The 57,671-nt window shown below is 44.0% G+C and carries 49 protein-coding genes, 1 tRNA gene and 1 riboswitch (2 of these 51 running past the window's edge); of the genes, 15 read left to right on the forward strand and 35 right to left on the reverse strand.

Going from position 1 to position 57,671, the window contains the following annotated elements; genetic code table 11:
- Nucleotides 1-2,518 carry the 5' portion of an oligosaccharide repeat unit polymerase gene (locus CCS90_RS01760; RefSeq protein WP_099017787.1) on the reverse strand. Its footprint begins 1,520 nt before the window's first position, so only the first 2,518 of its 4,038 coding nucleotides appear in the window; it begins with the start codon at nt 2,516-2,518; the stop codon falls past the left edge of the window.
- Nucleotides 2,519-3,400: 882 nt separating this feature from the next.
- Here CCS90_RS01760 and CCS90_RS01765 point away from each other — a divergent pair.
- A tRNA-Arg gene (locus CCS90_RS01765) sits at nt 3,401-3,477 on the forward strand.
- 281 nt (nt 3,478-3,758) lie between these two features.
- On the opposite strand, the gene CCS90_RS01770 is transcribed toward CCS90_RS01765, so the two are convergent.
- Nucleotides 3,759-4,082 (reverse strand): hypothetical protein, encoded by a 324-nt coding sequence (locus CCS90_RS01770; protein WP_099017788.1) that lies wholly within the window; start codon nt 4,080-4,082, stop codon nt 3,759-3,761.
- A gap of 60 nt (nt 4,083-4,142) precedes the next feature.
- Nucleotides 4,143-5,699 (reverse strand): hypothetical protein, encoded by a 1,557-nt coding sequence (locus CCS90_RS01775; protein WP_133566427.1) that lies wholly within the window; start codon nt 5,697-5,699, stop codon nt 4,143-4,145.
- 170 nt (nt 5,700-5,869) lie between these two features.
- Between CCS90_RS01775 and CCS90_RS01780 the strand changes: the two genes are divergently transcribed.
- The gene (locus CCS90_RS01780) at nt 5,870-6,691 is read left to right on the forward strand and encodes a DUF6502 family protein (protein ID WP_099017790.1); all 822 of its coding nucleotides are present in this window, start codon (nt 5,870-5,872) and stop codon (nt 6,689-6,691) included.
- Nucleotides 6,692-6,727: 36 nt separating this feature from the next.
- The gene (locus tag CCS90_RS01785; protein WP_099017791.1) at nt 6,728-8,233 is read left to right on the forward strand and encodes a DUF5666 domain-containing protein; all 1,506 of its coding nucleotides are present in this window, start codon (nt 6,728-6,730) and stop codon (nt 8,231-8,233) included.
- Nucleotides 8,234-8,286: 53 nt separating this feature from the next.
- Here the strand turns inward: CCS90_RS01785 and glmS are convergent, their stop codons facing one another.
- The 3 genes from glmS to CCS90_RS01800 all read right to left on the reverse strand — a co-directional run bounded on the left by glmS (nt 8,287) and on the right by CCS90_RS01800 (nt 11,911).
- Nucleotides 8,287-10,119: a glutamine--fructose-6-phosphate transaminase (isomerizing) gene (glmS, locus tag CCS90_RS01790; protein ID WP_099017792.1), complete on the reverse strand. Its 1,833-nt coding sequence runs from the start codon at nt 10,117-10,119 to the stop codon at nt 8,287-8,289.
- A 1-nt stretch (nt 10,120) separates the two neighbouring features.
- Nucleotides 10,121-11,470 carry a bifunctional UDP-N-acetylglucosamine diphosphorylase/glucosamine-1-phosphate N-acetyltransferase GlmU gene (glmU, locus tag CCS90_RS01795; protein WP_099018710.1) on the reverse strand — a complete coding sequence of 450 codons (1,350 nt, stop codon included), beginning with the start codon at nt 11,468-11,470 and terminating at the stop codon, nt 10,121-10,123.
- Nucleotides 11,471-11,629: 159 nt separating this feature from the next.
- Nucleotides 11,630-11,911: a hypothetical protein gene (locus CCS90_RS01800; protein ID WP_099017793.1), complete on the reverse strand. Its 282-nt coding sequence runs from the start codon at nt 11,909-11,911 to the stop codon at nt 11,630-11,632.
- A gap of 179 nt (nt 11,912-12,090) precedes the next feature.
- On the opposite strand from CCS90_RS01800, the gene CCS90_RS01805 reads away from it, so the two are divergent.
- From CCS90_RS01805 to CCS90_RS01820, 4 genes are read left to right on the forward strand one after another with little or no spacing between them, the layout of a single operon-like run.
- Nucleotides 12,091-12,486: a GntR family transcriptional regulator gene (locus CCS90_RS01805; protein WP_099017794.1), complete on the forward strand. Its 396-nt coding sequence runs from the start codon at nt 12,091-12,093 to the stop codon at nt 12,484-12,486.
- The gene (locus tag CCS90_RS01810; RefSeq protein WP_099017795.1) at nt 12,479-13,378 is read left to right on the forward strand and encodes an ABC transporter ATP-binding protein; all 900 of its coding nucleotides are present in this window, start codon (nt 12,479-12,481) and stop codon (nt 13,376-13,378) included. Before CCS90_RS01805 ends, CCS90_RS01810 begins: the two co-directional genes overlap by 8 nt.
- Nucleotides 13,375-14,046, forward strand: coding sequence for an ABC-2 transporter permease (locus CCS90_RS01815; RefSeq protein WP_099017796.1), 672 nt, complete (start codon nt 13,375-13,377; stop codon nt 14,044-14,046). Before CCS90_RS01810 ends, CCS90_RS01815 begins: the two co-directional genes overlap by 4 nt.
- 16 nt (nt 14,047-14,062) lie before the next feature.
- Nucleotides 14,063-15,175, forward strand: coding sequence for an acyltransferase family protein (locus tag CCS90_RS01820; protein ID WP_099017797.1), 1,113 nt, complete (start codon nt 14,063-14,065; stop codon nt 15,173-15,175).
- A gap of 20 nt (nt 15,176-15,195) precedes the next feature.
- Here the strand turns inward: CCS90_RS01820 and CCS90_RS01825 are convergent, their stop codons facing one another.
- From CCS90_RS01825 to CCS90_RS01855, 7 genes are all read right to left on the reverse strand, one after another.
- The gene (locus CCS90_RS01825; protein WP_099017798.1) at nt 15,196-16,518 is read right to left on the reverse strand and encodes an alkaline phosphatase PhoX; all 1,323 of its coding nucleotides are present in this window, start codon (nt 16,516-16,518) and stop codon (nt 15,196-15,198) included.
- Nucleotides 16,519-16,626: 108 nt separating this feature from the next.
- Nucleotides 16,627-17,295, reverse strand: coding sequence for a hypothetical protein (locus CCS90_RS01830; protein WP_099017799.1), 669 nt, complete (start codon nt 17,293-17,295; stop codon nt 16,627-16,629).
- Between the two features lie 97 nt (nt 17,296-17,392).
- Nucleotides 17,393-17,950: a GNAT family N-acetyltransferase gene (locus CCS90_RS01835; RefSeq protein ID WP_162846729.1), complete on the reverse strand. Its 558-nt coding sequence runs from the start codon at nt 17,948-17,950 to the stop codon at nt 17,393-17,395.
- The gene (locus CCS90_RS01840; protein ID WP_099017801.1) at nt 17,943-18,329 is read right to left on the reverse strand and encodes a phosphopantetheine adenylyltransferase; all 387 of its coding nucleotides are present in this window, start codon (nt 18,327-18,329) and stop codon (nt 17,943-17,945) included. Before CCS90_RS01840 ends, CCS90_RS01835 begins: the two co-directional genes overlap by 8 nt.
- The gene (locus CCS90_RS01845; RefSeq protein ID WP_099017802.1) at nt 18,326-18,841 is read right to left on the reverse strand and encodes a GNAT family N-acetyltransferase; all 516 of its coding nucleotides are present in this window, start codon (nt 18,839-18,841) and stop codon (nt 18,326-18,328) included. The genes CCS90_RS01840 and CCS90_RS01845 overlap by 4 nt, the downstream gene beginning before the upstream one ends.
- A gap of 92 nt (nt 18,842-18,933) precedes the next feature.
- The gene (locus tag CCS90_RS01850) at nt 18,934-19,140 is read right to left on the reverse strand and encodes a cold-shock protein (RefSeq protein ID WP_099017803.1); all 207 of its coding nucleotides are present in this window, start codon (nt 19,138-19,140) and stop codon (nt 18,934-18,936) included.
- Between the two features lie 358 nt (nt 19,141-19,498).
- Nucleotides 19,499-20,323, reverse strand: a complete 825-nt coding sequence (locus CCS90_RS01855) for an SDR family oxidoreductase (protein ID WP_099018711.1) — start codon at nt 20,321-20,323, stop codon at nt 19,499-19,501.
- A 204-nt stretch (nt 20,324-20,527) separates the two neighbouring features.
- On the opposite strand from CCS90_RS01855, the gene tmpT reads away from it, so the two are divergent.
- Entirely contained in the window at nt 20,528-21,160 is a 633-nt protein-coding gene (gene tmpT / locus CCS90_RS01860; protein ID WP_099017804.1) for a thiopurine S-methyltransferase, read from the forward strand.
- Nucleotides 21,161-21,259: 99 nt separating this feature from the next.
- On the opposite strand, the gene lpdA is transcribed toward tmpT, so the two are convergent.
- The 11 genes from lpdA to CCS90_RS01915 all read right to left on the reverse strand — a co-directional run bounded on the left by lpdA (nt 21,260) and on the right by CCS90_RS01915 (nt 37,310).
- Complete coding sequence (gene lpdA, locus CCS90_RS01865) at nt 21,260-22,987, reverse strand: dihydrolipoyl dehydrogenase (RefSeq protein WP_099017805.1); 1,728 nt, start codon at nt 22,985-22,987, stop codon at nt 21,260-21,262.
- Nucleotides 22,988-23,003: 16 nt separating this feature from the next.
- Nucleotides 23,004-23,672 carry a hypothetical protein gene (locus CCS90_RS01870; protein WP_099017806.1) on the reverse strand — a complete coding sequence of 223 codons (669 nt, stop codon included), beginning with the start codon at nt 23,670-23,672 and terminating at the stop codon, nt 23,004-23,006.
- A 16-nt stretch (nt 23,673-23,688) separates the two neighbouring features.
- The gene (aceF, locus tag CCS90_RS01875; RefSeq protein WP_099017807.1) at nt 23,689-25,011 is read right to left on the reverse strand and encodes a dihydrolipoyllysine-residue acetyltransferase; all 1,323 of its coding nucleotides are present in this window, start codon (nt 25,009-25,011) and stop codon (nt 23,689-23,691) included.
- 10 nt (nt 25,012-25,021) lie between these two features.
- On the reverse strand, nt 25,022-27,685 hold the full coding sequence (gene aceE / locus CCS90_RS01880; protein ID WP_099017808.1) for a pyruvate dehydrogenase (acetyl-transferring), homodimeric type: 2,664 nt from the start codon (nt 27,683-27,685) through the stop codon (nt 25,022-25,024).
- Nucleotides 27,686-27,737: 52 nt separating this feature from the next.
- Nucleotides 27,738-30,017: an NADP-dependent malic enzyme gene (locus tag CCS90_RS01885; RefSeq protein WP_099017809.1), complete on the reverse strand. Its 2,280-nt coding sequence runs from the start codon at nt 30,015-30,017 to the stop codon at nt 27,738-27,740.
- Nucleotides 30,018-30,129: 112 nt separating this feature from the next.
- Nucleotides 30,130-31,155, reverse strand: coding sequence for a class I fructose-bisphosphate aldolase (locus CCS90_RS01890; protein WP_099017810.1), 1,026 nt, complete (start codon nt 31,153-31,155; stop codon nt 30,130-30,132).
- 82 nt (nt 31,156-31,237) lie between these two features.
- The gene (locus tag CCS90_RS01895) at nt 31,238-32,413 is read right to left on the reverse strand and encodes a phosphoglycerate kinase (RefSeq protein WP_099017811.1); all 1,176 of its coding nucleotides are present in this window, start codon (nt 32,411-32,413) and stop codon (nt 31,238-31,240) included.
- A gap of 33 nt (nt 32,414-32,446) precedes the next feature.
- Nucleotides 32,447-33,454: a type I glyceraldehyde-3-phosphate dehydrogenase gene (gap, locus tag CCS90_RS01900; RefSeq protein WP_099017812.1), complete on the reverse strand. Its 1,008-nt coding sequence runs from the start codon at nt 33,452-33,454 to the stop codon at nt 32,447-32,449.
- A 151-nt stretch (nt 33,455-33,605) separates the two neighbouring features.
- The gene (locus tag CCS90_RS01905; RefSeq protein WP_099017813.1) at nt 33,606-35,114 is read right to left on the reverse strand and encodes an alanine/glycine:cation symporter family protein; all 1,509 of its coding nucleotides are present in this window, start codon (nt 35,112-35,114) and stop codon (nt 33,606-33,608) included.
- Between the two features lie 128 nt (nt 35,115-35,242).
- The gene (locus tag CCS90_RS01910) at nt 35,243-36,754 is read right to left on the reverse strand and encodes an alanine/glycine:cation symporter family protein (RefSeq protein ID WP_099017814.1); all 1,512 of its coding nucleotides are present in this window, start codon (nt 36,752-36,754) and stop codon (nt 35,243-35,245) included.
- Nucleotides 36,755-36,875: 121 nt separating this feature from the next.
- The gene (locus tag CCS90_RS01915) at nt 36,876-37,310 is read right to left on the reverse strand and encodes a DUF192 domain-containing protein (RefSeq protein ID WP_099017815.1); all 435 of its coding nucleotides are present in this window, start codon (nt 37,308-37,310) and stop codon (nt 36,876-36,878) included.
- Between the two features lie 84 nt (nt 37,311-37,394).
- Between CCS90_RS01915 and CCS90_RS01920 the strand changes: the two genes are divergently transcribed.
- Nucleotides 37,395-38,432 (forward strand): type IV pilus twitching motility protein PilT, encoded by a 1,038-nt coding sequence (locus tag CCS90_RS01920; protein ID WP_099017816.1) that lies wholly within the window; start codon nt 37,395-37,397, stop codon nt 38,430-38,432.
- 67 nt (nt 38,433-38,499) lie between these two features.
- Nucleotides 38,500-39,627 (forward strand): PilT/PilU family type 4a pilus ATPase, encoded by a 1,128-nt coding sequence (locus CCS90_RS01925; RefSeq protein ID WP_099017817.1) that lies wholly within the window; start codon nt 38,500-38,502, stop codon nt 39,625-39,627.
- Nucleotides 39,628-39,769: 142 nt separating this feature from the next.
- On the opposite strand, the gene CCS90_RS01930 is transcribed toward CCS90_RS01925, so the two are convergent.
- The 3 genes from CCS90_RS01930 to CCS90_RS01940 form a co-directional block, all read right to left on the reverse strand.
- A complete protein-coding gene (locus tag CCS90_RS01930) occupies nt 39,770-41,701 on the reverse strand; it encodes a TonB-dependent receptor plug domain-containing protein (RefSeq protein ID WP_099017818.1) in 1,932 nt (643 codons plus the stop codon).
- 35 nt (nt 41,702-41,736) lie between these two features.
- Nucleotides 41,737-41,977, reverse strand: a riboswitch (cobalamin riboswitch).
- 61 nt (nt 41,978-42,038) lie between these two features.
- Nucleotides 42,039-42,377, reverse strand: coding sequence for a P-II family nitrogen regulator (locus tag CCS90_RS01935; RefSeq protein WP_099017819.1), 339 nt, complete (start codon nt 42,375-42,377; stop codon nt 42,039-42,041).
- 9 nt (nt 42,378-42,386) lie between these two features.
- Nucleotides 42,387-43,049 (reverse strand): SDR family oxidoreductase, encoded by a 663-nt coding sequence (locus tag CCS90_RS01940; protein WP_099017820.1) that lies wholly within the window; start codon nt 43,047-43,049, stop codon nt 42,387-42,389.
- Between the two features lie 82 nt (nt 43,050-43,131).
- On the opposite strand from CCS90_RS01940, the gene CCS90_RS01945 reads away from it, so the two are divergent.
- Nucleotides 43,132-43,308, forward strand: a complete 177-nt coding sequence (locus CCS90_RS01945) for a DUF1272 domain-containing protein (protein WP_246026992.1) — start codon at nt 43,132-43,134, stop codon at nt 43,306-43,308.
- 14 nt (nt 43,309-43,322) lie between these two features.
- Here CCS90_RS01945 and phoU read toward each other — a convergent pair whose 3' ends face one another.
- The 6 genes from phoU to phoR form a co-directional block, all read right to left on the reverse strand.
- Nucleotides 43,323-44,033 (reverse strand): phosphate signaling complex protein PhoU, encoded by a 711-nt coding sequence (gene phoU / locus CCS90_RS01950; RefSeq protein ID WP_099017822.1) that lies wholly within the window; start codon nt 44,031-44,033, stop codon nt 43,323-43,325.
- A 34-nt stretch (nt 44,034-44,067) separates the two neighbouring features.
- Nucleotides 44,068-44,952, reverse strand: a complete 885-nt coding sequence (gene pstB, locus CCS90_RS01955) for a phosphate ABC transporter ATP-binding protein PstB (RefSeq protein WP_099018712.1) — start codon at nt 44,950-44,952, stop codon at nt 44,068-44,070.
- Between the two features lie 5 nt (nt 44,953-44,957).
- Nucleotides 44,958-46,232: a phosphate ABC transporter permease PstA gene (pstA, locus tag CCS90_RS01960; protein WP_180236481.1), complete on the reverse strand. Its 1,275-nt coding sequence runs from the start codon at nt 46,230-46,232 to the stop codon at nt 44,958-44,960.
- Nucleotides 46,225-47,607 (reverse strand): phosphate ABC transporter permease subunit PstC, encoded by a 1,383-nt coding sequence (gene pstC / locus CCS90_RS01965; RefSeq protein WP_099017824.1) that lies wholly within the window; start codon nt 47,605-47,607, stop codon nt 46,225-46,227. Before pstC ends, pstA begins: the two co-directional genes overlap by 8 nt.
- A gap of 114 nt (nt 47,608-47,721) precedes the next feature.
- Nucleotides 47,722-48,759, reverse strand: coding sequence for a PstS family phosphate ABC transporter substrate-binding protein (locus CCS90_RS01970; RefSeq protein ID WP_099017825.1), 1,038 nt, complete (start codon nt 48,757-48,759; stop codon nt 47,722-47,724).
- A gap of 194 nt (nt 48,760-48,953) precedes the next feature.
- On the reverse strand, nt 48,954-50,255 hold the full coding sequence (phoR, locus tag CCS90_RS01975; protein WP_099017826.1) for a phosphate regulon sensor histidine kinase PhoR: 1,302 nt from the start codon (nt 50,253-50,255) through the stop codon (nt 48,954-48,956).
- A gap of 189 nt (nt 50,256-50,444) precedes the next feature.
- Between phoR and CCS90_RS01980 the strand changes: the two genes are divergently transcribed.
- The 4 genes from CCS90_RS01980 to CCS90_RS01995 all read left to right on the forward strand — a co-directional run bounded on the left by CCS90_RS01980 (nt 50,445) and on the right by CCS90_RS01995 (nt 54,959).
- Nucleotides 50,445-51,650 (forward strand): putative porin, encoded by a 1,206-nt coding sequence (locus CCS90_RS01980; RefSeq protein WP_099017827.1) that lies wholly within the window; start codon nt 50,445-50,447, stop codon nt 51,648-51,650.
- A 130-nt stretch (nt 51,651-51,780) separates the two neighbouring features.
- Nucleotides 51,781-53,184: an MBOAT family O-acyltransferase gene (locus tag CCS90_RS01985; protein ID WP_099017828.1), complete on the forward strand. Its 1,404-nt coding sequence runs from the start codon at nt 51,781-51,783 to the stop codon at nt 53,182-53,184.
- Complete coding sequence (locus CCS90_RS01990) at nt 53,159-54,382, forward strand: hypothetical protein (RefSeq protein ID WP_099017829.1); 1,224 nt, start codon at nt 53,159-53,161, stop codon at nt 54,380-54,382. The genes CCS90_RS01985 and CCS90_RS01990 overlap by 26 nt, the downstream gene beginning before the upstream one ends.
- A gap of 49 nt (nt 54,383-54,431) precedes the next feature.
- On the forward strand, nt 54,432-54,959 hold the full coding sequence (locus CCS90_RS01995) for a DUF1569 domain-containing protein (protein ID WP_133566425.1): 528 nt from the start codon (nt 54,432-54,434) through the stop codon (nt 54,957-54,959).
- Here the strand turns inward: CCS90_RS01995 and plsB are convergent, their stop codons facing one another.
- Nucleotides 54,960-57,371, reverse strand: a complete 2,412-nt coding sequence (gene plsB / locus CCS90_RS02000; RefSeq protein ID WP_099017831.1) for a glycerol-3-phosphate 1-O-acyltransferase PlsB — start codon at nt 57,369-57,371, stop codon at nt 54,960-54,962. It lies immediately after the preceding gene.
- Between the two features lie 88 nt (nt 57,372-57,459).
- Nucleotides 57,460-57,671: the 3' end of a hypothetical protein gene (locus tag CCS90_RS02005; RefSeq protein ID WP_099017832.1), read on the reverse strand. It continues 616 nt past the right edge of the window; 212 of the gene's 828 nt are visible here — the last part of the coding sequence; the start codon falls outside the window, past its right edge — the gene reads right to left on this strand; its stop codon occupies nt 57,460-57,462.

The following is a 57,671-nucleotide window of genomic DNA, read 5'->3' on the forward strand; positions in this document are numbered from 1 at the left end:
TAAGTGGAAAGCGCACTGATATGCTGTTGCGATTGGCCAGAACACCGGTTATCAGCACGTCATGAATACCCGCTTGTAACGACAACCAGTGTTTGTCCTGGAATTTCAGTCGACTGGATACGGCCAATTGATTGACCTTAACGGAGGTCAGGTACCAATCGGGTGAATCGGGCAGAGGCACCAGCACATCATCTAAGACGTGATACCGCAGGTTCATTTCAAGTTGTTGATCCACCGCTTGGGCTTGAACTGATTCTATGGCCGCACAATGGGGGGCGCAAACAGAGGGCTGATACATGCGGTTTTTCAACTGCTCTAATAAATGCTCTGGCGGAAAGTTGTCAGCCAGCAGTGGGCTAGCAAACAGCAGCAACAGCATTGAGCCAAGTGCTGCTTTGGGTGTTGTTTTGTTTGATTTGAATGACACGCGCATTTTCTGCAATAAAGCCAATAACCAATAGACCGAGGATAAGATCAACAACAACCGCCAAACCACGCGCATTGCGGGGCTGAGTAAAACCAATTGATAGCTCTGGTCGGCAGTGATCGGTCCGTCCCAAAATAAACTGACTGAATTGTATTGCCATTCAGGCGTGCCTTTGCCTGCTTGCAAGACTGCATCGGCCTGGTATCGATTCAGTGTATCTGCCCTTTTGATTCTCGACCCAGTCACCGTGATTTTACCCTGTTCTTCGATCATGTCGGCTTGAATCGCGTTTTGGGTGTTGTAAGCTTGGGTGTACACTTGACTCAAGTCTTTGGCTTTTTTCACCGAGGAAGCAGGTGTTGGTGCAAAACTGGATGGTGATGGAAGGCTTCTTTCCAATTGTGGGTGGATCATTAATCTGGCTTGGGTGACCCAATGGGGCAACAAGACCGACAACAACCCCAATACACTGAGCAATGCATACACTTGGAATAAACCCAGCCACCGACCTTTGGGCAACCAAGCTATGATGGCAATGGCCACAATTAAATTGGCCCAGGCATACAACGGCATATTCAAACCATGATAACCCAAGACCAGCGTGACAAATGCGGCCAAGGCCGATTTGATGCCAATCACTTTGAAACTCAAAACCGTCAGTAACATGACCACGAAAATATCCCACAATCGCCATTTTTCAATCCATACATTGCGACTGTGATCGACATTGTGGGTGGCCAAAGCCATGTAACCATGAGGTAAATACAATTCAGTTCGGACTGAATCAAAATTGACTTGCCAACCACTGATTTGAGATAAAAATTCTTTGCTGAATTCGCCGTCTACCTGGAGGTCGATTTCAGGCTTGCGCAATTCCACACCTTGGTGCCCAGTATCAGATTCAGTAATCAATAATGTTTCATTGTGACTGCTGGCGCTCAATAAGCGGTGGTTGTCATCGGCATTCAAACGCCAACTGCCAAATTTCCCTCCAGTGATGTTGTCTTTGGTGCGATACACATCGCCAGAAAATGACAGCCAAGCACGTCGGTTTAGGCTCAATTGTTCACTTTGGTTTAAAGTGCCTCTTTTTTGTTCAATGATTTTGAAGGTATCACCCTCATTGACCAAATAATTGGGAACCTGGTTCCACAATGAGGAAGATTGTTCCGGATTGATTGCGGTGACCCCTTCAATTTGGGTCAATCGGATGTTTTTATTGTCTTGATAGGCCCAAATTTCTTGTTTAGGCCAATGTTCCCCATCTGCTTTAAACTCAAGTTCATCAGGCCAGCCATTGACATTCATGCTGATGCGTACTTCGCTGTACCCCGGCTTGAGTTGTACCCAGAGTTCACCTTGTTGGTCAACATAGGCATTCAAGTCTCCAGCAACATCGGTAATTTGCAAGTAGGGCAACATAATCCGCCCTAAATTTTCACTGCGTGCGACACCAGAAACGCGCAGATCTATGGCCATAAATAAAGTCATGGGGTGGCCATCAATGATCAGTCGGTTGACTTCAATGTCCAAATTGTTCGCTTCAACTTGTTGTTCGTTGAATGCTTCACCCAACCACAAAGCATTGTTCTCACGCACTGGGAATTTAACTGAAACACCATCCAAAGTCAGGCTGATGTCAGACAACTCTGCCGGAATATTGATTTTTTCAGGACGGGTTTGCCAACTGAATTGTCCGCTGACTTGATGCAACCCAACCGTGAGCCACAACCGTGGTTCTTGATTGTGCTTTTGGATGGCAGCGGGTTGTTGATTCAACAACACCTGTTGTGGCCAGGATGCTTGGTCACCAGGCAAAGGAATCCAACTGTCTGCAAGCACCTCCCAGGTCATTGAAAAAGCAGCCTGATTTGAATCCACATTGAACTTCAGGGTTTGTGGCCAGGCACAGACATGGTTGTTCTTGATGCCAGATTTTTGATTTGAAAAATAGGGGCAATCACGAAAAGCTTGGTCATGTTTTACCCAATCCTGCCATTGAGCCAACTCTGGCGGAACCTCCGCAGCGGTTGATTGAAAACCCAACATCAACTGTAATAACAACCCAATCAACAAAAACATGTCTTTCATAAAATCACCTTAACTATCAGATTATTTGTGGCCTTTGAACAATCATGATAACCATCATTGGATTGAAATACCATTAAATCGATGTTTCACCTCTCGCCATCATCACTGCAAGGGTGTATTCCAGAGATGTATGGAACAATCTCTCAGGGCACCTTTTGAACAACGGCTTGAGATTTGATGAAATAATCAATGCCTCAAATTCCTAAACAAGTTAAAATCCACCACTCAATCCCGCGCCCATAGCTCAGCTGGATAGCGTAGGCTTTAGAGGTTCGTTTGCCTTCTTTGTTGCGGAGCAACAAAACCGGCTGCACTCACAAATGGGTTGATAAAATAAAAACCGGTTGGTCGGGAGTTCGATTGAATTGTTGGGAAAAATTCAACCCGTTGGCTTGCCAACGACCCCGCAGGGGCGAAGTGCAAGGGTTGTTAGCTACCGCATCCTGCTCTCGCTAATCACTAACATCCATATAAGCGCGAAGTAATCTCTCTGGGCAAATTCCTGATAAGGGGTTCTTTAAGAGATATCAAACATTCCACTTGTACTCATTTAATAACCCGTTAAAATACATCACTCCAATGCGCCCATAGCTCAGCTGGATAGAGTAGGCTTTAGTGGTTCGTTTGCCTTCTTTGTTGCGGAGCAACAAAACCGGCTGCACTCACAAATGGGTTGATAAAATAAAAACCGGTTGGTCGTGAGTTCGATTGAATTGTCGGGAACAAATCAACCCGTTGGCTCGCCAACGACCCCGCAGGGGCGAAGTGCAAGGATGCACGAAGTAATCTCTCTGGGCAAACTCCTGATAAGGGGTTCTTTAAGAGATATCAAACATTCCACTTGTACTCATTTAATAACCCGTTAAAATACATCACTCCAATGCGCCCATAGCTCAGCTGGATAGAGTAACCGGCTTCGAACCGGTTGGTCGGGAGTTCGAATCTCTCTGGGCGCGCCAAATACAAAAAGTCATCCTCGGATGGCTTTTTTTATTTCTCTTGCACAGAGAATGAAAGCTTCCTTAGTTCGACTAAAATGACAGGATCATTTTAGCCCGTTGGCCTGCCAACGACCCCGCAGGGGTGGAATACATGGATGTATGGAACAACCTCTCTAGTCGCGCCACCTCATCTGTCTAAGCTAAAGTGTTCTGAGGGTTGTCCATTAAACTGGACCATTGTGATCAATAGACAGGGGCTTTGATGACAACCAAAGCGTTATTTCTATTCAGATAGGGTACTAATTGGCTGATTGATTTAAATAGGGCATTAATTGGCTGCCCGTGATTTGGTGTTGATCCACCAAGCACATGCGGATGCTGTTTGAGATGGTAATCCTGGCACAACAATATATGTCGTCGCTTGAAATATAGGCTTCAAAAGCATGCTCATTAAAACTGGAATCGTGCAACAAGTCTTTAGGGATCCATACCACTTGGTCGGTACCACACAGTTTGAACAAATAATCATCCAAACATTCTCCCAGCCATTGGTCTTTGCATAAAGTGACTGTATAGGGTTTTTTGCAATCCATTATGGGTGTGATATTTTGTATGACTGTCATTTTTAAGTTCCTTTGAAAAGTCACTGGCCCAATACATGATTGGGCCAGTGTGGTCTTTTTTTATTGTAGTAAAGCCGATAAATAAACGGTGCTGCCTTGTTTGATTTCAATCAATTGATTCAATGGATCAAAATCTAACAGCAATTTTCCGGGTTCTACAGGGTCTCTGAATTCAAGTTCTGTTTCATCAGTGTTGACATCAAATGAGGTGATGACTTGTCCACCAACCACCAATTGATAAGTGCCCAATGTCAGGTCTTCAACTTCAACTTTAAAGTCTCTGCGGTCAGTACGTACTTCGTAGTCCACTGAACCGCTGGCATCAGCATCTACACCGGTATTGGTAAAATCAACATCTATCTCTATTTGCTGGTTATTTCCACCACCGCCACCAGTGTCACCACCATTGTTTCCACCGCCTGGTGTTTCGGGAAAGTTAACAGTGAAAAGAAGGTCTGATCCCTGGGTCACAGTCAACAAAGCACCCAGTGGATTGAAGTCGAGTAATTCTTTACCTGCTTCAATGGGATTACGAAATTCAAGTTCGCCTTCTGCACCCGTTGGGGTTTGGACCACTTCAACCACACCTTGAATGACGCCATCAACGTTAAAATCATAAAAGCCCAAAGGGACGTCTTCGAGTTCTATTTGAAAATCAACTCGATCGGCACGTTGTTTGAGTTCTGCTTTCGCTTGGCCCAATGGAATGATGCCAGTGTTGGTCATGTATATTTCTGTTTCACTGTCACCAAAAGGTGGTGCATTCTGACTGCTGTTGCCTCCATTGTTACCGCCTGAGGTACTGCCTTCTGATGTGAGGTAAACCAAACCATTTTGGGTGATGTCAATGATTTGATTATGTGGGTTGAAATCCAATAATAATTTACCAGGTTCTACGGGGTCTCTGAACTCTATTTCACCTTCTGTGGATCCACCTGTTAGGGTAACGACTTCAATGTCACCTTTGAATTCGTCACCGACAAACAACTGATAAATGCCCACAGGTAAGTCTTCAATTTCAACGGAATAATCTATTCGATCAGTGCGTTGTTCATATTTGGTCTTGCCATTGGCATCTGCATCTAAACCAGTCGATAACAAAGGAGTGATGATCTCTGTTTCTGTGATGGTGTCACCCAGCTCATCAAACCATCCACCGGTACAGTTGAGGTTATTAATGATTGTATTTCTGGTTACTGGCATAGAACCTGCATTGAAACCAGAAGCCGTTGGGTTCCAACTGACTGTGCCATTGTTGCAGTCTGTGAAGTTGAATTGAACTTCGCCCCATGGGGTGTTAGATATGTTGTTGGGATCATGTAAATCACCAAATTGACCACCTTCTGGAACAATCATTTGGAAATTGATGGATTGACCTGTGATCTCACCCACGCCAATTAACCAATATTGATTCCCATCGGTATCAAAAGTAAACCAAGTGGTCAGTGCCATCTTCTGGTTATTGCTTTTAATGATTTCCAGTAAAAAACCTTGGCCGTTTTTCGCTGGGTCATACCAGCCGCCTGTAAAGCTTTTGGTGATAATTAAGTTATTGGCCTGAACCCATGAGGTGGCCATCATTATTAATATATAGATAAATGCTTTTGTTGTTTTCATTTGAGCCTCGCTTCCAAAAAATCTGGATTATTGATTAAAATTTGTTTGATTTGTATTTTATAATCCAAATTATAGCATGAAATCAAGTTTTATTTGATTTATTTGTATTTTATATTGCAATTAAGGCTTTTTTTTGATAATCTGGTCTCAAATAGAGAGGATTTGGCGTTATGACTAATCAATTAAACAATGTAATAAGACAAATGTTGATTCAAATATTCAGGCCGTTGGTCAGAATCATGTTAAGGATGAATGTGCCATTCAATGAAGTCAGTGAAGTATTAAAATGGACCTATGTGGATGTGGCTGATACACACTTTGGTATCAATGGCAAAAAACCGACCAAATCAAGAATATCGGTAATCACTGGCCTGGCCCGTGCACAAGTTGATAAACAAATGAAATTGGATTTATTTGAAGCTGAAAACAGTCAATACAATTGGAACAGGGGTGTAAGGGTGCTAACTGGGTGGGTAGAAGACAAAGATTATGTTGATCAATATGGCAAACCCAAAATCATTCCAATTGAATCTGATCAAAGCCCAGATTTCAAAACTTTGGTGGAGCGTTATTCTGGCGGCACCACATACCGTTCTATTTTAGACGACCTTTTACAATCCGACTCTGTGGTTGTTAAAGACGGCCGTGTTGAATTGCTTAAGCCTTTTTACTTAACTGTTAACGATCCCAATGACTTACAGAAAATTAATTTTTTGGGAGTCTCAACCCAGTATTTAATTGAAACCATTGACCACAACATTGATCCGAACAGACCCAACCCAAGGTTCCAAAGAATCGTTTTTCACGAACACCTGCCTCAATCACTGATTAATATTGCTGAATCATATGTCAGAGAAAAGAGTCAAAAATTAGCCAATGAAGTGGATGAATACTTAGAGCATTTGATTCAACACTCCAATCACACCGAACATGAAAAATTAATTCCTTATGTTGGTTTGGGCTTGTATTTTTACAAAGCTGGCGATGAATAATATTTATATAATGCAGACACTCCCTGGAGAAATGAAATGAAAATTATCAAAACAACTATATTGGTATACACCTTGATACTGATTTTTGGCTTAGCAGATGCTGTGGCCAGTGATCAAGCCAACAAAGGACAAGGCGGTACCGGTTTCACCATCAACCATATACGAAACTTCAGCACCGATCAAAACACCCTCATTAAAGAAGATGGCGTGATCAATCCGGTGATTGAAGGCCAAGGAGGTACAGGTTTCAAGGTCAGGTATCGAGTGGGTAATGATGTCACACCAGACGTCACCGGCGGAACCCTCACTGAAATTGATTTTATCAATACCCACAAAGGGCCCATTACCTCTTTGGATCCTTTCAGAATATTCAATGTTGATGCATTGACCACGGCTGACACTTTTTATGATGACAACTTGGTTTTTGATGACATTGTGGTGGGTGATGAGCTTAAATTAAGTGGCTTTGTTGACACCAACTCAACGTTGTTGGTCAGTCGAGTTGAAGCGGTAGACACCCCATTGACTGAGTGGAAATTGTCTGGCTATGTCTCAGACTTAAATGCCACCCAATTCAATATACAAAATCAGTTGGTGCTGATCGGTGGTGTTGTTCCTGAAGCCTGTGGCACAGGTCTGGCTAATGGTGACTTTGTTGAAATTGAAGCCACCCCAGACATGTCATTTACTGCTGGCTCTCCATTGAGCACGGTCACTCAAATTGAATGTAACCCTGAAGGGGTGGGTACCGATCCTGGTAATTTCATACCTGTGGCATTGGAAGGCATAGTTGACTTTGAAGACATAGAAGCGAACAATTTCTTTTCCATAGCCGGACAACAGATCAATGTCAGTGTTTCCACCGTTTACCTGAATGGCGAAGTCGATGACGTCGTGGTAGGTGCCAAGGTTGAAGTTGAGGGTCAGATGGATACCACCACATCAATGATTGATGCCTTCAAAGTTAAATTCAATGAAGTGCGGTTTAAGTTTGAAGAACCGGTTATTCCAGCTGATGTCAATCCGGGCGTTTCGATTCAATTATTTGGACAAGATATTCTGAGCACACCACAATTGCGCGATGAAGACAACATCATGGGATCTGGATTAATCGGTCCGACACAAGTTGAAGTCAGAGGTTATACCGACAGTGAAGGTCAGTTGTATGCGACCAGGGTCAGAGAACGTGGTAATCCGGATGCCAACGACGTCAGTGCTGACGGCCAAATTACCGCTATCAATGAGCCAATGATGGAAGTTCAAGGTGTTATGGTTGATACCAGCAGCAGTTCATTCTTTGACATCAATGGCGCACCGATCACTTCTGCTGAGTTTTTTGCATCAATTGCTGTTGGTACAGAAGTGGAAGTGGAAGCAGCGGTGCTTGATGAAATGACCAACATCATATCTGGTGGTTTAATTTCGATTGACGAGGCAGATGATGTCAACCGACCTGCCAAAATATTGGGCACGACAGAGGGCCTTGGAATTGGCACGGTTACCAGCAAAGCCGATGTGATATTTGTCGATTCTTTTGAATAAGGCTTAACGCCTGCTTAGCCAAGCCAAGTGATTTCACTTGGCTTTTTTTTGCCTTATTCTACCGTTACAGATTTGGCCAAATTTCGTGGCTGATCAACATCGGTGCCTCGCAAGACGGCGACATGATAAGACAACAATTGCAGGGGCACATTAAATACGATGGGTGAGGTGAATGTGCCGCTGGCTTCCATTTCAATCAAGTGATTGACCCGATCTTTTAAGCCGTGCTGACTTTTGTGGTCAACAAAAACATACAATTCGCCACCCCGGGCGCGGACTTCTTCAATATTCGATTCGAGTTTTTCCAACAATTCGTCATTTGGACAAACGGCAATCACTGGCATTTTTTCATCGACCAAAGCCAATGGTCCGTGTTTGAGTTCACCGGCAGGATAACCTTCGGCGTGGATGTAGGAGATTTCTTTGAGTTTCAAAGCACCTTCTAAGGCAACTGGGTAATGCACGCCACGGCCTAAAAATAAGGCATTGTCACGGCGCACGATTTGTTCTGCAATGACTTTAATCTGATCGTTCAATAACAAGGATTGGTTGATGATACCAGGCAAGGTTCGCAATTGTTTGGCCAGGTTACTGCGAATGGCTTCATCGACATTTTTTATTTCAGCCAACTTTAAGGTCAACAAAGCCAAAACGGCCAATTGAGTGGTCAGCGCTTTGGTAGATGCAACGCCAATTTCAGGTCCTGCATGGGTCAAAAAGCAAACATCGGTTTCGCGGTCCAAACTGGAATTGGCAACATTACAGACAGCAAATGTCGATAAATACCCTGCCGTCTTGGCAAAGCGCAAGGCTGCCAACGAATCTGCTGTTTCACCTGATTGTGAAATGGTCAAAAATAAGGTGTTTTTCGGCACCACAGGTTTGCGGTATCGGTATTCACTGGCTATTTCAACTTGAGTGGGAATTTGGGTGATGGCTTCCAGCCAATAACGCGCCACCATGCCAGCATGGAAGGACGTACCACAGGCTATGATGTGGATGTTTTCGACTTGTTCTAAAATAGCGGCGGTGGCTTGGTCGATGAAATACTTAGAAATCTTGTCATTGTAAAGTCGATCTGCAATGGTGTTGGCAACCGCGGTGGGTTGTTCATGGATTTCCTTGAGCATGTAATGGGCATAACCGTCTTTGGTCAAGGCGTCCGATGACATGGTTACCGTCTTTAATTCACGTTCTACTGCAGCGCCACTTTGGTCAAACAACAAACATTCATCTTGGGTGATTTCGACCACATCGCCATCTTCTAAATAATAAAACTGATTGGTTTCATTGATCAATGCTTGTACATCAGAAGCCACATAGTTTTCATTTTCACCCAAGCCCACAATCAGCGGACTGCCTTTGCGTGCGGCAATGATTCTGTTGGGGTCAGACATACAAGTGATGGCCACCGCATAAGCCCCTTCTAATTCACCAATGGCTTGATGACAAGCGGCTGAAAAACTCTTGCCTTGTGCTTGGTAGTGGTGCACCAAATGAACCAATGTTTCGGTGTCGGTCTCAGATTTGAATACATAGCCTGCTGCCAATAATTTCTCACGCAAGGGTCGGTAATTTTCGATGATGCCATTATGCACCACGGCAATCGCGTTGTTGGAATCATGTGGGTGGGCATTGGCTGAAGTCGGTTCCCCATGAGTGGCCCAGCGGGTGTGACCGATGCCTACATGGCCCGTCACTGGATTGGCCTTTAATTCAGCTTTTAAATTGGACAGTTTACCGGCTTGTTTGCGGATGGCGATGTGATCTCCAGCCACGATTGCAATGCCCGCAGAATCATACCCACGGTATTCTAAAGTTTGTAAGCCATGAACAATGATGTCAACCACGTTCCTATGGGCGCTGACTGCGACGATTCCACACATGTTATTTTTTTTCCGGTTTTTGCCAATTTTTAACAGACCGTTGTCTGTTTCTGGATAAAGTTAATTGATCATCTGGTGCATCTTTGCTTATGGTTGAGCCTGCGCCAATGGTGGCGTTCTTGCCAATCACCACGGGTGCAATTAATTGACTGTCTGAACCGATGAATGCACCGTCTTTGATTTCAGTGGTGAATTTATTGACTCCATCGTAATTACAAGTAATGGTTCCAGCACCAATGTTGACGTCTTGACCAATAAGGGCGTCACCCAAATAGCTTAAATGACTGGCTTTGCTGTTTGGACCTAGTTGGGTTTTTTTGGTTTCAACAAAATTACCAATCTTACAGCCAGCTGCGATATTTGTTCCTGGTCTTAAACGAGCGAAGGGGCCAATTTGACAAGCACCAGTGGTGACCACCTGGTCCAACATGGAATGCGGTTCAATGACTGTTCCTGAGGCCAATTGACAATTTTTTACCACTGAATAAGCGCCAATATGGACGTCATTGCCAAGTTCATTGTGACCCTCGAAAATCACGCCTTTGTCTATCACCACGTCTTGACCACAAATTAATTGGCCACGAATATCAACAGAACCAGGTTGGATTAAACGCACGCCATTGCTCATCAGTTGATGCCTGCTGCGTTGTTGCATGATTGCTTCTAATTCAGCCAATTGGACCATGTCATTGGCCCCTTTTACCGCATCAGCTTGAGCCAGTTGTACCGCTTTGAATGGAGCACCGTCAGCAGCAGCCAAGCCGATGACATCGGTTAAATAGTATTCTTGTTGTTGGTTGTTATTTGATAGTTGATAGAGCCACGATTTGAGTTTCAAAGCTGGTGCTTGAATGATGCCAGAATTGATTTCTTGGATGGCCAATTGGCCTCTGTTGGCATCCTTTTGCTCCACAATGGCCTCAATGGACTCACCTGATCTGATGATTCTGCCGTAACCTGTGGGGTCTTTTAGACTGGCAGTGAGGACAAATTGTTGTCCTTGCAATCCTGCCAAGTCATCGGTTTGCACCAAAGGGGCATCGCCATACAATACCAAAATATCTTCATCATCATTAAAAAATTCAACGGCTTGTTGAACCGCATGGCCTGTGCCCAGTTGTTGCTTTTGTTCAGCCCAATTGATGTTGAGGTCCTGACAATGTTGAATCAACTGCTCACCTTGGTGACCAAAAACCATTGTAATTTGTGCAGGATTTAAGGAATGCGCCAGTTGCAATACATGATCAATCATGGCCACGCCTGCCACTTGATGCAACACTTTAAGCTTGTTTGAGCGCATGCGGGAGCCCGCACCAGCTGCTAAGATCACCACATGTAATGGTTTGTTCATGGCAGCATCCCTTGGTGTGGATGGTGTTTTAGTGGTTCGAATGAATTCAATGGCGCCTGTCAAATCGGTTGAAAGCAGTTATTATAATTCATCTCGAGCTTAAGCCAAAATATTAGCTGGTTTTGATGGATTCAAATCAATCAAGCACACTTAATTCGTTCAACTTCTGTTTCTGTATTCAAGCAATACAATTTCTGTGAGGTCCTTGTTTTGGTTTTCCTGATGGCGTTGGAAAACCCTTTTCTTGGACATTGAGTCAAGCCTTTCAAAATAGAGGTAGGTACTTGGCATATTTAATTTGATGTAGGCTGCCAGCTTGGCTTCGGAATCAAAAACAAGTTTTTCTGCTTGGGCATTGAACAAATCATTGTCATAAACCACTTCAGCTGCAACTGAAAACGACATGCAGATAATGAATACCCAAGGGGTTATTTTTTTCATCTCAAATCCTCATTAAATAAACGCCTTTTAATCATGAGCCAAGGCATTAGAGTAAAAAATCTAATTCGGTCAGATTGTGGTTTTGTTCAGCATTCAAAGGATTAAATGTTTTTCTGAGCTTGACAATCTTGCAGCTGTGATTATACTGTGCATATACAATATACACAGATGATTATTCTATGGACCCTTATTTAGTTTTATCGCAAAAAGATGGTAGACCCATGTATTTACAAATCATGGAGCAAATCAAAAGCTTGGTGGCTCAAGGTGAATGGCATGCCGGCGAAAAAGTCCCATCCATCAGAGAATTGGCGGTTGCTTCCAAGGTCAGTGTGATTACGGTCAAGCGGGCCTATCAAGAATTAGAGCGAGAAGGGGTGTTGTTAACACAGCCTGGTGTGGGATCGTTTGTGGCAAAGAATGATGAATTAGGAGATCAAATTATGAAACAAGAAATCGACAAGCATTTATCCAAAGCGTGGGCACAGGCCAAGTCATTTGGTTTGTCATTGGACGAATTGATGGCACGCTTGAAAATATTGGCAACGAATAATAAAGGAGTCAAGGATGAGTGATTTTGCCTTTCAAATGCACCAAGTGGCCAAACAATACCCGCACTTCCAATTACAAAACATTGATTTACAGCTACCTAATGGCGGCATCATGGGTTTGATTGGACCCAACGGTGCGGGTAAATCAACCCTTATAAGGATATTGATGGGTTTAATCGCCGCCGACAAGGGCACCACAGAGGTGCTGGGTCACAACATGCCAAATCACCAAGCTTTGGCTAAGGTCAACATTGGCTTTGTATCTGAAGACATGCGACTGTATAAAAATGCCACACTTCAATGGCACATGGATTTCATCCAAAGAATTTATCCTGAGCAATGGAACCAAAAATATGCAGTTAGTTTGTTATCTAAATTTGATCTCATCAGTGAACAAAAAATCAAAGGCATGTCCCACGGTCAAAGGGTCAAGTCGAGTATCTTGTTGATGCTTGCACGCCAACCCAAGCTGCTGATATTTGATGAGCCGACCACTGGCTTAGATCCGGTGGCCAGGAAAGAAGTGCTCAATGAGATGATGGTGGTGCTAAACGATGAGGATCGCAGTATTTTGTTTTCGTCGCACAATACCCAGGATGTTGAACAATTGTCAGATCAAATCACATTCATAGATCGGGGTGAAATTGTCAGCAGTGATGACAAGGAGTCTTTCATAGAAAACTGGCGCAGAATCCGCTTACATGCAGATTCACCATTGACCATATCAGTCGACCAGCACGTCAAAGAAGTGATTAACCAAGGACGCAACACCACCTTAATCATGCATCAATTCAATGAGTCCATGTTGCGTCAATGGACCCAACAAGGGGCCGTGGTCAAAGGGGTTGAATACATGAGTTTAGAAGAAATATTTGTGGCTGAAGTAGAAGCCAAAAGATCAGGAGTAGCAGCATGAGTCGTATCACCAAAACATTGATCTTAAAAGACATAAAATTAAACTTGTCCCCGATAATTCTTTATTTACTACTTGGAATATTCAGTTTATGGTTGTTGACCTCGTCGCAATTGGGCGTGTTTAACACGGGTGCTGTCATATTAATTTCGATGGTTATCATCTCCGGTATACACATGATCACAACCACCGTAACCACAGAACGCAATGATCAAGTATTGCCCTTTGTCATGAGTTTACCGATCTCATTTGTACAATATACCCATGCAAAAATCTGTGCCAATTTTGCAGTGTTTCTGTCATTTTGGCTGATTCTATTGGTTGGATTGATGTGGGTTATTTTTGGCCAACCACAAGTACCGGATGGCATGGCCATTTTCACGCTGATTTTGATGTTAGAAATGTTGGTCATGTTCACCTTGTTGTTGTCTGTTGCTTTGGTTTCAGAGTCACAAAACATCACTGTTGTGGTGATGTCCATCACCAATATTGGCCTGTCCCTCTTTATGTTTTGGTTGTCTGGATTTGAGGCCATCAACAGCTTTATGCAGACAGAACAGGTGGTTTGGAACAGCACAGCGATTACGTTTGTGGCTGTCGAGTTGTTGTTGGTAGTTGTTCTGTTGGCACTCACCTATTTGATTCAGGCCAGAAAGAAAGATTTTATTTAAATATCCGGGAGATCTCATGAATGTTGATTCCAACCAAAAACGTTATCATTATATGGATAATTTACGGGCATTGGCGATGCTGGCAGGTGTCGTATTTCATGCCAGTTTGGCTTACAGTCCCATGCTGCATTTTTTTTGGTTATCGGCAGATAAACAGTCAGCTGCATCGATTGATGTGATGGCTTGGTTCAGCCATTTATTCAGAATGCCATTATTTTTTTTGATCGCTGGTTTTTTTGCCATGTTGTTGATTGAAAAAAGAGGTGTTTTGGCCATGGTGGGTAACCGTGCCATGCGAGTATTGGTTCCACTGACCATTTTCTTGCCACTGGTGCTGTTGTCAATTGGGGCTGGTATCAATTGGGCAGGCACTCATGTTGAGAACCCGTCTCCTGCATTGGCCTTCATCTATCAAATGATGCAGTCAAAAACAGGCGGAACGCAGCCTATCAATTTAGCCCATTTGTGGTTTTTATACTATTTGTGCTTTATGTATGTGATTTTGGTGTTGCTGAATCAAATCAAGTTTTTTCATGTCCAATGGTTACAACGGGTGTTAAAACCATGGGTATTGATGGTTGTTTTCCCTTTGCTGCTGGTTCCGGTGTTTTATTCAATCCCTGCCCCCCATCCTGCACCAGAAGGTTTGATGCCGTTGTTATGGCCTTTCGGGTTTTATGGTTTGTTTTTTCTGGTGGGTGCACTGCTGTTTAAACAACAAACTTTGATTGATCAACTCGATAAATATTTTTATCCACTGTTGGGTGCTGGGCTGAGCAGTTATGTTTATTTTGTTTATCGAATGCCTGCTGCTGATGGCAATTTGTTAATGGCCATAGCGGAAAGCATAACAGCCGTTGCTATGACTTGGGTGTGCATGATTGCTGGCAAACGATGGTTGAATCAGCCCAGTAAATCATTTCGGTATATAGCGGATTCCTCTTATTGGATTTACCTGATTCATATGCCCGTGTTGTTTATGATTCAATACGTGTTGTTAGATCAAGATTGGAATCTATGGTTTGAATTGGCGTTATCTGTTTTAGTGACCATGATCATTGGCTTACTGACATATGCGCTGTTTGTCAGGTGGTCACCCATTGGTTGGTTGCTGAATGGTAAACGCTGATATATGAGTTTGATAAGACATCATGACTGCACACGCAATTTACCCCAAGGCCCTTTAATGGCAATCGTCATACCAGGGTCCTTATGGATATTAGCAAACAAAGTGTTACCATCAGGAGAAAAGCATGCGCCAGCCCATTCGGCTTGGCTGTTTGCAGCTATGTGATAAATTTGCCCTTCAGCAGTTAAACCAACCAAACATTTTTGCTCCAACGAGTTGTCTTCACAAATGATTAAATCACCCCAGGCATTGACCGTAATGTTGTCTGGCTTTTCTAATATGCCATCTTCTTTGGCCTCATAAATCAGTTCGATTATGCCTTCATTATTTTCTTGGTTGGCTGTGTATTTAAAAATTTGGCCCTTATTATGGGAACCGCCAGCAGTACAAACGAAATATACACCATCTTGATGAGCAACCAACCCCTCACCCCTCATAAAAACCGCAGCCCCTTTGGCTTTCCCTTGCTTCCTGACATTGTTTTCCTCGGGGTCCGGTTCATCAATGGCAACCCACTCACAAGGGTATTTTTGGTGTAACGTTAAAGGGTTTTCAGTTGTATGCGTGATCCCAGCATCTTTAAACTTCAACGCTTGTAACTCGCCACCTTTTACAAGGTCGGTTTTGTCAGTAGGTATGAATTGATAAAAACAACCATTCATGTGGTCCTCAGTTTGATAGACATTTCCACTGAACGGGTCAAATGCAACAGCCTCATGCTTGAAACGTCCCATGGCTTTTAGGGGCTGCGCTTTTTGTAGCGGTTTGAGTGGGTCAACTTCAAAATTATAGCCATGGCGTTTACCCATAAACCAGGTGTCACCAAACATGGCGGGGCTGGCTTCCTCGCAACTGATCCAAGTGTTCCATGGAGTTTTGCCGCCAGAACAGTTCACAATGGTACCGGTTAAACTTAAATAATGTTTGATAAGGTTTAAATCTTGATCCAACCAAATGGTAACAGTACCTCCACTGGCTTTCGGGTCATACGCATATTCAGGCTCAGGTGACTCAGGATCATTGAATAAATACCCAGCAATTTCGTGGTTCCTGACTAAAATGATTTCGTCATTCGGTCCAGAGAAGCAACCCATTCCATCATGGTAGTCTGGCACCATATGTCCATCTGTCATGACTTCATCATAAGCCGATATGACTTTATAACTGAATCCTGCCGGTAAGTCACAAACACCATTGGGATCTCTAATTAACTGGCTGATTGGTCGAGGTTTAGCTTCCGAGGAACAAGCGGATAACTGCATCAAAGTGGCGCTTAATGTAACTGCGCTGCCAACTTTAACAGATTGTTTCAGGAACTTTCTTCGATTGACTGGTTCAAGCATATGAAAAACTGACGATGAGAATATTAATTATCATAATTCAAGTGAGTTGATCATTGATGTGTATAAAGTCATCTTTAGGTAATATCGAGCACAAACATTAATCTTAAATCATTCAACAGCTAAGGATGCTATGCTTTGTGCCACTCCAAACCACCATTGAGTTTCTGCAATCGGCGCAGTACCAAAAATAAAAGCAGTAATGATGATTGAACCCCACAAAGAAACCACGTGGAAATGACCCAAAACAATCCGGTCCCAGAACACAAAATAAGCCATGATGCCGATGTGAGTCAAAGCACCTAACAATCCAGCCAATTCAAGCACGCCCATATAATTCATATACAAACGTGCAAAGGCCGCTTCTAAGATCGCGAAACTGCCTAAAAAAATCAATCTTTTATGCCAGCTGCGATCTTTAATCAGCATAGCCAGAATAAAACAAACAGTGAATACCAGCAATGTAACCAACCTGAAAAAAGGCACTTGCACAGCATGGACCCACTCGTTTAATTTGAAGTAATGCTGCATAAATTTGACTTGAACCATGAAGCCGGTATAAACCAAGCCGATGACGACCAGAACAGCCAACAGTCCGAGGATTTGATGGTATGCAAACCGCTTAAGACTGATTAATAATGGCTGAACCATCAACAGCAACAACCACAGAAAGACAAAGCTTGCATGCCAATGGATGAGGCTGACCGGGCTGTTGAATGAGCCTTGTATGACTGGCTTAAAAAAGCTGGGCCAAAAAGCCAGCAATGCCAGCAACAGCATTGCAAGACCCCAAAAGAAGAAACCGCATTGGGTTTTTTTATCAATCAAAGGTGAACAAAGCGTTTTGACAAGCGTTTGGGTAGGGACGCGCGCATGATCATAATGGGTGTTTATCGAGCCAAGTCGATTTTAACAGTCCATAGACTTCACTGTCGGTAATCACCCCATCAATTAACCAGCGTTGTTTCAGGAAGCCCTCCAAACTGAATCCCATGTTTTTTAACAAAGCAGCAGACGCCGCATTGGCTGGGTCGATGTCAGCTTCGAGTCGGCGCAAATTCAAGTCGGAAAAACAAAATGAAATAAAAGCCGAAATCGCTTCAGTCATCAGCCCCTTTTGCCAGTGTGAACGGGACAACACGTAACCAATTTCTGCTCTGGCGGAATCCTGATGAATATTAAATAAACTGATTTGGCCGATCATGTTTTGCTGTACTTTTGATTCTACAACCAATGACAAGGCAGCGTTGTTTTGATTGGCTTGGACATTGCGCAAAACTTTTTTCTTGGCTTGTGCCCTGTCTTGCATCGGAGGGTCGCTCCAAAATTTCATGGTTTGGACATCGGAAAAAATAGCAAAGACCTGATCAAGGTCATGCAATCCGATGGGCCTCAACTTCAATCGGTCGGTTTCTATGTGTATTGAATTAAACATCATCCTTATCAATCAAAAAGTGCAAAACAACGGCCAATAACAGACATAAAATACCCAATATATCCACCATGGTCACTTTCATCAATGCATCATTGACTTCACCGACTGACCAAACCAAGAACAAAAAACCAACCATTGAAATGCCAGTCATCACCAAGGCAGCAGTTCTTAACTGGGGTTTAAACAAGGCACAGAAAACAAAACCACCCATTATGCCAAACAACAAAGCACGATGCCGCATCAGGACTTCCAATTCATTGTTGTTTATGACAACACCATAAGCTTGGGACAGTTGGGCTGTCGAAAGCAAGCCAATCAGTGGCAGAAAATTAATCAGACCAATGACAAAAAGCAGCGACAAATAAATTTTAAGTTTCATGACCCTTCCTTGTACTTACTCACTTCGGCCACTTGTAAACTGACTTGTTTGGAATGTTCATCTAACCACTGTGTGGCCACTTCAGTAAAACCAAACCGTTGATGAAAAATTTGTGAGGCTGTGTTCAATGGTTTGATGTTGTATTCACAAGCAATGAGTTCAATGCCGACTGTTTTGGCAGTGGTAAATAAATCCTGGTACAGCAAGCTGCCAATTTTTTTGCCGGTCATGGCAGCATCTACGACAATGCGATCGACATAGTAAAATGAGGGGAAATGCTGGTTAAACCAACGGTAATTCGGGCTTTGATACGCTTGACCTGCAGACAATACCAATAAAAAGGCCACCACTTGATCTTGGTGGATGACCACCTTGTGATAATCAGACCAGGCATGGAGGTTTTGTAGGTGAGGTAAATCCATTTCGCTGGTCGCTTTGATGGCGGCCAGGTTGAGCGCAAGGATGCGCTGAAAGTCATGAGGCTTGGCGGGACGAATTTTACAGTCATTCATCCATTGATTTTAACTGGCTTCAAGGATTAATTAAAGCCATAAAAAAAGCCGGCACATGGCCGGCTTTTCAATTCTTATGCTGAAGTGAACTCTTATTGAGGCACTACATTGTTAGCACAAGGACCTTTTTGGCCTTGGCCAACTTCGAATTCAACGGCTTGACCGTCATTCAATGTAGCGAAACCGCCGCCACTTTGAATTTCTGAATGATGAACAAATAAATCTTTACCACCGTCTTCTGGTGTAATAAATCCGAAACCTTTGTCCGCGTTGAACCACTTTACTGTACCTTTACTCATAATATAAATCTTCTAAATGTTTGGTGAATAATAAATTAATCCTACAATCGAATTCACCGTTTCGATGTAAGAACTTCATGTTAATTCAGGGCAATTTCACAAAAAAATGATTTTATGTAGAAAATGTAGTTTTGAACAGATGAAGCCACTGACTTCATGTTTGATTAGAATGTCTTGGAGCAAATATTCTCAACCCGTTTCAACAAAAACTGAATTTTGTATCAACGCCTGATTTGAGTGCATTATAGGGCATGAACCTGAAAATTATCTGAATAATATCAATTATTATGCCTGTTTTTGCTCTAAAACCACTAAAAAACAACAAATTATGGGGTTTTCCTTAATTTATTTTTTGAAATCATTGATCCAGATACAAATCTCGCATCAGCTCTTTTGACGCTGGATCAAACAAATAAACATCAAAATCAGTCACTCCTTTACTGCGCAAGACTGATTCGTCAATCAAAGTTTGGCCTGAATAAGACAAGTCATCGGTTTGGATAATCGCCAACGCAGCCTCTGCCATGATCAATGGAGTGCGTGATTTTTTCATTAGATTGGCATCCAATGCATATTGAACGGCAGCAGTTGCAATGGCCGTTTGTGGCCAGAGGGTTGATGCTGAAATGCCATCAACACGTAATTCTTCGGCCAGCCCCAGTGTCAATAAGGTCATGCCATACTTGGATAAAGTGTAGGGAATAAATGGTTTAAGCCAATGCTTGGCCATATTCATCGGTGGCGATAAGGTGATGATGTGTGCATTTTGACTGTTTTTTAAATATGGAATGGCTGCTTTACTACACACCAAGGTACCACGGGTGTTGATCGAATGGATCAAATCAAATTTTTTAACATCGGTGTCTTGTAAAGGGGTGAGTGCAATGGCACTGGCGTTATTGATCAAAACATCAATCCCACCAAAAGCTTCAACCGTTTGTTCCATGGCCGCTTGGACCTTGTCTTCATTCCGCACATCCAGTTGTAAGGCCAGTGCTTTGCCGCCTAAGGCCTCCACTTCAGCAGCCACTGTGTGAATGGTGCCAGGTAATTTGGGGTGCGGATCAGAAGATTTGGCAGCAATGACGACATTGGCACCTTGTTTGGCACACGTCAATGCCATCTCTCGACCGATACCTCTGGAAGAACCTGTAATGAAAATGGTTTGATTGCTTAAGCTCAATGTATTGGTCCTGTGAAATGATTGCAACATTTTGACATGAACAAGCTCCTGAAACAATGCTGCAGAGTTCAGGGCGCAGACTCAGACGCCAATAACATTTGTTTAATAGGCTTTTTACACCATGGTATGAATCATTGGCTCACAGTGTGTACAATGAGTAATGAAAGACAAAAGTCTTTATTCAATACTATCTGTGAGGTACCTATGCAAAAAGAATTTTGGTTTGATGTTTGGCAAAACAATGAACTTGGCTTTGACCAAAAGGCCGTTAATCCTTTGTTAGTCAGTCACATCAAATCCTTGAATTTAGCAACGGGTGACACCGTTTTTGTGCCCTTGTGTGGTAAATCAATAGACATGATTTGGTTGCTTAAACAAGGATACAAAGTGGTCGGCGTTGAATTGAGCGAGGCGGCCATAGAACAGTTTTTTGCAACGCTTGAAGTCAAAGCCGAGATTTGGAATGACCGATCATTCAAACGTTACTCTGCTTATAACATTGAAATCTTGGTCGGCGATTATTTTCAATTGAGTGATGACATTGTTGGGCCGATAGATGCCATTTATGACCGCGCATCCTTGGTGGCGCTTCCTCATGACATGCGGCTTGCGTACTGTAGACACTTGATGGAAGTTTGTGACTTGGCACCACAGTTGTTGATTACCTTCGATTATGACCAAGGGTTACAGGAAGGCCCGCCATTCTCGATCAGCCAGAATGAGGTCATACAACATTATGACGCGCATTATCAAGTGACCTTGTTGGACAGTGTGGATGTGAAAGGCGGCTTAAAAGGTGGCTGTCAAGCTGATGAGCAGGTTTGGTTGTTGCTGTAAACAGGATAGAAGACCATCCTGAGTACAGTGATCATATTCAATCAGCCCATGATGTTGGGAGATTCTACGAGCCTCACAGAATCCCCCCAAATGGACTGATTATTTTTTCTTCGGTAGATACAAATCAGTGATGGTGCCTTCATAGGCTTCGGCACTCATGGCCACGGATTCAGCCAAGGTGGGATGGGGGTGAATGGTCAGCCCAATGTCAGCCGCTTCACAACCCATTTCAATCGCCAAACACAACTCACTGATTAACTCACCTGCATTGGTACCTACGATCCCAGCGCCGAGGATGCGATTGGTTTCAGGATCAAACAATAACTTGGTAAAACCTTCTGTGCGGTCATTGCCGATGGCACGGCCACTGGCTGCCCATGGAAACTTACCGATTTCATAAGCCAAGTCCTGCTCTTTGGCCTCCAATTCTGTCAAGCCCACCCACGCCACTTCTGGATCGGTGTAAGCCACCGAAGGAATCACCAACGCATCAAAATACACTTTCTGGCCGTGCGCCACTTCAGCAGCGACTTTGGCTTCATGGGTGGCTTTGTGTGCCAGCATCGGTTGACCGACGATGTCGCCAATGGCAAAAATGTGATCTACATTGGTGCGCATTTGTTTATCAACCTCAATGAAACCACGGTCAGTGACTTCAACGCCGGCTTTTTCCGCATCCAATAATTTGCCATTGGGTATGCGACCTACGGCCACCAAAACACGGTCATAAGTGACTTTTTCTGCACCATCAAATTCAACTTCCAGTCCCGTTTTATTGGCCACACAAGCAGTGACTTTGGATTTGAGTTTGATTTCTTTGTATTGTTTTTTGATGTGTTGCATCAACGGCTTGACCAAATCCTTGTCAGCACCTGGAATGATTTGATCCATCATTTCTACGATGGTGATTTCAGTGCCAAGGGCTGAGTAAACCGTGGCCATTTCCAAGCCAATGATACCGCCACCGATGATCAACATAGACTTGGGTATGTCTTGCATTTCCAAAGCGTCGGTTGAATCCATCAAGCGATCATCTTCCCAAGGCATGCCGGGTAATTTGAACACTTGAGAACCAGCTGCAATGATGCATTGCTTGAAGGTCAGTGTTTCGCCATCAATGGTGACGGTGTGGGCGTCGATAAATTTGGCTTCGCCGGTTTTGCGATTGACTTTTCTTTGCTTGGCCATTTGGCCCAAGCCGCCAGTGAGCTTTTGTACCACGGATTGTTTAAAGCCCAATAATTTTTCACGATCGATTTCAGGCTTGCTGAAAGTCACACCATGTGAAGCCATGTGCTCGGTTTCACGAATGACTGCCGCCGTATGTAACAAAGCTTTGGATGGGATACAACCCACGTTCAAACAGACACCGCCTAAAGAATCGTAGCGTTCAACCAAAGTCACATCCATGCCCAAATCAGCCGCACGAAATGCCGCGGTGTAGCCACCTGGTCCAGCGCCAATCACCAATAATTCAGTGTCATAATCGCCCTCCTTTACCTCGGCTTGTTTCACCACAGGTTGCGCTTTTGGGGTTGGTTCATCTTTGATTTTTTGGTTTTCCGTTGCTTTGGGTTCAGTTTCATCAGCGACTTCCATGGTGCCGATCACCTGACCAATTGAAACTTGGTCCCCTTCACTGACTGTCATGGATTTAATCACGCCACTTTGTGGACTGGGGATTTCCATGGTCGCTTTATCACTTTCTAAAGTAACTAATGACTGGTCTTTATCAACGTTGTCACCGGCTTTAACCAAGACTTCAATCACTGGAACGTTGTCAAAGTCGCCTATTTCTGGAATTTTAATGTCTGTTATTTTACTCATTGTTATCTCTTGTTTTCTAAGAGCCGTCCCAAAGGGGAACGCCCAAGGTGGTGGCCAATAATTCGGCGTCATCGATAACAGCTTCATGTTTGCCGTGATCAATGACATTGATTCTGCTGGCGTCTGCTAACACCAGATTGATTTCATAACTGTAGTAGGAACCATTTTTACTGCTTATGCGTTCACGCAATACTTGAATGGCTTTGACTTCACTGAGGTGGGTCAGTGCATGCTGGTTGTTTGAATCCATGCTGAGCTTATGGTCTGGTTTTTTTCGACCTTTAAAGTAACAGCCATAAAAAGTGTCAAAAACCCGTGGTGTGGTCATGTAGTAAAACAAAAAGAACCCAACAGCTAAAAACACACCGCCAAACAACAGGGCAAACAACACCAACCCCCATTCCTTTTGGCCTTCATGGAAAAAAATAAGCGCTGGGATGAGCATGCCGATGATTCCAAAAAAGACAAAGGCCGCTGAAAATAAATAAGCACCCTTGCTGGCTTTAAAAACCAGAAAATCTGGGTTACTGCTGTCCAAGCGATGGGTTTGAAAATTAGCCCCTCCGCCCTTCAGCGGGTGCCAATCTGTTTGTTGAGCCAATGGGTGATTGAACACGGCGGGCTCTACACTTTGCACCGCCCTTTGTTGTGCTTGTTCCACCCATTTTTTTAACTTTTCAAACATCAGTCGGCTGCTTAATTTACAACAACATTTTCTTCATATCGGCCAGGATGCTGGATAAGTACACGATAAAGCGTGCGGCATCAGCACCATCAATGACACGATGGTCATAACTCAAAGACAGTGGCAACATCAGTTTGGGTTCGAATTCTTTGCCGTTCCAAACTGGTTTGATGTTAGATCTGGAGACGCCCAATATGGCCACTTCAGGCGCATTGATGATGGGTGTGAATGCAGTCCCTCCGATGCCACCCAAGGAGGAAATTGAAATACAGCCACCTTGCATGTCACTGGGAGATAATTTACCGTCTCTGGCTTTGAGCGAAATGTCGCGCATTTCTTTGGCAATTTCAAACACTTCTTTTTTATCACAATCTCGGATGACCGGAACCACCAAGCCATTGGGGGTGTCCACCGCAATACCAATGTGAAAGTATTTTTTGTAGATCAGGTTTTCACCATCCACATCCAATGAGCTGTTGAATTTTGGAAATTTCTTCAAGGCTTTGGCCATGGCTTTCACAATAAAGGCCAGTGGTGTTAGGCTGAATCCTTGCGCTTTGGCGTCGGCTTTATTGGCTTGTCTGAAGTCTTCAAGTTCGGTGATGTCAGATTCATCGTATTGCGTCACATGTGGGATGCGTACCCAATTGCGATGCAAGTATTTGCCAGAAATTTTCTGGATGCGGTTCAAGGGCTGACTGTCCACTTCGCCAAATTGGGTGAAATCAACGGCGGGGAATGGTGGTACATCAAAACCTGCGGTAACCACCGTTTGGCCACCCGTCTGCATGGCTGTTTTGATGTGATTCTTAACATCATCTTGGGTGATTCGGCCTTTCCGGCCCGTTCCTATCACTTGAGAAATGTCTGCACCGAGCTCGCGTGCAAACTTGCGCACTGACGGAGAAGCGTGTGCCAATTTACCACTGGGCTGCTTGGGAATTTCAACCGGCACTGGCGGTGGCTTAGGTGCCGCCTTCGCTGGTTTTTCTGCTGACGATTGCTCCGCGGCCGCTTGCTTGGGTGTTTCTTTGGCCGGTTCAGCTTCCTCTTTGGCAGCTTCTTTCGGCGCTTCAGCAGGCTTGTTATCATTGCTTGATGAGGTTTTGATTTTGATCATCGGTGAACCTTCTGAAACAAAATCGCCTTCTTTGACCAAAATTGCTTCAATGACGCCACCTTCAGGGGTCGGGACTTCAATCGTGGCTTTTTCAGATTCTAAGGAAATGATGGCATCTTCAGCACTGACTTCGTCACCCACTTGGACCAACACTTCAATCACTTCGACTTCTGCGAAGTCACCAATATCAGGTATGTTTATTTGTTTGCTTTCACTCACAATCTATTCCTCATCTGTTTCGTGGGTCAGCGACCGCATCATCAATGTTATAGGTTTTTTTGGCTTTGCCTATGGCAGTTTTTGGTAAGTCGCCGGATTTAACCAATTCCACTACGGTGGTATAAGCAATGTGGTTGCGATCCACTTCAAAGAAATTACGCAACTGTTCTCTGGTGTCACTGCGGCCAAAGCCATCGGTACCTAAAGTGGTGTAGCTGTTGCTGACCCATGGTCTGATTTGCTCTGCAAAATCATGGGTGTAATCGGTTGCAGCAATCACTGGACCGGGTTGTTTGCTGAGGCATTGTTCAACATAACTGAGTTTGGCTTTCTTGTCAGCATGTAAGCGGTTTTGTCTGGCTACGGCCTGTGCTTCGCGTTTCAACTCTGTCAAAGAAGTGGCACTCCAAATGTCACAACTGACTTTGAAATCTTTGGCCAACAACTCGGCAGCGGCTTCCACTTCGCGCAAGATGGTGCCTGATCCCAGCAGCTGTGCTTTGATCTTGGCTTTGCCGCCATCTTTCAGTAAGTACATGCCTTTGATGATGCCTTCTTCTTGGCCTTTAACCATTTCAGGATGGGGGTAGTTTTCATTCATCAAGGTCAGGTAATAATACACATCTTCGTTGTTGCCATACATCCGTTCCAAACCATTTTGAATGATCACTGCCACTTCATGGGCATAAGTTGGGTCATAAGATATGCAGTTAGGTACGGTCGATGCAATCAAATGTGATTGACCATCTTGGTGTTGCAAGCCTTCGCCATTCAAGGTGGTGCGACCAGCTGTTCCACCCAACAAAAACCCTTTGGCACGCATGTCACCAGCTGCCCAACATAAATCGCCAATGCGTTGATGTCCAAACATGGAGTAATAAATGTAGAAGGGAATCATCGGCACATTGTAATTGGCGTAAGAAGTTGCTGCGGCAATCCACGAAGACATGGCACCCGCCTCGGTGATGCCTTCTTGTAAAATTTGACCGTCAGCTGATTCTTTGTAGAACATCAATTGATCTGAATCTTCTGGTTCATATTGTTGCCCTTGGTGGGAATAAATGCCTAATTGGCGGAACATGCCTTCCATACCAAAGGTTCTGCCTTCATCGCACAATATTGGCACAATGCGCTGTTTAATGGCTTTGTCACGTAACAACAATGACAACACCCGCACAAAAGCCATGGTGGTTGAAATTTCTCTTTCGCCGGTGCCTTTGGTGATGCTTTCAAACGCCGACAAAGCAGGCACATCTAAAGATTGTTCTTTGACCACCCTGCGAGGCAAGTACCCACCGAGCTCTTCTCGGCGTTGTTGCAGGTATTTCATTTCTGCAGAGTCTTCGGCGGGTTTGTAATAAGGGACTTCTTCCAGTTGATCGTCTTTGATCGGTACATGAAACTTGTCTCTGAATTGACGAATGGATTCGGTGTCCATTTTTTTCTGTTGATGGGTGGTGTTGGCTGCTTGTCCAGAATGGCCCATGCCATAACCTTTAACCGTTTTGGCCAGAATTACCGTTGGTAGTCCTTCGGTCTCGTTGGCTTCTGCATATGCCGCATACATTTTATGTGGGTCATGGCCACCACGATTCAAACGCCAGATGTCATCATCGGTCATGTTTGCAACCATGGCTTTTAATTCAGGGTATTTACCAAAGAAATGTTCACGCACATAGGCGCCATCTTTTGATTTGTAGTTTTGATAATCGCCGTCAACCGCTTCTTCCATGCGTTTGCGCAATAAGCCGTCTTTGTCTTTGGCCAGTAATTTATCCCAGTAAGAGCCCCAAATGACTTTGATTGCATTCCAACCGGCACCACGGAACACACCTTCTAATTCTTGTATGATTTTGCCATTACCACGAACCGGTCCATCCAAGCGTTGTAGGTTACAGTTAATCACAAACACCAAGTTATCCAATTTTTCGCGCCCAGCCAAAGAAATGGCACCCAATGATTCAGGCTCATCGGTTTCACCATCACCCAGAAAACAATAGACTTTTTTATCGGTTTTTTCAATCAAGCCGCGGTTCTGCAGGTATTTCATGAATCGTGCTTGGTAAATGGCTTGAATCGGCCCCAATCCCATCGAAACGGTAGCAAACTGCCAGAAATCTGGCATCAACCAAGGGTGGGGGTATGAAGACAGTCCATCGCCATCCACTTCACGACGGAAATTATCCATTTGTTGTTCATTGATGCGACCTTCTAAATAGGCCCTGGCATAAAAACCAGGTGCACAGTGACCCTGTACATACAACAAGTCGCCACCTGAAGGGTGGTCTGAACCTCTGAAAAAATGATTAAAACCCACATCATAGATGGTGGCGGCCGAAGCAAAAGAAGCAATGTGTCCGCCCAATGCACCAGGTCTGCGATTGGCCCTGACCACCATGGCCATGGCATTCCAACGTATGATGGCACGAATGCGCCATTCCAGGTCATTGTTACCAGGAGATTTTTTCTCTTCACCCAATGGAATGGTGTTGAGGTAAGCAGTGGTGGCTTGGTAAGGCAAATGACCACCTGAGCGTCGATTCAAATCAATCAATTGTTCAATCAAGTAATGGGCCCGTTCAGGACCTTCTTCATTGATCACTGCGGTTAAGGCATCAAGCCATTCTTGTGTTTCTGTTGGATCCAAATCAGGTGTGGTTTTGATGTTTGTCATAGCATTCTTTGTCGTTGTTTTTTGGTATTGTTTTTTTATAAATTATCTGTATTTACGATTCCTGGCTTACCTTTTGTGCATCAACCGCAGCAATGGCCACCATATTGACTATTCTCCTGACTGAAGAAGAAGGGTTCAATACATGTGCCGGCAAATTGGTACCCATTAACATGGGCCCCACAGTAACACCTTGGGAAAAATATCTTATCATGTTTAAAGCCATGGTGGCCGAATCCAAATTGGGCATGATCAGCAAGTTGGCTTTTTGTTCGTAATTGGCGTTGGGAAATACATGGGCCCTGATATTTGGCATCAAAGCGAACTCAGCATCCATTTCACCTTCAACGGCCAAATCGGGTGCCAGTTTGCGAATCAACTTCAGCGCCTTGCGCATTTTTTCTGGGCTGTTGCCATCACGGGTACCGAAGTTTGAATATGACATCAAAGCCAACCTGGGTGTTTTGCCAAAAGCTTTGACGCGTTCAGCTGCACTGATGGCCATATTGGCAATCTCTTCGGCGGATGGATTGGGGTTGACATTGGTGTCAGTGACAAAATAACTGCCCATGTCAGTGGCCACTGCGCTCAAACCTGATGGTGTTTGATCCTTTAAACCAATCACATCAGTGATGTGTTGTAGCACCTTGTGGAATCGTCCTGTCAGTCCTGCCAACATGGCATCGGCTTCACCGCGTTTAACCATCAATGCAGCAATGACTGTGGTGCGGGTCCTGACGATTGCTTTGGCAATTTGAGGGCTCACGCCTTGGCGTTGCATCAGTTCATGGTATTGGGTCCAATAGGCTTTGAATCGCGGGTCATCTTGTGGATTGACCAATTCAAAGTCACGGCCAATTTCTAAATTCAGCCCCACCCTTTTGATGCGTTGATTGATCACATCAGGGCGGCCAATTAAGATTGGAATTGCCAATTGATCATTGTTGATCACTTGGACAGCGCGCAACACACGATCGTCTTCACCTTCAGCCAAAACGACGCGCTTTAAATCTTTGCGTGCTGCATCAAACACTGGCCGCATCAACAAGCCGCTTTGGTAGACAAATTCATTCAACTGGTGTTTGTATTCGGCCATGTTGGTGATTTGGCGGGTGGCCACACCACTTTCCATGGCAGCCTTGGCAACGGCAGGAGCCACATGAATCAAGATGCGTGGATCAAAAGGTTGTGGAATCAAATATTCTCGGCCAAACTTCATTTCCTTGCCACCATAGGCTTTGCTACTGACTTCACTGACTTCCATTCTGGCCAATTGGGCCAATGCATGGACGCAAGCGGTTTTCATGGCTTCATTGATACAGCTGGCGCCAGCATCCAAGGCCCCGCGGAATATGTAAGGAAAACACAATACATTGTTCACTTGATTTGGGAAGTCTGAACGCCCCGTTGCAATGATGGCATCGGGCCTGACTTCCAAGGCCAAATCAGGCATGATTTCAGGAATGGGATTGGCCAAAGCCATGATCAAAGGGTCTTTGGCCATTGGTTTAATCATTTCAGGCTTAAGTACACCTGCCACAGACACCCCCAAAAATATGTCTGCACCAACCAATGCTTCAGTCACCGATTGTTGTTTGACACCTTTGGCATAGGCGCGTTTGCGGTCTGATTCTAAATCTTCACGACCTTCGTACAGCACCCCAGCAGAATCAGAAACAATGATGTTATCCATACTCATGCCCAATTCCACCAACAAGTCCAAACAGGCCATGCCCGCAGCGCCGGCTCCTGATGTGACCAATTTAACTTGTGATAACTCTTTACCAACCACATGCATGGCATTGATCACTGCAGCACCACAAATGATGGCTGTGCCATGTTGGTCATCATGAAAAACCGGCACTTTCATGCGGTTTTTTAATTTTTCTTCAATATAAAAACATTCAGGCGATTTGATGTCTTCTAAATTAATGCCGCCAAAGGTGGGTTCGAGAGCAGCGATGATATCAATTAATTTGTCAGGGTCTTTCTCATCAATTTCAATGTCAAAGACATCTATCCCTGCAAATTTTTTGAACAGCACGGCCTTGCCTTCCATCACTGGTTTGGCAGCCAAAGGTCCAATGTCACCCAACCCCAATACAGCAGTACCATTGGTGACCACAGCAACCATATTGGCGCGAGCGGTGTAATCTGCAGCGGTGGCCGGATCTTCATAGATTGCCATTGAGGGTGCAGCCACGCCAGGAGAATAGGCCAAAGCCAAGTCTTGTTGTGTGGTCAGCGCCTTGGTGGCGGTTATTTTAATTTTTCCAGGCGTTGGATGTTTGTGATAATCCAAAGCGGCTTGCTTAATGTCTTCTCTTAGACTCATTATGTTGCCCCCAACACTGTCATTGAGACAACAACGCTCTTGGTTTAACTGAGCAAGAGCGTTGTTGAGTTAATTCACTGATCGATCCTGATACAGTGATTGATTTGCTGTTTTATTCAGATTCTAACTTTGACTCATATTGTCCCATGGTAGCCAAACCATTCATGCGGGCTCGGTGAGACAATTCGGCTTGAGCTGCCTTTACATTGTCTTGAGGATTGGCGCCCCAAACTTTCAATGCAGAAGACTGCAAAGCGCGACCATAAGAAAAGCTTAAAGGCCAAGGTAAAGTACCCATGCGGTTCATCGCATCCAAATGTTCAGTGGCTTCAATTTCAGACTGGCCGCCTGATAGAAAGACAATCCCGGCCAATGAAGCTGGAACTGCATTAAAGAAACAGTCCAAAGTGGCTTCAGCCACATCATCAACATCAGCTTGTTCTGGACAATCGGCACCAGGAACCACCATGCTTGATTTCAAAATACAGGCTTCAAGCACCACATTTTGATCAAACAACTGATCAAACAAAGTTTTTAAGGTCAACAAGGTCACTTCATAAGCCGTTTGCAGGTCATGATCGCCTTCCATCAACACTTCTGGTTCAACCATGGGTACCAAACCGGCTTCTTGACACAATGCTGCATAGCGAGCCAAGGCATGACAATTGGCATCAATACAAGCTTGAGAAGGGTTGTCTTCGCTGATGGTAATGACCGCACGCCATTTAGCAAAGCGAGCACCCAACTCATAATATTCATTCAATCGTTCGCGCAAACCATCCAGACCTTCGGTTATTTTTTCACCTTCAAAACCAGCCAATGGATGTGCACCTTTGTCGACTTTAATGCCGGGGATGATGCCATTGTCTTGCATGATTTTAGTCAAAGGAACACCGTCTGCAGAAGATTGGCGCAGGGTTTCATCAAATAAGATTGAACCAGAAATGTGTTCGCCTAAATCTGGGGTACTCAATAACATGTGGCGATAATCCCGACGTGACTGTTCAGTACATTCAACCCCAATGCTGTCAAAGCGTTTTTTACAAGTGCCCGTTGATTCATCAATGGCCAGTACACCGCGTCCAGCAGCAACCATCGCCGCAGCTGTTTCAATCATTTCATCTAATTTATCTGTCATCTTTTATTCCTATATATGCTGTTTATTCTGTTTACTGATTTCAGTTGGTTAATCAGTCAATTGTCTGTGCGATCCAGCGTGGTTAATTGGACATGGCTTCTAAAATAGCCACGGCTGGTAATTCTTTGCCTTCTAAAAACTCGAGGAAGGCGCCACCACCGGTTGAAATGTACGATAGTTTATCTGTTATTTGATATTTATCAACCGCAGCAAGCGTATCTCCGCCTCCAGCCATTGAAAAACCTTTACTATTGGCAATTCCAAGGGCCAAAGTGCGGGTTCCTTCACCAAATTGGTCAAATTCGAACACCCCGACCGGTCCATTCCAAATAACGGTGCCGGCTTGTTCGGCCATGGCGGCGTACTTGGCCGCTGTTTTGGGGCCAATATCAAGAATCATGTCATAGGGGCCTACTTCATCAACATTTTTGATGATGGCTTGGGCATCTTCACTGAATTCAGTCGCCACCACCACATCAGTGGGAATGGGGATTTCGTTACCGGCTTTGATCGCTTGGTTGATTAAGCTTTTGGCGTGTTCAATCAAGTTGGGTTCACACAGGGATTTGCCCACCGGATAACCAGCTGCTGCAATAAAGGTGTTGGCAATACCGCCACCAACAATCAATTGATCAACCTGGGTAGACAAGGTATCAAGCACCGTCAATTTAGTAGAAACTTTGGAACCACCAACAATTGCCAACATGGGTCTTTTGGGGTTCTCAAGGCCTTTGGCCAAGGAGGCCAGCTCATGTGCAAGCAATGGGCCAGCACAGGACAATGGTGCAAATTTAGCCACACCATGGGTTGATGCATGTGCACGGTGTGCGGTACCAAAAGCATCCATCACATACACATCACAAAGGCTGGCCAGGCGTTTAGCCAAGCCATCGTCGTTGGCTTTTTCACCCACATTAAAGCGGACATTTTCTAACAACACCACTTCGCCCTTTTCAACCACAACCCCATTACTCCAATCATTGATTAAGTGGACTTTTTGATTCAAAGACAGGCTCAAATAATCTGCCACTGGCTGCAATGAAAAATTGGACTCAGGTTGTCCTTCGGTGGGTCGACCCAAGTGTGACATCAAAATAACCGCGGCGCCTTTTTCCAAGGCCAGTTCGATGCTTGGCAAGGAGGCCAATATCCGCTGGTCACTGGTGATGGTGCCATTTTTCATGGGAACATTTAAATCCAGTCGAATGAGGACCTTTTTGTTATTCAGGTCCTGGTCAGCCATTAACTTTACTTTCATTTTAAAACCTTCTAATACTGTTAGAACAAGACGTTATTTGGCCTGCATCAGCGCCAAGGAAACATCCAACATGCGGTTCGCAAACCCCCATTCATTGTCATACCAGGCAAGTACTTTCACCAGTTTGCCTTGATTCACTCTGGTCATACCGGCATCAAAAGTTGATGAAGCTGGGTTGTGGTTAAAGTCAATTGACACCAGAGGCTGCTCACAATAATTCATCACGGATGATTTTTGCGCGGCAGATTTTACCACTTCATTCACTTCATCGACTGAAGTTTCTTTGCTGGCAATAAAAGTTAAGTCCACCGAAGAAACATTGATGGTAGGTACTCGCATGGCATAACCATCTAATTTACCGTTCAATTCGGGCATCACCAAGCCAACGGCCAATGCGGCGCCGGTCTTGGTAGGGATTTGGTTCAAACCAGCCGCTCGCGCCCGGCGCAAATCTTTGTGGTAGGTGTCTGACAGGACTTGATCATTGGTGTAGGCATGAATGGTAGTCATTAAACCTGATTCAATGCCAATTTTTTCATTGATCGCTTGTGCCAACGGTGACAAGCAATTGGTGGTGCAAGAGGCATTCGAAATAACCTGCATGTCTGAAGTCAAAATATGGTCATTGACACCAAACACAATGGTGGCATCAATTTCGCCATTGGCTGGTGCTGAAATGATGACTTTTTTGGCTCCAGCTGTGATGTGTTTGGCGGCCAAGGCCCGGCTTCTGAAATGACCGGTACATTCCAGCACCACATCGACACCCAGATCGGCCCAAGGTAATTGCTCTGGATCAGCTTCTGACAGTATCTTGATGCGATCATTATCAACCACCAAGTGCCCATCTTGTATAGAAACCTGGGCATTGAAACGGCCATGAGCGGTATCGTATTGGGTGAGGTATTGCATGGCAGCAGGATCGCCCAAATCATTGATGGCAACGATTTTAATGTCTTCAGTTCTTTGGTATTCGTAAAGGGCTCTTAGGATGCAACGGCCCACACGGCCGTATCCATTGATGGCGATTTTTATGGTCATATTTTTTCTCTTATCTATTTCTGTATCTATCTATTGATTGTCGGTGATTTTTCAAGTTGACTCAAGCAAAGATGATTAATTTAATGCACAAAAAAGCCCGATTTTTTAATCGGGCTTGGCAAACGTCTGAATGCCTTGTAAGGCAGCGAATTTATTTACTGAATACAATGGCACCTGATTTGATATCAGCCATAAAGGCATTCAATTCTTGTTTGACCACTGGCGCCAAGAAATACAAGCCAATGATGTTGGGGAATGACATGGCCAAAGTCATGGCGAAAGAAAAGCCAATCACTGCGCTTAAATCGAGGGTGGAGCCAATCACAATAAACACCAAGAATATAACTTTAAAGACATGTTCTTGCGTTTTGTTTTCACCAAACAAATAAGTCCAGGCACGAACCCCATAATAAGACCAAGAGATCATGGTAGAGAAGGCGAACAGAATGGCTGCCACTGTCAGCACGTACGGGAACCAAGAAACTGCACTGGCAAAAGCATTGGAAGTTAACGGGATGCCTTGCAAGCCTTCAGATGAACCCAATGAGCCGGTAATTACAATAACCAAAGCGGTGATGGTGCAAACCACAACGGTATCGATAAAGGGCTCATACAATGACACCAAACCTTCAGTGATGGGTCGATCGGTTTTGACTGCGGCATGCGCAATGGCTGCTGAACCAACACCCGCTTCATTAGAGAATGCGGCCCTTTGAAAGCCCACAATCATGACACCAAGTACACCGCCTGCTATGGCCGATGGGTTGAAAGCACCATTGACGATCTGGCTAAAGGCATCAATCAATTGATCACCGTTCATGGCGATCACAACCAAGCCTGTGATGACATAAATCACCCCCATAATTGGTACCAATTTAGAAGTGACTTTGGCGATGCTTTTGATGCCGCCCAGAATGGTCAGGCCAGTGATTAATGCCAAAACCAAACCGAACAACCAGCCTTTACCTGCCAGCATGCCATTGGCCCCACCTGTGATGTTTTGTAACTGAGAAAAGGATTGATTGGCTTGGAACATGTTGCCACCACCCAGTGCGGCGCCCACACAAAGTATGGCAAATAATATGGCCAAAGTTTTGCCGATACCGGGCATGCCTTTTTCAGCAAATCCTTTGGATAAATATTTCATGGGGCCACCCGCAACAGTACCATCCGGGTGAATGTCGCGGTATTTAACGCCCAAAGTGCACTCAACAAATTTAGTTGACATCCCCAATAAGCCTGCCACGATCATCCAAAAAGTAGCGCCTGGGCCACCCATGCTGACGGCAGTGGCCACACCAGCAATGTTGCCTAAACCCACAGTGCCAGAAACCGCAGTCGACAAGGCTTGAAAGTGGGTCACCTCACCTGCTGCGCCAGTGGTGTCATACTTGCCTTTGATGATTTTCAAACTGACGGCAAATGACCGCAAATTAATGAATTTAAAATACAGGGTAAAAAAACAAGCCGCCACCACCAACCAAAGAACAATGAACGGCGCCGGTCCAACGAACGGAATGTGTACAGCCGTCATAAAGAAGCCATCGACCGCATTGGCCACTGGGGTGAGAAAGTCATTAATGGCCTGGTCAATCTCAACAGCCGAAGCTGAGCCAGGTATGTTGATTAGTAGAACCAGGAGTGCGAATTTTATAATCATATTTCCCTCTTTGTTTGTTAGTTATATGTTCAGGTGCAGTTGTTCAATGGTCTTGGTTGTTTTAAATTATGCCACAAAAAAACCCAACGAATGCGTTGGGTTTTTTAGGTTCACACTATATAAATTGGCTATGAGCTCGGTTTGATTTCACCTGATTTGACCTTTGCCATATAAGTGACCAATTCACGTTTAACCACTGGAGCCAAGAAATAGAGGCCGATTAAATTTGGAATAGACATGGCGAAAATCATGGCATCAGAAAAGTTAATCACGGCAGTTAAACTCATTGAAGAACCAATAACAATGAACAACAAGAACATGATGTTGTAAGTCAAATCTTGTGCTTTGCCATGACCGAACAGGTAATTAAAGGCACGCAATCCATAGTATGACCATGCCAGCATGGTTGAGAAGGCAAACAGCACAGCTGCCACGGTCAATACATAAGGAAACCAAGAAATGGCAGAGCCAAAGGCTGTTGATGTCAATGCGATGCCCATGCCTCGTGTTGGCTCTTCAGGAATAAAACCAGCAATGCCAATCACCAAAGCAGTGATGGTACACACCACAACGGTATCGATAAAAGGCTCATACAAAGCCACCAGGCCTTCAGTCACCGGATGGTCGGTTTTGACCGCAGAGTGGGCAATTGATGCCGAACCAATACCGGCTTCATTAGAGAAGGCGGCTCTTTGAAAACCGACAATCAACACCCCGACCAAGCCACCAAAGGCAGACTGGGTGGAAAAGGCGCCGTCATAAATGGCACCAATAGCCGGTCCGATTTTGTCATAGTTCATGGCAATCACGATCAAACCGGTGAAGACATATAAAACACCCATAAATGGCACCAATTTAGAGGTCACCTTTCCAATACTTTTGATCCCACCGATGATGGTGATACCTACCAAGACAGCAACCACAAGGCCAAAAACCCAGCCGTTGTTGGCTAAAAATGATTCATCGCCACCGGTGACACTGACCAATTGTTCCAGCGCCTGGTTAACTTGAAACATGTTGCCGCCACCCAAGGAGCCGCCAATACACATGACAGCGAATACCACGGCCAAAACTTTACCAAACCCAGCCATGCCTTTTTCTGCAAAGCCTTTGCTAAGATAGCGCATGGGTCCGCCATGAACATGACCGTTGGGTAACACTTCACGGTATTTGACCCCCAAGGTACATTCGACAAATTTAGAAGACATTCCAAGGAAACCACAAACAATCATCCAAAAAGTGGCGCCAGCACCACCGATTCCGACGGCTGCGGCTACACCGGCAATGTTACCTAATCCGACAGTTCCAGAAAGTGCAGTGGTTAAGGCTTGAAAATGTGTGACCTCACCGGGGGCGTTTGAATAATCGTATTTACCACGCATCAAGGCAAAACCGTGCTTGAAAGAACGCAAGTTAATGAATTTAAAATACAGGGTAAAAAATGTGGCGGCAATCACCAACCAAATCACCACCCATGGGACAGTAACACCACCAAAGAAGGGTATTTGCATAAAAATTAAATTGGTGAAGCTGTCTAAATATGGCCCGACTACTCTATTGACCTTTTCATCTATACCCTCTGCCAAAGACGAGCCAGTAAAGGCGGTCATCACAGCAGTTATAAAATATTTTATTTTCATGTTTTACCCTGTATTTATTTTTGGTTTGAATTAGAATGAATTGCTAAAGTTTTAAAATTCTTCGGCATGAGTTCGGCAAATATCTTAACTGTTTTTTAACCCTATGGATAGACGCAAACAATTATTTCAGGTTGATGATCATTTCATCACCGGCTTTGAAGCCATATTTTTCACTCAGACCAGCGTTGATTTCTAATACATATTTGGTGGGTTTTAAACTTGGGTAATTAGGACAGCGGCTGCTGGTATTTTTACAAGGTGGGGTGTTTTCGCTGATACTGACAATTTTTTTATTGGCATCAAAATACAAAATATCCAAAGGTATCAAGGTGTTTTTCATCCAGAATGCCCGCATTTGGCTGTCAGGAAAAATAAACAACATGCCATCATCGTCAGCCATTTCTTTGCGGTACATTAAACCCAAAGCCCTTTTGTTGTCATCATCTGCTAACTCTACGGCAAAAGTGATGTCATTAATGGTCACCCGGTGTTGATTGATGTGACAACTGCTTAAGAATAAAACAAGTACACCAAGCAGAGACAATTGTTTAGTCATGAGGAATCAAATATTTAAAAAGTAAACTGGAATTTATCACTTAACAAAGCTAAACTCAATACAAGTTAATCATAGAGTTTTCAAGTGGATATAGCTGAATTATTAGCCTTTACAGTAAAAAACAAAGCCTCAGATTTACATTTGTCGGCAGGTTTGCCTCCGATGATCCGTGTTGATGGGGATGTCAGACGAATCAATTTACCGCCTTTGGAGCACAAAGAATTGCATGACATGATGTATGACATCATGAATGACTATCAAAGGAAGGAGTACGAAGAAAATTTTGAAATAGATTTTTCATTCGAAATTCCTGGCTTGGCGCGATTCAGGGTCAATGCCTTTAATCAGAATCGTGGTTGTGGTGGGGTTTTTCGAACCATTCCAACCGAAATTCTGACCTTTGAGGATTTGAATTGTCCGGCCATTTTCAAAGAATTGATTGATGTACCCAGGGGCCTGATTTTGGTCACCGGACCTACTGGGTCAGGTAAATCAACGACTCTGGCGGCGATGGTTGATTACCTCAATAAAAAAGAACACGGTCACATATTGACCATTGAAGATCCGATAGAATTTGTACACACCAGTAACAAATGTTTGATCAACCAGCGTGAGGTTCATCGAGACACCAAGAGTTTTGAAAATGCATTGCGTTCAGCTTTGCGTGAAGATCCCGACATCATTCTGGTGGGTGAGCTGCGTGACTTAGAAACCATTCGTTTGGCTTTAACCGCTGCAGAGACGGGACATTTGGTGTTTGGCACCTTGCATACCACCTCAGCGGCCAAAACCATTGACCGAATCATTGATGTATTTCCTGCAGGGGAAAAACCCATGGTTCGTTCTATGTTATCAGAATCATTGCGAGCGGTGGTGGCACAAACATTGATCAAACGTGTTGGTGGCGGTCGGGTTGCCGCCCATGAAATTATGGTCGGAATACCTGCAATCAGGAATTTGATTCGTGAAGATAAAGTGGCACAAATGTATTCATCAATTCAAACCGGTCAGTCTGTAGGCATGCAGACCTTGGATCAATGTTTGATCGAATTGGTGCGCAAGGGTTTGATTTCCAAAGCCCAAGCCAAATCAAGGGCCGTTAAAAAAGCTGATTTTGAATAATGGTTTAAAATATACACACTGTATCAAATGCTATAAAATAAATTTAAGAATAAACTGAGGAACAGTCATGGACTTTAATTCATATCTCAAATTGATGGTGCACAAAAAGGCGTCTGATTTGTTTATCACAGCCAATTTGCCGCCCAGTATTAAAATTCATGGCCGGGTGATACCGATAACCCAACAACCATTGACCAAGGCTCAGGCCAGGGACATGGTAACTGGTATCATGTCGCCGTATCAAAAAGAAGAGTTTGAACGGACGCATGAATGTAACTTCGCCATTGGTGTTTCATCGGTAGGCCGATTTAGGGTCAGCGCCTTTTACCAAAGAAATGCAGTGGGTATGGTGATTCGTCGGGTTGAAACCAAAATCCCAACTTTTGAATCATTGAAACTCCCCGAAGTGTTGAAGGAGTTGTCGTTGACCAAACGTGGCATCATTATTTTTGTCGGTGGAACCGGTACCGGTAAATCAACCTCATTGGCAGCCATGGTTGGCTACCGAAATGTAAACACCACGGGTCACATCATCACCATCGAGGATCCCATCGAGTATGTGCATGAGCACCAAGGCTGTGTGATCACCCAACGAGAAGTTGGCTTAGACACAGAATCATTTGAAATTGCCTTAAGAAACACCTTGAGACAGGCGCCTGATGTCATCATGATTGGCGAGATTCGTACTTCAGAAACCATGCAACAAGCGGTCACCTTCGCAGAAACGGGTCATTTGTGTTTGGCCACTTTGCATGCAAACAACGCCAATCAGGCATTGGACCGTGTTTTACACTTTTTCCCTAAAGACGCCCGTGACCAATTGTTGATGGACATGTCATTGAATTTACGTGCCATGGTGGCGCAACAATTGATCCCAACACCAGATGGTACAGGACGACGAGCCGCAGTTGAAATTCTGATTAATTCACCCTTGGCCCAAGAATACATTCGCAAAGGCAAGATTGAAAAGCTGAAAGATTTGATGAAAAAATCAACCAATATGGGCATGCAAACTTTTGACCAAGCGATGTTTGATTTATACCAAGCGGGCGAAATTACCTATGAAGATGCATTAAGACATGCAGATTCTGCCAATGAAGTGCGTTTGGCGATTAAATTGTCACAAGGTGGTGATGCAGATTCCTTGTCGATGGGCATGGATGGCATCGGACTGGAAGAAGATAAGCAGTATTGATTTCTTGTTGAATTGACAGGCCCTGTTTCCCCTCTGAAGGCAGAGGGGAAACAGGGTCGTATCAGATTCATGTCAGTGATCGTGTTTTTCAATAAGCAATACACTCGCCTATAATGAAATGACGAATCATTGAACGCACCAATCAGAAATCAGCTTTGATACCCACTGAAAAATTGGCACCCGGTCGGGCATATCCCAACACTTCTTCATAACGTTCATCAAATACATTCATGGCTTTGACATAACTTTGTAGCTTGTCGTTGTGTTGCCAAGTAAAGGTTAAATCGACGGTAGTGAAGGCGTCTAGTTTGGGGTTAGATGATTCGTAAGTATTGGGGTCAAAAAACACATCCAATTGATCGCCAACATACCTGGCCTGGGTGTGTAGGCGTGCGCGATCATCGGCAAATTGATAATTTATGATCAGGTTGGCCATGTTTTTAGGACGACGAACTTCTTTCACTTCATCGCCCAAGTTATTTTCTTCAGTAGAGTCGGTGTAGGTATAATTAAAATCAATGCCTAGCTGGGAGTTGATTTGATTGGACCCATTCAGCTCAAGCCCTCGACGTTGGCTTTCGCCAGTTTGGTTGTTGGCAGTGAATAAGCCTGAATCCACATCATAAGCAAAACCATTGATTTCATTGCTTAAGTTTTGATCAAAATAAACCAATTCCAGTTCAACTTGCGCCCATGTTTTTATCACAGCCAACTCAAAGGCATCTGATTCTTCTGGTTTTAATTGAGGGTTGCCGATGAAGTTGGCAGGGAAAAAGCCAAAGCGTTCTATAAATGAAGGGGCTTTGCTGCCGGTGCCGAAAGCGCCGCGTAGTCTCAAGCCATCGTTGATCCTATAAGAGGTCGCTAGTTTGACATTGCTGACGTCTTCAAAGCGATTAAAGTCATCGTTTCTGGCCGACAAGTTGGCATTGAAATTTTCATTGAATTGATGGCGATACTCCAATGCAAGGCCAGTGACATGATAACTTTGGTGCTGGTTGGGATCTCCAAAGTTTGAAGCTTCCCCGCTTTGTGTAAAGTCGACTTGTCGGTGGTCAAAAGCAAAAGACAAGTTTTGTTTGCCGTTTTTCCCAAGGCTCACAGTGGTGTTTATTTTGACTTCATCGGTCGTGGCTGCGGTGGCGCTGGTTTCACCCAGACCGAAGGTGTAATTTTCAGCTGCCGTGTCCGTCCAATGGTATTGAAATTGGCTTTGCCAACGGCCATCAATAGGCTTAAAACCAAGGGCAAATTGAGCCGTGCTCTGGGTTCTTTCAGTCCATAAGTCGGCATCTGTGGGTAAGCCGGTCACGATAAAGTCGGTGCTGTCAAACTCGTTCATCGCATCACTGTGATTGAGTGATAATTTAAGATCGAAGTTGGCATTGAGGTCCATACCCCATTTCAAATAAGTGTTTAGGTTTTCAAACCCATCGGCTTCACTGCCTTGTCGGGAAATGTTGCTGCCAGCACTGTCCAGTGCATTGATTCCGGCATCAAGAAACCAATTGTTTTGCCCATAGGCTGCATTCAGCCCTAATCTTTTGCTGTCAAAAGAACCCAGTTCAAGGTTGGCGCCCCATTGATTCTGTGAGGCATTTTTGGTGATGATATTAATCACTGCGCTGACGGCGTCGGTACCCCAAATGGCACTTTGTGGTCCGCGTATGATTTCAATGCGTGCTATGTTGTTGGTTAAACCATAGTTAATCAAAAACTCGTCACTGGCTGTTGGGTCATTGACTCTGACACCATCCAGCAAAACCAAGACATGATTGGCTTCGGAGCCACGGACTCGCAATTGAGTTTGGCTGCCCGGACCGCCGGATTGATTGATGGCAAAGCCGGGGACCTGTCTCAGGACATCAGATAAATAGGTGGCTTGATAGGCTTCAATATCGGCTGCTGTAATGAGGGTAACTGAGCCGCCATATTGGTTGGCTTCAATTGGTGTGATACCAGCTGTGACAATCAGATCAGCGAGTTCTTCTGTCGATTTGTTGGTGGTTTGTGCTTGTGAAGTCAGCGAAAAAGCCAACAAACAAGCCGCCCGAAGGTGGTTGCGTAATTTCATGATTTCTCCTGTTCCGCCCGAACATGGTTTGATGATTAATTAGGATCAAACTGGCCGGTCTCCGGACTGAAAAGTCGATGTGAAGTGCTACTGAACCATTTCACATCAATACCCATCGCCTTCCCATGAATTATCACAGTGGCTGTTAGATGAGTCATTACTTTTATTACCGTTGCGGGGGCAGTGTTGGAATTGAATTCAAATGAAATTCGCACCAACTTCCCGTTTAACCTGACAACTTTACAGTGATCAGGAACCTGTTTGAAGGTGGGCACATGCTAACCAGCTTGATGGTTTGTGTCAACCATCATTGATGCATAAATTCATTGAATTGTATTTACAGCGCGTCTTGGTCAGTTTCACCGGTTCTGATGCGAATCACTTTTTCTAAATCGTAGATAAAAATCTTACCATCGCCGACTTTGTTGTTGCTTGCTGTTTCCACGATGGTTTCTACAATGATTTCAACTTGATCTGAAGGCGCCGCAATTTCGATTTTCAATTTGGGCAAGAAATCAACCACATATTCTGCGCCTCGATAAAGTTCCGTGTGTCCTTTTTGGCGACCGAATCCTTTGACTTCAGTAACAGTGATGCCACGAACCCCCACTTCTTCCAGGGCGTCTCTGACGTCGTCGAGTTTGAAGGGTTTGATGATGGCTGTAATCATTTTCATGGGTGGGTCCTACCAAGGTAATTGTTCACCATCAGCATGCCAGAAAGCGCCGGTGTTATCCAGATTTAATTCTTCAATTCTGGCCAATAAGCCTTTGGCCGAATGTGTTGTATCAACAAAGCCCTGTTTGCCTGTCATATCGGTTTTGACATAACCTGGATGAAGTAATCCGACTGCTATGCCTTTGGGTTTTAAGTCAACGGCTAAACTGGTTCCGGCCATATTAACGGCAGCCTTACTCATGCGGTATCCATACTGGCCACCAGAATCATTGTCAGACATTGAGCCCATGCGACTGGTCACGATCAAAACTTTTGATCCAGGGTGTAAAAACGACAACAAGGATTCAGTCACTTTTAACGGGCCGATGGCATTCACTGCAAATTGTTGCATCACCGATTGGTAATCAATTTCACCCAAAACATTGTTGGCAAGGATGCCGGCATTGTTGATTAAAATATCAATGTCAGTGTCACCCAATTGTTGATTCAATTTTGCCAATGAATCATCGTCAGTGACATCTATGCCTGAAATCGTTTGCACGCCCAGTTGTTCCAATTCAGGGCTGCTGCTGCGACACACCGCGAAGACGTTTTGGCATTGGGCTTTGAGTTGACGACAAAGTGCTAACCCTATGCCTCGATTGGCTCCGGTGACTAGAATGTTTTTCATGGCTTACTCCAAAGTTTGCAGAACAGGATTGAATTGATTAACATGGTATTTAATTTCCATAAATCAACTCATCATGCTTGAAATGAAACAACTATGTGAACGCTGTGACAAAAGCTTAAAAGCTGAGGAACATGAGGCGTTCATTTGTAGCTTTGAATGTACATTTTGTCGTGAATGTACCCAGCATGATTTAAAGTTCAACTGTCCAAATTGTGGTGGGGTTTTGGTGCAGCGCCCCAATCGTGTCAAAAAAGATTGAATCACCTTCTGGAATCAAAACAATTGTTTTCTCACTTCATCTATATCAGTATGACGAACATCTTGACCCATCACCAAGTAAACCACATTCTCACAAATGTTCTTGGCGTGATCACCGATGCGAGCCAGTGATTGTGCACATTGACTTAAATGTAAGTAAGGTTTGACCTGTTCCGGGCTTTTAATCATGCGCTTAATCAAATGCCCATTCAACGCATCAAAACGCGCATCGATCAGTTGATCTTTCTTGGCCATTGTAATCGCCAGTTCAGCATCCAATCGTGCCAACGCATTCAACGAGCTTGATAAATGAGTCAAGACTTGTTGAGCCAATTGGTCAATTTCTCCATAATATTGACTGCGAAAGTTGCGCTTGAATAAAGGCTTCAGTAAATCAGCCATTTTTTCTGTTTCATCGCCGATTCTTTCAATGTCTGTGATGCTTTTCATCACCGCAACAATCAAACGCAAGTCACTGGCTGCAGGTTGTCGTCTGGCAATGATTCGAGTGCATTCTTGGTCTAAATCGATTTCCATTTGGTCGATGTCGTCACCTTGTGACAAGATGTCATTGGCCAAATCCACTGAATGCTGTTTCATGGCATCTATCACCAAACGCAATTGCATTTCAGCTTTACCACCCATTTTGAGTAAATGGGTACGGATTTCTTCTAGTTCTGTGTTGTATTCACTGGATGTGTGTTTGTCAAAATCAAATGATTCCATTGTATTTACCTTATATTGTAGTGGTTACTTGGCATCAGCCAAATCGGCCAGTGATGTATTTTTCAGTCAGCTCGTGTGCAGGGTTGGTGAAAATTTGGTTGGTGTCTCCGACTTCAATCAAACGGCCCATATGGAAATAGGCCGTTCTTTGCGACACCCTGGCGGCTTGTTGCATCGAGTGGGTCACGATCACAATGGTGAAATTTTCTTTCAACTCGTTGATCAGTTCTTCAATCTTGGCGGTAGCTATCGGGTCCAATGCCGATGCGGGTTCATCCATTAAAATCACTTCAGGTTGAACTGCAATGGTGCGAGCAATACACAGACGCTGTTGCTGGCCACCAGATAATCCTGTGCCTGGTGCCTGTAAGCGATCTTTCACTTCTTGAAACAAGCCAGCCTTAATCAACGACGCTTCTACCAACTCATCCAATTCAGCTTTGTTGCTGGTTAAGCCATGTATTCTTGGACCATAGGCTACATTGTCATAAATTGATTTAGGGAAGGGGTTGGGTTTTTGGAACACCATACCCACCCTGGCACGAAGCAAGACAGGGTCTTGTTTCTGGTGATAAATGTTTTCTTGATCTAATAAAATTTGTCCTTCAACGCGACAGATGTCAATGGTGTCATTCATTCGATTCAAACAGCGTAAATAGGTTGATTTGCCGCAACCTGAAGGTCCAATCAAAGCGATGACTTCATGGGCACCGATGTCCAAGGACACATCATGGATGGCTTGGTTGTTGGCATAGTACACATTGACGTTTTGCGTACTGAATTTGGCATTTTGACAATTTGGCTGTCCCACAGTTGCCGTGTAATCGATGTTTAAGGCATCTTCTGTGGTAGTTTGTTTATTGACTTTCAAGGCTTGTTCTACCAAACCACTGGGTTTACTTAATAGGGCTTTATTCATATTTTTTACCATTTTTTCTCAAACTTTTTGCGCAGGTATATGGCGATGGCATTCATCGCAATTAAAAAGCACAGCAAAACCATGATGGCCGCTGATGTTTTTTCTAAAAAACCGCGCTCGGGTGAATCTGCCCACAGGAAGACTTGTATGGGCAATACGGTCGATGGATCAACCACAGATTGTGGTATGTCGGCGATAAAAGCAACCATACCTATCATTAACAGGGGCGCTGTTTCACCCAAGGCTTGTGCCATGCCAATGATGGTGCCAGTTAAAATACCAGGCAATGCTGCTGGTAACACATGGTGAAACACTGATTGCATTTTTGAGGCCCCCAAACCCAATGCGGCCTCTCGCAACGAGGGCGGAACGGCTTTGATGGCGGACCGCGAGGCAATGATGATGGTGGGTAAGGTCATCAAGGACAGGACTATGCCACCGACCACAGGTGCAGACCTTGGCAGGTTAAAAAAATTAATGAACACAGCCAAACCAAGCAAACCAAACACAATCGAAGGTACGGCCGCCAAATTGTTGATATTTATTTCTATGAAATCAATCAATTTGTTTTTAGGTGCAAACTCTTCTAGGTAAATGGCGGCTGCAACGGCCACTGGAAATGACAGCGACAAAGTGACCAATAAAGTATACAAAGAGCCTATTATGGCACCCTTGATTCCTGCCATTTCAGGTTCGCGTGAGTCGCCACTGGCAAAAAACGAGCCATTGAAGCCAGTGGTTATTTGGCCGTTGGACTCCAGTGATTCAATCCATGCCAGTTTTTTATTTTTGACCCGGCGATCAGATTCAGGCAGTGTGCGATCAATTGACCCCTTAACAATAGCATCCACATCGTCATCAGCCATGAATTGTACTTTAATCGTTTGTCCAATCAAGTTCGGATTATCAATCACCATATCGCGGAGTTGAAATTCTGCTCCCATGCTGGTTAAAGCATACAGTGTACGTTTGTCTTGACGGCTTTTGACATCAGGAAAACGATTCATCAGGGCTTCTCTGATAACCCATCTGAAATCTGCTGCCATGATCGCTGGCTTGGAGCTGTAGGCATCCAAGTCCAATTTTTCAGCATCTAATTGGACCGTCAACTCGATTTTTGTTTGCCAAAATGCAGGCCATGCTTTGTTAACAATATCAGTCAGCAATACCGCCAGGAAAAGGATGGCTACCGCGATTGAAAAAAACCCGGTAGATTTAAATATTCGTTCCTTTAAATGGCGTTTTTTCAGACTTCTTTTGATTGCATTTGTATTATTCATATTGTTCTCTGTATTTTCTGACCACATGCAATGCAATGACGTTTAACACCAAAGTGGTGACAAACAACATCAAGCCTAAGGCAAATGCCGCCAAAGTTTTGGCACTGTCAAACTCTTGGTCACCGGTCAACAAGGTAACAATTTGTACAGTGACTGTGGTGACCGCTTCCAATGGGTTCACGGTTAAATTGGCTGCAAGACCTGCTGCCATTACCACAATCATGGTTTCACCAATGGCCCTTGATGCGGCCAGTAAGACACCACCAACAATCCCAGGCAATGCGGCTGGAATCAATACTTTGATGATGGTTTCGGAATGGGTGGCACCTAAGCCCAATGAACCTTCTTTTAAACTTTGTGGGACTGCCGATAACACGTCATCAGACAATGAGGAAACAAATGGTATGATCATAATTCCCATCACCAAACCGGCAGCCAAGGCGCTTTCAGATGCCACTGACAAACCAATGGATTCACCCAGTCCACGAATCCATGGCGCAACAGTTAATGCAGCAAAAAAACCATAGACCACGGTAGGAATGCCGGCCAAGATCTCTAATATGGGTTTGGCCACTGAACGCACTGAATGACTGGCATATTCAGACAAATAAATGGCAGACATCAAGCCCAATGGCACTGAGACCAATAAAGCGATGAATGAAATCAGCATGGTTCCAATGAATAAAGGCACTGCGCCGAAGGCGGCAGATGAGCCTACTTGATCGGCTCGTATGGCTGTTTGGGGTGACCACTCAGTGCCCAACATAAAACTGAGCACAGGTACTTCACCAAAGAAACGTGTTGATTCGAACAGCACTGAAAAGACAATGCCGACAGTGGTCATGATGGCAATTGAAGCGGCCAACAACAACAACCCTTCGATTATTTTTTCAAAAACTTTACGGGCTGGTGTATCGGTATTGATTTTTCGCATGCCCCAAATGACAAACAAAACAGCAATCGATAACACAATGGTTGTATGGGTTCTTTTTGTGGTGGTTTCAATTTCATGGTATCGATGATAGACCTGCTGCTTTTCCGCACTCAGTGCGGCCACCTTATCAGCCGTGTCAGCACTTTTTATTTCATTCAAATATAAACCCAAATCATTGTCAGATGAATGCTCATAATGAGTCAGGTAGTTTGAAATTTCACTGTTAATATAGGGTTCTTCAATCAGTTGTAACAACAACATGACGATCAATGCAGGCAACAGCGAACACAAGGCAGCTACATAACCAAAATATTTCGGCAGGGTCAGGATTTTAGTCTTTTGTTGACGCTGCCGATAAGCCGTGGTTATTTTTTGCTTGGCCATAAAATAACTGAAGGCGGCAAAGACCAACAACAAAATAATTAATGCGCTGATTTTCATTGGACTGTCATCTCTCGATTTAAATCACATGAAGGTGAGTGGTGAGGTAAAAGGAACACAGCCATGATTGAATATGGCTGTGTTCAAGGGCTTTGATTATTGAAACGTAATCAATCACAACGCCAGGTTGTTCATTTGCATGGTATCAGTTTTAACTTCATTGAATTTGTCGACATCCAAAGGTATCAATCCTTTGTCTGTTAAATAGCCTGTTTCACCCATGGCTTTCTCACTAATGAATTCATTCAAAAATTCTTGCATGCCAGGAATTTCTGCAACGTGTGCTTTTTTCACATAAAAATACAGTGGTCTTGATACGGGGTATTCACCACTGGCAATGGTTGCAAACTCAGGCGCGGCCCCATCAATCAAGGCGCCTTTGACTAAATCCGCATTTTGATCCAAGAATGAAAAACCAAATATACCCAGTGCATCAGGGTTTTTTTGTAATTTTTGAATGATTAAATTGTCATTTTCACCTGCCTCAATATAAGCACCGTCTTCGCGAATGGTGTGACAAATTGATTTGTATTGTGCTTTATCCGAACTTTTGGTGGCTTTGATCCAAGGGAAATTTTTACAACCTGCTTCCATCGCCAATTCAACAAAAGCATCGCGAGTTCCTGAAGTGGGTGGTGGACCTAATACTTCAATTTTAACTGCTGGCAATTGGGCATTGACTTGGCTCCACAGGGTGTACGGGTTGGCAACCAATTCACCTTCATTAGATGTAGGCACCTCTTTGGCCAATGCCAAAAACAAATCCTTGCGAGTTAAGTTAAAGGTTTTGGCATGGATGTCATTGGCCACCACAATTCCATCATAGCCAATCAATACTTCTACAACATGGTTTACACCATTTTGATGACACATCGTCAGTTCAGATGCTTTGATTCTTCTTGATGCATTGCTGATATCAGGGGTGTCAATTCCGGTGCCTTTACAAAACAACTTCATGCCGCCACCTGTGCCAGTGGATTCAATTTTAGGTGTTTTGAATGATGTTGATTTGCCAAACCTTTCTGCCACAACAGTAGAAAAAGGATAGACAGTGGATGAACCCACCACGCTGATATAATCTCTGCCAGCTGCTTGGATTTGAGTGACGGTTAGCAGACTTGCCAATAGGCTTATTTTTTTCAATGCTTTCATATGATGTTTAATAAATGGTTTGGAATGGCTGGCATTTTAGGCAGCCAAGATGACAGTCATATGACGTGTATGTGACAATTGTGTGAAGCAACATGCCCCGACTAAATGTCCTTTAGCAGGACATTAATGAGGATGCACAGCACTCAGTAACTGATGAATGTTTGGTTTGGTTACTTACGCCATGAAGGGTTGTTTCAGCGCACAATCTTTGATCGATGTGCAGGAAAGATGACTTTGAAAGTGGTGCCTTGTCCTTGAGTACTTTCAACTTCAAATCGAGCGCCATGTTTGATACAAATGTGTTTAACGATTGCCAATCCCAGCCCAGTGCTTTGTTGGTTTTGGACTTTGGAGTTATCCACCCGGTAAAATCTTTCGGTTAAATGGGGAATGTGTTTGGCATCGATACCTGGGCCATTATCAATCACATAAAAATGAGCTTCTTCATTTTGTATAAACCATTTGATTTTTATGCGTGTACCATCCGGCGTGTGAATGGTGGCATTGTGAATTAAATTGAGGCAAATACTGGTGATTTCTGATGAATCGCCTTTAAGCCACAGGGCAGAATTGATTTCAGCTTCCATGATGTGTTTGCCAGAATTGGGACCGTTTTTGATGTCATTGAACAGGCCGTTGATTAATTCTGGCATAGGAATTTCATCGTTTTTGGATTGGATGGCTCGGTTGTGTTCAATTTTCGATAATTTCAACATGTCATCGATTATTTTTGCCATCCTTGTGGCTTGGTCCTTGGCTTGATCGATGGCCACTGACCAGTCTTCATTGACGTGATCTGAGCTTTGCATCATTTCCAAATAGCCGGAAATGACGGTTAAGGGTGTTCTGAGCTCATGTGAAGCATTGGCAACAAAGGCTTTTCGGGATTTTTGTAAGGCCTCTTGTGCGCTGATGTCCCAAGCAACCATCAAAAACCGATCTTTGTTGATTTGAATCAAACGCAGTTGAATGCTTTTGCTGTTGTCACTATTGAGGTTTAGTTTGATTTCCTGGTCTTCGATGCCTGTACTTAATAATTCAATGAAAGCAGGTTCTCTGATGATGTTATCAATTTTACCATTCATGTCAGCATCACTGATGTTCAGTATTTCTTGAGCCATAAGGTTCACCCACTGGATTTCAAAACGACTGTTCAGCAATAAGGTTGCAAATGGCAGGGCTTGGGCTGTGGTTACAAATTGTTGCAGCAGGTGTTTATTGCGGTTTTGAGCTTCCTTGATCCGATTTTTGTTGCTGATGACTTTACAGCTTATGGTTTCAAATATACCGTGGTAGGCAGGGAGGTTTTTTTTCGATGCACCACGCATATACCAATCATAAAAGCTTTTAAATTCACTGATTTTCCAAGCGAAATAAATCACTAACCACAACAGAAAGCTCCATGACCATAAGCCACTGACAGCACCAGTTATTGATGCCAAAATAATGAAGACAATAATGGCCAGTCTTTCTTGTTTCCACCCTGAATTCTGCATACCACTCAGTTTGATCGATTGATTGAAATGTCGCAATCATAGCTTAATGCCCCCCTGTTTTTGTTCAAATTTCTGAATTTTTTATCAGTAGTTGATTGGAACCAAGCAAAATGCAAGAAATGTCATGAAATTGTCATGCTTGTCATCTAACATTCGTATTTTTTTAAATATAGCTAAGTGAGTAATGTCATGAATAAGAAAATATGGGTAACTTCATTGTTGTTATCAATGGGTTCGACAGTGTGGGCAGATTCAACTCAAGATGAAATTGCATTGTTGAAAGAACAATTAAAAATGTTGACGCAAAAAATTGAACAGTTGGAAGAAAAAACCAATACCACCGAAGCCGAAATTAAAAAAGTGGCTGAAGTCAAAGCGGAGGAATCTTCAGAGTCTTGGTCTGACCGCATTACATTCTCTGGTGACATTCGTGATCGATTTGAATACATCGACGAGCGTGGTAAAGCCGTCAGAACAAGAAACAGGGTTCGCTTCAGATTAGGCGCTACCGCCACTGTCAATGATGATTTGAGTGTGGGCTTTAGGTTGGCTACTGGCAGCGAAGATCCTACTTCGACCAACCAAACATTGGATGGCGCCTTTTCTACTAAGGACATTCGTTTGGATTTGGCCTATTTCAATTATAAGCTGAACAGTGACCTGACTTTAACCGGTGGTAAAATGAAAAATCCATTTTATGTACCGGCCAAAACGCCTGTTTTTTGGGATGGAGATTTGAATCCTGAAGGTTTTGCTTTGTCATATGATAAGAATGGTTGGAACGGATCATTGGCTGGGTTTGATGTTGAAGAAAGAAGCGCTGCTGATGACACATTGTTGTTTGGTGGTCAATTAACCAAATCCTTGAAACTTGAAGGTGGATCAATAACAGCTGGAATGGGTTATTATGATTACCAAGATTTACAAGGGTCAACCCCATTGTTTGATGGAAAAGCTCGCGGTAACACCGTAGATGCCTCTGGAAAAATTGCCAATGACTTTAATATATTGGAAGGCTTGGTTGAATACAAAACCAAAGTGGCCACTCACCCGCTGACTTTATTTGCAAGTTATTATCAAAATACCGAAGCTGATGATCTCGACACTGGTTATGCCTTGGGCTTTGGATTGGGTAAAGTCAGTGACACAGGTTCTTGGAGTTTGGGTTATTCCTACATGGACATAGAAGCCGATGCGGTCTATGCCTTGTTCAATGATTCAGATTTTGCAGGCGGCGAAACCGATTCAAAAGGACACATTCTGAAAGCCGGCTATGGTTTGCGTAAAAACATGGCATTGGGTATGACATACATCAGTTCAGAACAAGACCAAAGCAAAGCCAGTCAAAATGATTACGACCGATTACAATTGGATTTGGCGATAAAATTCAAGTAATTGAGATTTACCAAAGTATTAAAAACCTCGATTGATTCGGGGTTTTTTTGTGTCTGGATGTAACCAAATCAATTTTTGACCGTTCCTTAAAAACAATAAATAAAAAAATTGAGGAGCGCCAGGAACTGTTATGTTGTTTAACACCCCCATCTTTTTTGTCTTTCTGATTGTATTTTTGTTGTTTTATGGCTTTGTGTTTTTGCGCCATAAACCCAGAATTTATTTTATCCTGGTGTCATCATTGGTGTTTTATGGCACCTGGAACTACCGATTCATTCCATTGTTGGTGGGTTCAGCAGTCATTGATTATTTCTTGGCCCAAGCCATCTACAACGCTTCTGATCAACGCCGCAAAAAACTGTTTCTGACCTTATCGGTGGTGATGAACCTCGGCATCTTGGCGCTGTTCAAATACGCTGATTTCGCCATCCAATCAGTGGCTGATTTTCTGACTGTTTTGGGTTACCAAGCCGACTTGGGTTCATTGTCCTGGGTGTTGCCGGTTGGCATTTCCTTCTATACCTTCCAAAGTCTGAGTTACACCATCGATGTGTACCGTGGCGACATGAAGGCCCGAAAAGGACTGGCTGAATTCACCACTGCCTTGGCGTTTTTCCCACAATTGGTTGCTGGTCCTATCTTGCGCGCTAAACACATCTTGCCACAATTTCACAAGCTACCTGTACCCACCTGGGACATGGTGCGCAACGGCTTCTTGTTGATCACGGTTGGTCTGTTCAAGAAAACCATTGCTGATTTGTTGGCCGGTCCTGCCGCTGCCGCTTTTGATGGCGGTGCCGTCAGTGTGTTGGAAACCTGGACTGGGGTGTTGGCCTTTGCTGGACAAATTTATGGCGATTTTTCTGGTTACAGTGACATGGCCATTGGTATTGCTCTATTGATTGGTTTCAAAATACCTTTGAATTTCAGGTTGCCCTATTTTGCCCTGTCACCAGTTGATTTTTGGAAGCGGTGGCACATTTCACTGTCAACTTGGTTAAGGGATTATTTATACATTTCTATCGGCGGTAAGAACAACCGAATCAGAAATGTCATGATCACCATGTTACTCGGTGGCTTGTGGCATGGCGCGGCCTGGACTTTTGTGACTTGGGGCGCCTTTCACGGCTTGATCATCATTGCCACCCACCAACTGTCACAAACCGCGGTATTTGCTGGTTTCGCCAACAGCCAACAGTGGTTCAACAAAATATTCAAATGGGCCATCACCTTTTATCTGGTGTTGCTTGGTTGGGTGTTGTTCCGCGCGACTGGGATGGACGCTGTGTGGCAAATCATCGGCCAGATGCACAGCATCGGTGATTTACCAACGGCCGGCTCTAAAGCACTGATCGTTTTTGGTATGACTGCTTTGGCCTTGGTGTTCATGCACATCATGGATTATTTCGTGCTCAACAAAACCCCACAATTGATGGCCAAGTGGTGGTTGTTCTGGCCCTTGCTAGTCATCATACAAGCCATTTGTTTACTTATCGGAGACCCAGGCAATGCCTTCATCTACTTCCAATTCTGACACCGTGAACCCAACAACCGAACGCCGAATTTATGGCAAAACCCTGCTGGTGATTCTGTTAGGAATGACAGCGGCATTGGGTTTGGTCAAAGCTTTCGCATACGCCAATGATGCCTCCAGCGAAACCATTTTAGGGCGGGTGTTAGAGGCCAAAGCCGCCTTGCCCCAAATCCTCCAAGAACCCGAAGAACTGGTGATGGTGTTTGGCTCATCGATGGTGCATGCTGGCTTTTCACCGCGTGAATTTGATCAGCACATGCGCGATGCAGGCATTGAAAACACCCAATCATTTAACTTTGGTTTTGGCGGCCTCAATCCCTTTTTCCAAGACATTTTTACTCGGCGCATCAGAGAAGCGTTTGAGGCCGAAAATCGACGCTTGAAATTGGCCGTGATTGAATTCAACCCATTCCAAACCACCATCACCCGCCACCAGGGTGCGCTGGCCTTGGAAGATTCATTCATCACCATGCTGGGCAGCGAAGCCGAGTTCCGCGAAATCCTGCTGGATGACCCCACCCGTGGTGTGCGTTTGTACAACATCAAGTACCTGCGTGACAGCATTTCAGCCGAAATGATTACCAATTTTTTCAGTCGTGGCTTTCAAGAACCACGCCAACGCAGTGAGCTGAAACGCGATCAAGCGATGGCTGAAAAGCTCGAAGCAGTGGGCGAAAAACTGAACACCGCTTTTGAACAAGACTACCCCGATTTTCAAGGTGCCCAATGGTCTTACCAGTGGCAAGGTGGCGGCACCATACCGGCCGAACGCAGTGCGGAAACCTTGGCCCTGTTCGATGAATACTATGCTTTGTCGATGGATCCGGCACGCCTGGACGACGATCGCTTGAACCGCATTCACACCGCTGACATCATCGAAATGCATTTCAGTGATGAATTGGTGGAAGCCTTTATCCGTTTGGTCAATCAATTCAAAACATTTTCAGACCATGTTGAAGTGGTGATGCTGCCACGCAATACCGACTGGATCATTTACACTGAAGGTGGTCAACAAAGACTGGATGCAGCCATCAAACGCATTGAACAGGGCACTGGACTCAAGATCAAAAACCACCAAGACCTGCCTGTAATGAAACCTCACATGTTTGCAGACACCACTCATTTAAACCGCTACCAAGGCGCCAGTACTTACACCCGCTACCTGGCTCAAGAATATCAATATTATTTAAGAAACTGATTCCCGCAGCGTGCTAAGATTGCTTGATATCAATCAGTTTTGGCATGTCATGAATCGAAGAAAACTCCTGAAAAAATCAATCTATTTGGGTCTGGCCGGGGCGGTGGCTGGATCAGGTGTTTGGCTGATGAATGGCAATGATGTCAGCCAACTGACCATTGAACAAGCCATCATTGATTTGCAAACTTTATATTTATTACCTATTGAGACTGAAGATGGTTGGAATATCAGTCAAATATATAACCATTTGGCACAAAGTATTGAATATTCAATGACTGGATATCCTGAACACAAATCAACTGAATTCAAAAACACCTTGGGGCAAGCTGCTTTTTCAGTGTTTTCATACCGTGGAAAAATGAGTCACGATTTATTGGAACCGATTCCTGGGGCGCCGGTTCTGCGTGCAGACAACAAATTGTTGGCTTTCAGCCGATTATTGAATGCATTGAATGACTTTAAAACGTTCAAAGGTCAATTAGAACCACATTTTGCCTATGGTGAATTAAATCACCAGCAATACACTTTGGCCCATGTGATGCATATCAATAACCATCTGGAACAATGGTTAAGCTGACTACAACAGGTATAAAATACTGTGCCTGATGCGCCGTGAAAGGATGTCTTTGGCGCCTTGATACATGGGCTCTAAATTGTCAGAATGAATGATTTTGCCGGCCAGATCGGTTTTGATGATTTGTTCTTGTTTTAAGATTGAAATAAACTGTCTGAACAGTGTTTTATCAAAAAAGTCCGGCGAGTTGAATTCGTACAGCAATGACAATTGGCTGGCCACTTGGTGACACAATGACTCCAGTTCATTGCTGGTTAAATTGCCTGACCCGCGTTTTTTCAACAACGCAATCACAATGAAAAATCGTTCATAGGTTTGCATCAAGGCATTGGCCAACACCCTGAGTTCAGCCGCTTGTAAAGAACCCCCTTTGTGGCGTTCTAAATTGCGACCCGCTGAAACCAACAGGTCCAAATCTTTTAAAAGTTTTAAGGTCTTGCGGCCATATTCAACGAACTCTTCGCGGGTCCACTTGAGGAACAACTCGTGTTTGATGAATGGATAAACGATGGCCATCATGCGCAACACTTCGCGTCGAGGTTGTTTCACATCATTGACAAAAAACATGGCAATGAATGAACTGGCAGCAAACAGGTGTAACACATTATTGCGGTAATAAGTCATCAACACACCCATGTCATCTTTAACCTGAATCACATCACCCAAACTGTGTGAAACCCTTTGGATAAAACCCAAAGTGATGCCTTTTTCTATGATTTCTTCAACAGATAATGTAGTCACCGTGGTTCTGCTCGAATAGGGTAAGTCGAGGATGATTTTTTTATAGAGTTTAATCTGTGCTTTTAGATTTGATTCTGATGCGGCTCGATTCGGTGTCGACAATAAAGTCACGGCCAATAAATTGATGGGGTTTACGTGTGAAGCTTCATTGATTTTGGTTAGGATTTGCGTGCCTGCATCAGACACCACGCTTTTGAACCATTTTGGTTTTTCTTTGACATCGAGTTTGATGTCGCGCCAATCTGGTTTGTGTTGGTCGAGGATGTCATCCAATTCGATGGGTTCTGAAAAGTTGACGGTTAAACGTCCATAGTCTTCTTTCAGTAATTTTAGGGTTTTAAACAATCCTCCAATGGATTCTTTCTTTTTGCCTTTGCCGCCCAGCTCATTTTTATAGGAGGCCCCTTCCATCAGTTTTTCATAATTCAGTGAAGAAGGTAAAAACACCAGCGGTTTACTTCTTTCATTCAAATAACTGCGCACTGTCATGGCCAACATACCGGCTTTGGGGTGTAACAATCGTCCGGTCCGTGAACGGGTGCCTTCGATGAAGTATTCAATCGAAACACCATGGGCAATCAATGAACTGAGGTATTCTGAAAATATGGTTGAATACAACACTGAATTGAAAGATCGACGCAAGAAGAAGGCGCCTGAACCCCTCAACAGCCGACCAACCAGTGGCAGGTTCAAATTGATGCCAGCTGCGATGTGAGGTGGCACAATCCCTTTCTCATACAATGAATAAGACAGGATCAAATAATCAATGTGACTGCGATGACATGGGGTGTAAATGATTTCCTTTTCAGTGGTTAAATTTCTGAATTCATCAAAAAAATTTAATTTGACTCCATCATATACTTTGGTCCAAAACCACCTAAAAATACCACTCATGAATTTAATCGAGGAATATGAGTAATCAGCCGCAATTTCACGGATGATTTTTTGTGCTTCTTTTTGTGCCTTTTCGATTGGTATTTTTTGCCGTTCAGCATAACTGGCAATTTCTTTTTGGACAATCGGTCGTTTAATGATGTTCTTGGCAATCGTTCGGCGATGAGACAAGTCTCTGCCAACCACGGCGGTCTTAACCCGGTTGTTATGTAAGCGCAGTACCCGAGACAGTTTGTGCGCTAATTTGGCAGGCCCTTGCTGATTGTCCAGTGATTCATTGATCAAAATGGGCTGGCTCAAGCGCACCAAGGTGTGTTTGCCATGAATAAGAAATGAAATGAATTTTCTGAAGCGTCCGGTGATGCCCCATTTTTCAGAAAAAATAACCTTAAAAATACCATGATCACGGTCAGGTGCCCGTCCTAAGAAAACGGCAATGGGTATCAGTTGAAGTTGTTTTTTGGGGTCTTTTTGAATTTGTTCAATGGCACCAGTCAGTTGATTTTCAAATTCTTTGTATTCAGTTTTTCGGTTCCAGAAACCAACTGTTTTCTCAGAAGCCAAAATACTCTTATTGAGGTTAAACTCTTGCTGGATTTCATATGGCTTGGGCAAATGGCCTCGTCTGATTTCCTCCCACAGGATACTCCTAGAAACAGTTGATTCTGTGGACAAGACATACACAAAGGGAATGTCAGGGTCAATTTCCAGGCTCTTAAGCTTGGTTGGGCTGAATTCAACCTTGACCCTAAGATACAGTAATTTGCTGAGTATTGACATGGGTTAATTCATTGCTTTGGTTTAACTTTGTGTAAAGCTGAAAAAGGGCCGATATCCGGCCCTTTTGTACAACAGTTGCGTGGTGAAATTATTTTTCACCAATCCAAACACCGTCTTTCTTAATCATATTCATCACTTGGCTCACTGACTCGCCAAACACTTCAAAAGTGACGACCATAGATGCTTTGTCACCTTCAACGTCGACCGTGTCAACTTCAACTGAATTCAACATGTCATCCATAGAGATTCCATAAGCGCCTAATACGTTTTTAACCCCACCAAAAGCAATTGAACCTTTGT

It is taken from the genome of Marinicella litoralis, from assembly GCF_002591915.1.
Classification (GTDB): Bacteria; Pseudomonadota; Gammaproteobacteria; order Xanthomonadales; family Marinicellaceae; genus Marinicella; species Marinicella litoralis.

Bases quoted from the DNA above. Each gene is read 5' to 3' on its own strand.
- CCS90_RS01940 (WP_099017820.1), bottom strand. From the start codon at position 43,049: ATGAAAAACATTCTAGTCACCGGAGCCAATCGAGGCATAGGGTTAGCA.
- pstC (WP_099017824.1), bottom strand. From the start codon at position 47,607: ATGAAAATCAGCGCATTAATTATTTTGTTGTTGGTCTTTGCCGCCTTC.
- CCS90_RS01890 (WP_099017810.1), bottom strand. From the start codon at position 31,155: ATGACAGATAAATTAGATGAAATGATTGAAACAGCTGCGGCGATGGTT.
- CCS90_RS01780 (WP_099017790.1), top strand. From the start codon at position 5,870: ATGACTAATCAATTAAACAATGTAATAAGACAAATGTTGATTCAAATA.
- CCS90_RS01935 (WP_099017819.1), bottom strand. From the start codon at position 42,377: ATGAAAATGATTACAGCCATCATCAAACCCTTCAAACTCGACGACGTC.
- CCS90_RS01945 (WP_246026992.1), top strand. From the start codon at position 43,132: ATGAAACAACTATGTGAACGCTGTGACAAAAGCTTAAAAGCTGAGGAA.
- CCS90_RS01995 (WP_133566425.1), top strand. From the start codon at position 54,432: ATGAATCGAAGAAAACTCCTGAAAAAATCAATCTATTTGGGTCTGGCC.
- CCS90_RS01915 (WP_099017815.1), bottom strand. From the start codon at position 37,310: ATGACTAAACAATTGTCTCTGCTTGGTGTACTTGTTTTATTCTTAAGC.
- CCS90_RS01805 (WP_099017794.1), top strand. From the start codon at position 12,091: ATGGACCCTTATTTAGTTTTATCGCAAAAAGATGGTAGACCCATGTAT.
- lpdA (WP_099017805.1), bottom strand. From the start codon at position 22,987: ATGAGTAAAATAACAGACATTAAAATTCCAGAAATAGGCGACTTTGAC.
- CCS90_RS01835 (WP_162846729.1), bottom strand. From the start codon at position 17,950: ATGTTTAATTCAATACACATAGAAACCGACCGATTGAAGTTGAGGCCC.
- CCS90_RS01885 (WP_099017809.1), bottom strand. From the start codon at position 30,017: ATGAGTCTAAGAGAAGACATTAAGCAAGCCGCTTTGGATTATCACAAA.
- phoU (WP_099017822.1), bottom strand. From the start codon at position 44,033: ATGGAATCATTTGATTTTGACAAACACACATCCAGTGAATACAACACA.
- glmS (WP_099017792.1), bottom strand. From the start codon at position 10,119: ATGTGTGGAATCGTCGCAGTCAGCGCCCATAGGAACGTGGTTGACATC.
- CCS90_RS01815 (WP_099017796.1), top strand. From the start codon at position 13,375: ATGAGTCGTATCACCAAAACATTGATCTTAAAAGACATAAAATTAAAC.
- CCS90_RS01775 (WP_133566427.1), bottom strand. From the start codon at position 5,699: ATGAAAACAACAAAAGCATTTATCTATATATTAATAATGATGGCCACC.
- CCS90_RS01895 (WP_099017811.1), bottom strand. From the start codon at position 32,413: ATGAAAGTAAAGTTAATGGCTGACCAGGACCTGAATAACAAAAAGGTC.
- CCS90_RS01985 (WP_099017828.1), top strand. From the start codon at position 51,781: ATGTTGTTTAACACCCCCATCTTTTTTGTCTTTCTGATTGTATTTTTG.
- CCS90_RS01905 (WP_099017813.1), bottom strand. From the start codon at position 35,114: ATGATTATAAAATTCGCACTCCTGGTTCTACTAATCAACATACCTGGC.
- pstB (WP_099018712.1), bottom strand. From the start codon at position 44,952: ATGAATAAAGCCCTATTAAGTAAACCCAGTGGTTTGGTAGAACAAGCC.
- CCS90_RS01970 (WP_099017825.1), bottom strand. From the start codon at position 48,759: ATGAAAGCATTGAAAAAAATAAGCCTATTGGCAAGTCTGCTAACCGTC.
- CCS90_RS01980 (WP_099017827.1), top strand. From the start codon at position 50,445: ATGAATAAGAAAATATGGGTAACTTCATTGTTGTTATCAATGGGTTCG.
- pstA (WP_180236481.1), bottom strand. From the start codon at position 46,232: ATGAATAATACAAATGCAATCAAAAGAAGTCTGAAAAAACGCCATTTA.
- CCS90_RS01910 (WP_099017814.1), bottom strand. From the start codon at position 36,754: ATGAAAATAAAATATTTTATAACTGCTGTGATGACCGCCTTTACTGGC.
- CCS90_RS01810 (WP_099017795.1), top strand. From the start codon at position 12,479: ATGAGTGATTTTGCCTTTCAAATGCACCAAGTGGCCAAACAATACCCG.
- CCS90_RS01990 (WP_099017829.1), top strand. From the start codon at position 53,159: ATGCCTTCATCTACTTCCAATTCTGACACCGTGAACCCAACAACCGAA.
- aceE (WP_099017808.1), bottom strand. From the start codon at position 27,685: ATGACAAACATCAAAACCACACCTGATTTGGATCCAACAGAAACACAA.
- CCS90_RS01770 (WP_099017788.1), bottom strand. From the start codon at position 4,082: ATGACAGTCATACAAAATATCACACCCATAATGGATTGCAAAAAACCC.
- tmpT (WP_099017804.1), top strand. From the start codon at position 20,528: ATGCAAAAAGAATTTTGGTTTGATGTTTGGCAAAACAATGAACTTGGC.
- CCS90_RS01785 (WP_099017791.1), top strand. From the start codon at position 6,728: ATGAAAATTATCAAAACAACTATATTGGTATACACCTTGATACTGATT.
- CCS90_RS01830 (WP_099017799.1), bottom strand. From the start codon at position 17,295: ATGCTGTTGCTGGCATTGCTGGCTTTTTGGCCCAGCTTTTTTAAGCCA.
- CCS90_RS01825 (WP_099017798.1), bottom strand. From the start codon at position 16,518: ATGCTTGAACCAGTCAATCGAAGAAAGTTCCTGAAACAATCTGTTAAA.
- CCS90_RS01850 (WP_099017803.1), bottom strand. From the start codon at position 19,140: ATGAGTAAAGGTACAGTAAAGTGGTTCAACGCGGACAAAGGTTTCGGA.
- CCS90_RS01845 (WP_099017802.1), bottom strand. From the start codon at position 18,841: ATGAATGACTGTAAAATTCGTCCCGCCAAGCCTCATGACTTTCAGCGC.
- gap (WP_099017812.1), bottom strand. From the start codon at position 33,454: ATGACCATAAAAATCGCCATCAATGGATACGGCCGTGTGGGCCGTTGC.
- plsB (WP_099017831.1), bottom strand. From the start codon at position 57,371: ATGTCAATACTCAGCAAATTACTGTATCTTAGGGTCAAGGTTGAATTC.
- CCS90_RS01930 (WP_099017818.1), bottom strand. From the start codon at position 41,701: ATGAAATTACGCAACCACCTTCGGGCGGCTTGTTTGTTGGCTTTTTCG.
- phoR (WP_099017826.1), bottom strand. From the start codon at position 50,255: ATGCAGAATTCAGGGTGGAAACAAGAAAGACTGGCCATTATTGTCTTC.
- CCS90_RS01800 (WP_099017793.1), bottom strand. From the start codon at position 11,911: ATGAAAAAAATAACCCCTTGGGTATTCATTATCTGCATGTCGTTTTCA.
- CCS90_RS01925 (WP_099017817.1), top strand. From the start codon at position 38,500: ATGGACTTTAATTCATATCTCAAATTGATGGTGCACAAAAAGGCGTCT.
- CCS90_RS01870 (WP_099017806.1), bottom strand. From the start codon at position 23,672: ATGTTTGAAAAGTTAAAAAAATGGGTGGAACAAGCACAACAAAGGGCG.
- glmU (WP_099018710.1), bottom strand. From the start codon at position 11,470: ATGAACAAACCATTACATGTGGTGATCTTAGCAGCTGGTGCGGGCTCC.
- CCS90_RS01820 (WP_099017797.1), top strand. From the start codon at position 14,063: ATGAATGTTGATTCCAACCAAAAACGTTATCATTATATGGATAATTTA.
- CCS90_RS01840 (WP_099017801.1), bottom strand. From the start codon at position 18,329: ATGAAACTTAAAATTTATTTGTCGCTGCTTTTTGTCATTGGTCTGATT.